This is a genomic window from Micromonospora sp. WMMD1120 (assembly GCF_029626235.1).
Taxonomy (GTDB): Bacteria; Actinomycetota; Actinomycetes; order Mycobacteriales; family Micromonosporaceae; genus Micromonospora.
In genome coordinates, this window is the sequence record NZ_JARUBO010000005.1 from 6044314 (window position 1) to 6101984 (window position 57671).

The following is a 57671-nucleotide window of genomic DNA, read 5'->3' on the forward strand; positions in this document are numbered from 1 at the left end:
GCCACCACATCCAGTTGCTGCATGACGTTGGTGAAGGTCGGCAGCCGGAGGGAAACCGCCCCCCGGCCTTCTCGGCCCTCCAGCCGCCACCGATCGCCGACGCGGCGCAGGCGGGTCGGCAAGCGCAGGCCGTATCGGGTCCACTGCATTTTCTGCCGGCTCACCGATTCGGCGCGATGGAACAGCGCGGCCGCAAGGTTGGAGACAGCCTCGGCCAGCGGGCGGTCGGCGTCGCGGTCGAGCCACTCGGCGACGTAGCCGGGTCCCAGGTCGTCGGCGAATGCCCCGACGAAGGCGTCCCGGGTGACCGGGTCGAGATGGTCCAGACGTCGGGCGCCGACGGCGAGCAGCCGCAGCATTCCCAGCACCGTCCAGTCGTCGACGTCGAGCGCGTCGCGGTACAGGTCGTGCTCGACCGGCAGCGGGGTGCCGGCGTTGTCGATCACCGGAGGGAGGCCGTCGACGAGCGCCTCGCGGACAGTTGCGTCCGGAAGAGCGCGGACGAACTCGGCGATCGCCTGCTCAAGGGTGCCGGCGGTGGACAACGGCGACACCAACCGCGCCCAGATCAGCCGCCACGCCCAGACCGACCAGTTGCGCAGCAGCGCACCACGCCAAACGAGGGCATGAGGGTGCAGGTCCTCGCCCACCAACTCCAGCAGCCCTGGCCGGAAGCAGCACCACCGATCCATGGACATGTCGATCGACTCCGCATCGACCTGCTCGCCGGTGAGCGCCCCCACCAACAGCGCGGCGCTGCGCCGATGAGTTCTGGCGTAACCGAGGCGGCCGCGGTCGACGAAGTAGGCGTTCCGCACGCACGCGCCGTCGGGTGCGTCGCCGATGGCGCACACGCACAAGTGGCGCAGGGCGTCGAGGTCCGCCACGGAAAGGGGCCTCCTCCGTTCCGCCACGCTCAGCACCTCGTCGAGGGCGGCGAGCTGGTCGGCGTTGGCCGCCGACCCAGGCAGGGGAATCCGCCCCCCGTCGGTAAGGCCGAGCACCGCCTCGATCCCCGCGTACGTCTGCAGGTAACCGCCAGGCACTCGGCTGTACGCGTCGGCCACTCGCCCGACATCCACGGCACGTTCCCGATCCAGTTCGGGCCGAACAGTGTTCACGCCATGCACCCCGAAGGATCCGGCCCGTAGGTGGTGATCGTGATCCGCCTCGTCGTGCGCGACGGACACCGCGCCGAGCACGACCTCGGCGCGGCGGACCAGCGCGCGGAACCGTTCCAGGTCCGTCTTGTCGGTCCAGCCGTGTCGCTGTGCCTCGATCGCGAGGCGGGCGTGCAGGGCCAGGTAACGGGCGTGGGGGGTGGTGGTGATGACGCCAGGAATCAGTGCAGCCGCGTGCGTGCCGATCACCGTCTCGACGGCGAGCGGCTGGCGGCCGGTGTCATCCGGGGCGTCGGGTTTGAGCGTCCACGCCGGACCCAGCATCGAGGTCACCAGCGCTCCCCCACGCTCGGCTGGTCCATGAGATCCACCGCGCTACGGAAGCAGACCAACCCCACGCGGCCTGCGAAGTGACGGATAACCGACACGCCCGCGGCGAAGTGCTGGGGCGGTGAGAGTCCCGATCCGGAGACGGTACGACGGCTGCTCCGCAGGCAACCGCCACGCCGGTTGAAGTGCTCGAAGCGATCGGAAGGATGCATCGACGGGACGCCGATCGGTCACCAGTCGCGGGCCCAGTCCGGTGGCGGTACGACGGCGAGCTGCGGTTCGCCGCTGATCGGTTCCAGAGCGTGCACGACCCGCAGGTCCCCGTCGGCGGCGGCGTCCTCGTCGGTGATGACACGACCACTGCTGCCATCGGTGCTGACCAGCAACCACCGGTCGGGGTGAATGCTGCCGTCGTCGACCAGCGCCCGCACCCCGAAGGCTCGGGCGAGAGTGGCCGCCAGCTCTTGCTCCCCCTGGCCGGTGGCGTCGACGAGCTCGGTGTCCCCGGTCAGGATCCAGCCGAATCCCTCGTCCTCGTCGGGGGGATTGAGCATAACGATCGGCCGCGGGTCATCGACGGCTCGGTCCTCGATTCGACCGATGTAGACCGCATCAGGTGAGATGCCGTAATCCTCGTTGAGGAACTGCCGAAGAGCAGCTGCGGGCAGTTCCTTCTCGAAGTGGATCTGATAGCGCAAGACTTACCCCCGGTAGCTCTTGTGGTGGCGGAAGACATCCAGCGCCCGCTCCTGCGCGGCCTCGGTCAGGAACGGATTGCGAGCCATCGCGGCCTTCGCCTTCTCGATGTCGCCACCAGCGGCAATGTACTCCTTCAGCGCGCCGTACTCGGCGCGGTTCAACTGCGCCAGGCCAGGCCCCGCCTCAGGAAAAACTGTGCCGCTCGGTTCGACCGCGTAGCTGCGGCCGTTGACCTGGTAGCGCTGCCGATCTGGGTCCCAGGTGGCGCGACCAGCTCCGATGTCATCCAGATCCTTGGCGACGTCCGTGCCGGGCAGGACGACCGTGTTGACTTCCTTCGAGGGGTTCTTCGGCCGGATGCTGTCGAGATTGTGCCGGGGGTGCGGCGGCTTGAGAGGAATCTTGCCGGCGGGCCCGGGGATGGCTCTTCGAGACGCATCGGTGGCGTCACCGGCGGCCTTCGGCCCGACCTCCGCGTAGCAACGTCACAACCTCCTGCAACGCCTGGCCCATCTGGGCCATCTGTCGGATCGACCGGTCCTGCAGCTCGTGGAGGCCGCCCGCCAAGGCGTCGACGTCGGCGGGCTGCCCGGTGGCGGGCTGGCCTTGTCGTAGGAGGTCGAGGGCCTCGTTGACAGCGGTCATTACATGCTCGGCCAGCTTCCACGAGGGCAAGCGCATCAGTCGCGGGTCGATGATGAACGAGTCGAGCCTGCCGCCGGTGATGGTGGCGGTGACCAGCCCGTCGGCGGCACTGCCATGGGCGGCAGGGACCTCATGGGAATCGGCGGGGGTTTCCGGGCGGTCGGACCGCACGGCCTCCAGCGCCCGACGCGTCTCGGTCAGCAGATCGTCCATCGAAGACAGCTCACGTTCGCCTACCACAACACGGGAAGATATCAGCTCAGTACGCAGCGTCAGCGCCCAGCGGGACGGTCGCCGAGATGGATTCCGCCGTGGACGTCACGCGCCTGCACCACCGACCCGTGAACGTCGCCGGAGACCGAGTTGGCGACACCGCCAGCACCCTCGCCTACGGCGGCTTCGACCTGCGACCACCGGGCTCGCAGCTCAGCCCCGAAGGCCACATCGCGGTGCGACTCTCGATCGAGCAGCTCGGCGAGGCGACTCACCGCTTCTGGCGAACTCTGCTGCAGGGCAGACTCGATGACGGCCCGTGATGCCGGTTCGTGCTGAAACCGGGTGCGCAGATAGGCGATCAGGGAGGACACCGCCGCCTGGCCACTCTGGGCCAGCTCAGTCGTCGCCCACGCGACCAGCGTTGTCGCCGCGGTCACCATGATCGGGTCGGTCACAACTCTGCCTCCCGCCATCGCCCCGACTCGTGGAGGCGAACATCCGACGCCGGTAATCAAGAAGTCTCGATGTTACCTTGAGTGCTCGCGCGAACACCTGACCCCGGAGGTCGCCGTGAACGGACAGCGCTGGGAAGCGGACCCTACCGCCGAGCTCACCCGCCGCTGGGGCAAGTCCTCTCACGAGCTGGGCAACACCTCAGGCGACGGCAGCTGCCCGGACGTCTGGGAGTTGAGCAACGGTGACATCGCGGTAATCGGGCAGGACCTCACCGAGGCCTACCAGGGACGGCTTCCCGCCGACGTCTCGGTGGATCCTGGCGAGCGACTTATCATCATTCCCCGGTCGACATTGATCGCGGCGAAGGTGGACATACCCGATGCATGACCTGTTCCGCGGTGATCCCGGTGAGTTGCTCCGTCTGGAGGACTACTGGGCGGACTTCGACGATCGGTTCTGGCGGACCGACGCTCCGGGCTTCTGGAAGCTGGAACGGCAGCAGACCTTCAAGGAGCCTGGCGACGAGGGATGGCAGGCGTTCGCCGACGGGCGATGGGAGGATTCGCTGCGAATCCTCGACGCGCGCCGCCCCGAGTTCCAGAGCTACTACCGGCGGATCGCGGAGAACGGGTTCACCACCCGCCGGGTACGGGTCGTCCACGAGCCGCTCACGCCGTACCTGCAGTGGGAGCTGCATGTGCTGCGGCTGCGGCACGAGTACGGGGGTCTGACCCGGGTGGTCCGCGCGGACGCGGTCGCGGCAGCCGAGTCAGGCGGTCAGCTGCCGGAGATCTACACCCTCGGCACCGAGGTGATGTACGAGGCCGTCTACGACGCCGACGGCGTGTTGGCAGCCGCCCGCCGCTGGCGTGACCCCGAGTTGGTGGGAAGCTGCCAGTCCTTCATCGAGTCGCTCTACCAGCGGGGTGAACCCCTGGACGAGTACTTCGCTCGTGTGGTGGCGCCGATGGGGTCTCCCCGCGCGGGGTGATGAGGTGGACGGCGTCGGTTCGGACGAGCCTGGGCAGCGGCCGGCTCAGGTGAACCGGTCCGAGCTGTCCGGCCCGGCGGAGCTGGTCCAGGCCCGTGATGTGTACGGCGGCGTGCACTTCCACGGCGAGGTGACTTCGCAGGAACGACCGCAACAGCTCCCCGGTGACGTACGCGGTTTCGTCAACAGGATCGAGGAGCTGCACACGCTCAACCAACTGCTGACCGAGGGCGATCAGAGCGTCGATGTCAGCCTGTCGGTGATCACCGGGACGGCTGGTGTCGGTAAGACATCGGTCGCCCTGCGCTGGGCGCACAGCGTCCGGAGCAGGTTCCCGGACGGGCAGCTCTACGCCAACCTGCGCGGATACGATCCGGGCGAGCCGGCGCAGCCGGATCAGATCCTCGACCGCTTCCTACGGGCACTCGGTGTTCCGCCCTCGGCGGTGCCGGCGGATCTGGATGATCGGGCGGCGCTGTACCGCTCACGCCTGGCCGGACGGCGCGTACTCGTGCTGTTGGACAATGCCGCATCGGCCCGGCAGGTGCGCCCGCTGCTGCCGGGCACGGACCGCTGCCTGGTCGTGGTCACGAGTCGGAACATGCTCTCCGGGCTGACCACCCGCGACGGCGGCCGACGGCTGACGCTGCGCATCTTGACCGAAGACGACGCCGTCACCCTGCTACGCGACATCACCTCGCCTTACCGAAGCGGCGACGACCCCGCCGAGCTGACCGAGTTGGCGCGTCTTTGCGCCCGGTTGCCGCTGGCGCTGCGCATCGCCGCCGAGCGAGCGGCGAGCCGGCCGTTCATGCCGCTCGGCGAGCTCATTCAGGATCTGCGCGACGAGTCGGCCCTGTGGGACGCCCTCACCGCCGAGGAGGACGAGGAGTCCGATGCCGTGCGGGCGGTCTTCGCCTGGTCCTACCGCGCCCTGAACCCGACGTCCGCGCGGCTGTTCCGGCTGCTCGGGCTGCACCCCGGGCCGGATTTCAGCGCCCCGGCCGCCGCCGCGCTGACCGGTGTGCCGCTGCCCCAGGTGCGGCAACCGCTCGACGCTCTGGTCAGCGTGAATCTGTTGGAACAGAGCTCTCCGGGCCGGTACCAACTCCACGACCTCCTGCGCGCCTACGCGGTCGACCAGGTGCGGCATCTGGAGAGCACGGAGGGTCGGCAAGCCGCGCTGCGCCGTGAGTTGGACTGGTACTTGCACACCGCCGACGCCGCGCTGAGCCGCACGCTGCCGTTCTACCGGACCGTACCGTTGGATCCGCCCACCGACGTCACGCCGCTCACCTTCGCGACCAACGCCGAGGCGGACGCCTGGTTCGACGCCGAACGGGACAACCTGGTAGCGGCAACCCGCGCAGCCGCCGAGGCGGGCCGACCGCGGATCGCCTGGCAACTGGCGGCGGTGCTGCGCAGCGTCTTCATGCATCAGAACGCCTTCGAAGGCTGGTTCACCACCGCCCGGATCGGACTGGCCGCAGCCCGTACGCTGGGCGACCGGCATGGCGAGGCGGAGGCGCTGGAGAGCCTCGGCAAGGCCCACTTCCAAGCTCGCCAACTCACCGAGGCCGCCGTACACCACCGGGCCGCGCTGGTCATCCGTCAGGAGATTGGCGACGAGTACGGCACAGCCGTGTCGATCAACGCGCTCGGGTTGCTGGGCCTGCGCCACCGTCACCTCACCGAGGCGCTCAGCCATTTCGGCGAGAGCCTGACGATCTTTGAACGGCTCGGCAACCAGCGGTGGCAGGCATTGCTGGTCAGCAACCTCGCCGAGACCCGCTACGAGCTGGGTGAGCTGACCGAGGCGGCGGCGCTGTTGGAGCGGGCGCTCGCGGTGCAGCGGGAGATTGACGACCGCGGCCAGGAGGGCAATTCGCTCTTCTTCCTGAGCATGACCCTGCGGGAAATCGGCCGTACCGACGAGGCCCTTGCCGCGATCACGTCGGCCATTGCCATCGCCGAGGGTGTCAGCCAGGTCTGGCTGGGGCACTGGCTGGTGGAGTACGCGCGGGTGCTGCGCGCCTCCGGCCGGCCCGCCGAGGCGCTGGAGGCCGTGCACCGGGCGGCCACGATTCAACGTCGGCTCGGTGACCGCAGCCGCGAGGCGATGGCCCTCGACGGCGCCGGTGAGGCGTACCGGGAGCTGGGGCAGGCGGACGAGGCGATCGCCTTCCACCTGCGCGCGGCGGCGGTGCACCGGCAGCTCGGGGACGATTGGCAGCTTGCCCTGACGCTGCACCATCTGGGCGGCGCGCTGACGACGGCGGGTCGCGCCGAGGAGGCCGGCCAGCACTGGCGGGAGGCTCACGCACTGCTGGCCAGGTTCGACGACCCGCGTGCTGCCGCGCTTCGCGAAGACATCGCGGCGTCGTTTTAGCTCTGCCTATCTCCGGCTTCGCACCCCTCACCGACGCAAGCGGCGGGAGCAGTTGCCGTCGTGGCCGTCGCGCAGGAGGCAGCGTCGGCCGCCAGGTAGCCGCAGGTCGCAGAAGACCCGATGGCGGAGGAACTGCTGGTCCTCCTCGGAGACCGTGGTCTCCCCCGGGTCGGCCATCGGCAGCACCAGCATCCACCGACCGATGACCCGGGCCAGGCGTTGCGCGGCGGGCAGGTCGGTGGCAACGACGGGCAGGTGGATGACGTACCGCTGGCTCATCAGGCCTGGCCCCGCTCGTTTCGGGTGCCGGCGTGGTCGGCCTGCCGGCGACGCAGGCCGGCCTTGATCCGGGCCGTCTCGAGGCGGCTCTCGGCGAGAGCGGCGTAGACGGCGGCCATGTCGACGGCGACCCGGTCGAGGAAGGCGTACACGTCGTCGGGGTTCAGACCGCGACGCCCGAGCCCGGTCGGTGGAAAGCGGCGCTCGCGCACCTGCCACGGCAACAGACCGGTGTACGCGGCGGAGCGGTAGGTCGCGCCGCCGCGCGGCGGCTCTGGTCGCTGGTTGCTGACGTTCATGTCTGCCTGCCTTCCCGCCATGCCGGGATCTTCGGGGATGCACGGCGGCCGTTCGGGGGGACCGGCCGGCCGCCGTGCTGTGATCAGCCTGCGACAGTCCGCAGTGGAAACGCAACGTTCCACACCGCAATTTCGCCGTTGTGCATTGACTTTCTTTGCTGAAAGCCGTAGGAGTTGCAGGAGCAGGTCACGCAGTGTTGCGTGACGGAACCAGGGAGTGTGCGGATGCCCGAAGACATCGGATCGACAGTGCCGCGCCGGCAACTCGGCCGGCTGCTGCGACAGTTCCGCAACGAGGCCGGGGTGACGCTCGATGCCGCCGCCGAGGCCCTCGAATACAGCCGGCAGAAGATCTGGCGCCTCGAATGCGGCCAGGGCTCCGTCCGGGTGCTCGACGTCAAGGCGATGTGCGAGCTGTACGGGGTGTCGCCCGAGATGACCGAGGCGATGCGCGGGCTGGCCGCGGAGACGAAGTCGAAGGGCTGGTGGCATGCGTACGGGGATGCGGTGCCGAACTGGTTCGAGCTGTACGTGGGGCTGGAATCCGCCGCCGCCCACCTGCGCGAGTACGGCGAGAACCTCATCCCCGGGCTGCTGCAGACCCGCGCCTACGCATTGGGTTTGTTCCGACCCACGAGTCGGTTGAGCATCGAGGAGCGCGAGCGGGCGGTCGAGGTGCGGCTGAAGCGTCAGAGTCTGCTCACTCGTCGGCTTCCACAGCCGCCACACCTGGACGCCATCCTCTCCGAAGCGGTGCTGCGCCGTGTTGTGGGCGGCCCTACGGTGATGACTGGGCAGCTTGCTCACCTGCTCAAAGCATCGGAGCTGCCGAACGTTTCGGTTCGCATTGCGCCACTCGCGGCAGGGCCCCATCCCGGTGCGGTCGCAGGCTCCTTTGTGCTACTGGACTTCCCGGCCACGAAGGGCGGCCGGGCCGTCCCGGAACCGTCGGTCGTCTACAGCGAGTCGCTGACCGGGGCGCTCTACCTCGACAAGCCAGACGAGCTTCGGGCCTATGAAGACGTCTGGAAGGGTCTGGATGCCCTCGCCCTCGATCAGGCAGACTCAAGAGACATGATCAAGCGAATCGCCGGGGAGATGCGGCATGACTGACCTGACCGGCGCCGTCTGGCGCAAGAGCACCCGCAGCGGCGACAACGGCGGCAACTGCGTCGAGGTCGCCACCAATCTTCCCGGCGTCGTGGCCGTCCGCGACTCCAAAGACCACACTGGCCCTGTCCTCACCTTCAGCTCGGACAACTGGTCCGCCTTCGTCACTGCGACCAAGGGGAGCTAACTCCGCCCGCCGATGAGGGGACACCGCAGCCCCACACTCGGCCATCCGGGTGATCTTGAAGCGCTGCCAGTTCACGGCTCCCTGACCGACTTACGCCAGGTAGCGGTCCAGAAGGGTGTCGTCGTAGGCCATCTCGTGCCCCAGCTCGCGCAGCGCCGCCTCGATGGCGACCTGGTCGTCCAGCGGCAACCAGGTCGCCGGCTCGTAATCCATGCCGTGCGCGTGGTCTTCCCGGCCGAAGGTGGCGAGCAGGCTGGGCGGCGCCAGTTCCGCGGTCCGCAACCGGGGATCCGGCCGCCAGTAGACGTCGAGTTCGTCATACCAGTCGAACGGGACCTCGTCGCCCAGGTCATCGAACGGCGGCTCGCCGTCCATGGCCGCCCGCTCATCGAACCGGGCCTTGACCAGGGCAAGCGCGAGCGGTGATTGGCGCACCTCCCCCAGCGTCTTCGGCTCGGTGACCGCCTTGATCAGCTCCACGTCACGCAACGCCACGTCGTAGGGGAGGACTGCCAGCCAGTCCTGCGGATCTGCCTTGAAGTGTCGCGTCATCTCGGGTTGCTCGTCGAGCCACGAGCGGTCGGCCCGTCCATAGGTGCCCACGTAGTACCGCACAGTCAGCCTGCCCTTCGATCTCAGTTATCTTGATGCCGATCTTGCTCTTGCTGCTCCTGATGCTCAGGGGGTCTTCCGCGCCGAGTTGGCGAAGGTGACCACGCCCCGGACGAGCCACGGCAGTCACTGGTCGGACCAGAACACACCCCCCACGCGAAAAATCAAAGCGCGTAATTGATAACGGGGGTTATCAGGCAGTGGTGTCGACTACGGCGACCAGGGCGACTACAGTGAGCTTCCTTGATCGCGGGGGAGGTGAGAGCGTGGCCGTCGACCTGATGTCGTACGGTGAGATTGCCCTGTTGGCGCAGGTTGAGCGCCCGGTGGTGACGACCTGGCGGCGCCGGCACCCCGACTTCCCCGCCCCGATCTTCGGCAGCGGCGGTCAGCCGCTCTTCCCCGCCGACGCCGTCCTCACCTGGCTGCTGGACCGCAAGCTCGGCAACGCCGACGCCGACAGCTTGCGCGCCGAACGCGCGATGCACACCCTGGCCGCGTACGCCCGTGAGCACGGCGGTCGTCGTCTGATGCTGTCCCTGGGTGCCGCCCTCTGCCTGCGTCACCTCGCCGGAAGGCCACTGCCGGCCGACCCGCTGCCGCTGGCCGAGCGTCTCGACCCCGAGGACGAGTTCCTGCTCACCAACCTGCGGGAGGCCCCGGCGTTGGCCGATCTTCCGGGGATGGTCGAGCAGTTGATCGAGGGTGCCTACGAAGCGAGCCAGGCTTACCAGTTCCTGCTCGGCAACTGTGCTCGCTTCGGTTGGCCAGAACTGGCCACCGACGCGCTCACTCCCCATCTGGTCACGCTGATCCGGCTCGCCGCCGACGTGCCGGGCCGGTTGCGCACCGACGGCCACCTGACGGTTGGTGACCCTTACGCATGCGCCGGCGATCTCCTCGCCGCGCTGCTGGTCGATCAGGAGCCGGACGCGTTGACCTTCAACGCCGCACAGCCGGACCCGGAGTTGGCCCGCCTGATCCGCCGCCGCCTGCTGCTGGCCGGCGTGCCCGAGTTCAACTTCGCAGTGCTCCCGGACGACCTGAACGACGAGTTCGCCGACGTGAACGCGATCGTCACCAGGCTTCCCTACCAGCCCGCCGAGCTCTGCGACCCAGCCGAGGATCTCGCCAGGATCAGCGACATCGCCGATCGGCTCGGCCCCGGCTGCACCGCCGTCGTCGTCGGCCCCGCCGCGAGTCTGGTCGACGCCCTACGCGACACCGACGCGATCGTCAAGCGGGCGAACCTGCTGACCAGTGGCCTCGTCGAGGCCGTGGTGCGGCTCCCCGGCGGTGTCTTTCCGGCCCGCCCTGGCCACTCCGTCGCGCTCTTGACGCTGACCCGCGATCCCGTCCCGGATACCCAGGGCCGCCTGCTGCTGGCCGACCTCAGCGGAGGCGCCCTGGATCAGCGCGTGGTGGAGGCCGCGGCCGAAGACATACTGTTGTGGCGCGGCGAGGGACACCGGCGTGACGGCCACGACCCTCGAACGGGCCTGGTCGTCCCGCTCGACGCCCTCGATCTGCGCCGCGGCGCGGCGCTGCGGCCGCCAGGCCCGGCCTCGGTGACCCTGCGTTCTCGGCAGGCCGCTGATCGGCCCGCGCTTATCGGTGAGGTCGAGCGCCGTCTCACCGACGCCGAGCAAGAGACGATTCGGTACGCCGAGGAGCACGGTGCCCTGAACACCGGGGCGGTGCAGCGTGACGGAAGCCGGCCGAGGGAGCTGCCCCTCGGCGCACTGCGCACGGCTCGCCGGGTCCGTCTCCTCCCGGGGCACCGCCTGTCACCCGAGCACGCCGGGCCGCGCGGTCACCATCGGGTCATCGGCGCGGCGGAGGTGGTCGCACAATCGTCGAAGCGCTGGATGGACCGGCTCACGCTGGCCGCCGAATACCCACACATCGCCCTCACGGAACCGGGTGACCTCGTGGTCACGGTCGTGCCCCAGTTCGGCGTCTTCCTCGACGAGGACGGCTTCTCGGTAATTGAGTTTCCGGCCCGTGGTCTGCGCATCTCCCCCGGCGACGCCCTCACCCCGCGGGTGCTGAAAGTGCTGCTGGACACCGCCCGCAACACCGCACGTAGCCCCGGTGCGGTGCACGGCCCACGGCTGCGCGACGTGACGATTCCCGACCTGAGCCGGGACGAGGCGGTCCGCCTGGACGAGGTGCTGCGCCGCCTCGACGAACGCGAGCGCCTACTCCGGCGGCAGGCCGCCCTCCTCGCCGAACTGCGCGAACTCGCCGTAGCCGGCTTCGCCGACGGCACCCTCACCACTCTGTACGGTACGAACTCCTGAACGAGAGAACGGAATACCCAGTGCCCCCACGCAAACGTGCCAACGGACAGGGCGAGCTGCCCGGCATGTCCAGCACCAAGCAGATCCAGGACATCCTGTGGAAGGCCGCCGACAAGCTGCGCGGCTCCATGGACGCCGCGCAGTACAAGGAGTTCGTCCTCGGCCTGGTCTTCCTCAAGTACGTCTCCGACGCGTTCGCCGAGCGCCGCGAGCAGATCGCCGACAGCCTCTCCGACATCCCGGAGAACCGCCGCGCCGAGTTCCTCGACGAACGTGACGAGTACACCAGCGCGAATGTCTTCTGGGTTCCGGAGAACGCCCGCTGGGACTACCTGGTGGAGAACGCGCCCAGCGGCGTCGGAGAGCTGCTCGATGACGCCATGGACGTGATCATGCGGGAAAACCCGGCGCTGACCGGCGTCCTCCCGAAGATCTTCAACCGGGACAACGTCGACCAGAAGCGGTTGAAGGAGCTCGTCGACCTGATCAGCGACGCCCGCTTCACCGGCCACGGCGACCGGAAGGCACAGGACGTCCTCGGCGAGACGTACGAGTACTTCCTGGAGCGCTTCGCCCGCGCCGAGGGCAAGCGGGCCGGCGAGTTCTACACCCCGTCCAGCGTCGTGCGAATTCTGGTCGAGGTGCTGGAGCCCTACGAGGGCCGGGTCTACGACCCGTGCTGCGGGTCCGGCGGCATGTTCGTGCAGTCCAAGAAGTTCGTCGAGGCACGGGCCGGCCGCGACCACGCCCACGACATCGCCGTCTACGGGCAGGAAGCCAACGAGCGCACGTGGCGGCTGGCGAAGATGAACCTCGCCATCCACGGCATGGATCCGGTCGGCATCGGCGACCGCTGGGCCGACACGTTCGCCGACGACAAGCACCCGGACCGGCGGGTCGACTTCGTCATGGCGAACCCGCCGTTCAACATGAGCGACTGGGCACGCCGCGAGACCGATCCGCGTTGGCGCTACGGCACGCCGCCGCAGAGCAACGCCAACTACGCCTGGCTCCAGCACATCCTTTTCAAGCTGGGCGACCGTGGCAGTGCGGGCGTCGTCCTCGCCAACGGCTCGATGTCCTCCAAGCAGTCCGGCGAGGGCGACATCCGCCGGGCGATGGTGGAGGCGGACGTGGTGGCCTGCATGGTCGCTCTCCCGCCGAACCTGTTCCGCACCACCGCGATCCCCGCCTGCCTGTGGTTCCTGACCAAGGACAAGAGCCCGCAAGGCGCGAAGGCGCTGGCCGACCGGCGCGGCGAGATCCTCTTCATCGACGCCCGCGCCCTCGGCACCATGGTCGACCGCACCGAACGCGTCCTCACCGACGACGACATCGCCAAGATTGCCGACACCTACCACGCCTGGCGCGGCACCAAGTCCGCCAAGACCAAGGGCCAGACGTACGAGGATGTGCCCGGCTTCTGCTACTCCGCGAAGCTCGACGAGGTGGCCGCGCGCGACCACGTGCTGACCCCCGGCCGTTACGTCGGTGCCGCCGAAGCCGAAGAGGACCCGGACGCCGAGCCGCTCGCCGACCGTATCGAACGCCTCACCAAGGAGCTGTACGCCCACTTCGACGAGTCGGCTCGTCTTGAAGCTGTTCTTCGCGTTCGCCTCGGCGAGGTAACGCGGTGATATTCGCCGAGTTCCAGGAACTTTTCGCGGCTCCGCTGCGGAACGGCGTTAGCTATCCGTCGGCAACGCGAGGAAGCGGCGTCCCTATGGTGAACATGGGAGAGGCCTTCAAGTACGACGTCATCGCCGATCAAGAGTGTGAGCGCGTTCCTCTATCCGCCTCAGAGCGACAACGGTACCTCTTGGAGGAGGGTGACCTGCTCTTCGTGCGGCAATCGCTGAAATTTGAAGGTGCCGGAAGGTGCATCTACATTGCAGCAGGTTCCGAGCCGCGCACATGGGAAAGTCATTTGATGCGCGTCCGACTCGACCCCACAAGGGCGAATCCTCGCTACTACTACTACTACTTCCGATCTGCGCTTGGCCGCGAATTGATAGAACCGATCATCCACCAAGTCGCCGCTGCCGGCATCCGGGGAAGCGATCTGTCGCGACTACAGGTGCCGATTCCACGTCTGCAGGATCAGCACATAATAATCTCCGTTCTCACCGCCCTGGATGACAAGATTGCGGTCAACGACCGCATCGCGACAACGGTCGATCAATTCTGCGCAGCGCTCTTCGAGAACATCGTTGCAAGAAACAGCATCGGCACCATTGAGCTGGGCGAAATTGCGGCTGTTAACACGAAATCTGTCAAACCAATTACAGGCGGAAGCCTGCGATATATAGATATCGCAAGCGTCGGCGACGGCAGATTTAATTGGCCAGAACTCACCTCTTGGGATGAGGCGCCCGCTCGGGCCCGACGGGGGATTTCGCCAGGCGACACTATCTGGTCCACCGTTCGACCGAACCGCCGGTCCCGCGCTCTCGTGCTCGACGAGGACCCGCTACTCGTCGCCTCCACGGGGTTCGCAGTCATCACTCCCCGCAGCGTTGGTCCCGCATTTCTTTACGAGAGCGCCAGGAGAGACGAGTTCGTCTTATACCTCGAAAGCGTTGCTGAGGGTAGCGCGTATCCAGCGGTACGTGCCGAAAAATTCTTAACCGTACCGGTTCCGATAGCGATGGACGAACACCGGGACAGATTTGAGGTCCTTGCATTTCAGGCCAGGCTACGCGCGCATGCTGCCGTGCGGGAGAACCGGGTTCTGGTAGAGCTACGGGACAGGCTGCTGCCGGAGCTGATGTCGGGGCGGTTGCGGGTCAGGGACGCCGAGAAGGCAGTAGAAGAAGCGGTTTAGGTAGGCAACTGTTCACGGGGAGGGGCTGCGATGGGTGCGGGCGGTTGGATGAGCGAGGCGGACTGGGAGGCGCTTGCGCTGGATCAGCTCGGTGAGCTCGGGTGGGAGCCGGGCGCCGGGAAGGACTTCGCGCCAGGGTCTGGGCAACGGCAGTCTTGGGCTGACCTCGTGCTCGTCGAGGACCTGCGGGCCGCGGTCGAGCGGCTCAACCCCGACCTGCCGCCTACGGCGGTCGCCGACGCGGTGCGGGCCGCTACCGACGTGGCCTCCCGGGAGGCGTTCGCCGAGAACCGAGCGGCACACGAGCGGCTGGTCCACGGCATCCGCTCGATCACGTACACCGACGCGTTCGGTGCCGAGCACAACCCCACCGTGCGCCTGGCCGACCTGGACGACCCCGGCCGCAACGTCTACCGGGCGGTCAACCAGGTTGTGATCGTCGACGGCGACTTCCGGCGCCGGTTCGACATCGTGCTGTACCTCAACGGTCTGCCGGTCGCGATCGTGGAGCTAAAGAACGCCGCCGACGAGAACGCCACCCTGACCGGCGCGCACGCCCAGCTTCAGGCGTACCTCGCGGAGTTCCCGCTCGCCTTCCGGCACACCGTTCTGTGCTTGGTCTCCGACGGGGTCACCGCGAAGTACGGCACCCCGTTCACCCCGTACGAGCACTTCGCGCCGTGGAACATCGACGACGAGGGCGAACGCGTCGACACGACCTCGCCGGACTACGACGGCCCGGAAGCGCTGATCGTCGCCCTCTACGGCCTGTTCAACCAGCGGCGTTTCCTGGAGCTGACCGGCGGGTTCGTCAACTTCACGTCCAAGGCGATGCGGATCGCGAAGGCCCACCAACACTTTGCGGTCATCCGGGCCGTCGAGTGCATCGTGCGGGCGTCGCAGAGCGACGGAAAGGCGGGCGTCGTCTGGCATACCCAGGGGTCCGGCAAGTCCGAGGAGATGGTGTGCACGGCGGCGATGACCGCCCGCCACCCCGCTCTGAAGAACCCGACCATCGTGGTGCTCACCGACCGCACCGACCTCGACGACCAGCTCTTCGACACGTTCCTCGACAGCCAGACACTGCTGGGCCAGGAGCCGGAGCAGGCCGAGACCCGCGCCGAACTGCGGAACAAGCTGTCGAACCGCAACGCTGGCGGCATCATCTTCACCACCTTGCAGAAGTTCGGGCGTACGAAGGAAGAGCGCGACGCCGGGAGGCCGCATCCGCTCCTCTCCGACCGCCGCAACATCCTGGTGATCGTCGACGAGGCGCACCGCAGCCACTACGACAGCCTGGACGGCTACGCCCGACACCTCCGCGACGCGCTGCCGCACGCCACGTTCATCGCCTTCACCGGCACCCCGATCGCCAGCGCCGAGGTGAACACCCGCGCCGTCTTCGGCGACTACATCGACGTGTACGACCTGAAGCGTGCCGTCGACGACGAGGCCACCGTGCGGGTCTACCACGAGCCGCGGATCATTCCGGTGTCGCTGCCGCCGGACATCGACCCGGAGAGCATCGACGAACAGGTGGAACAGCTCACTGCCAGCCTGGACGACGCCGAGCGGCGTAGGGCCGAGGCGTACGCGGCCACCATGAACACCGTCTACGGCGCCCCCGATCGGGTCGACACCCTCGCGAATGACCTCGTCGAGCACTGGGAGAAGCGGCGGGAGCTGATGCGGCCGCAGCTCGGCGGTCCGGGCAAGGCGATGCTGGTCTGCGCGACGCGGGAAATCTGCGTCCGCGTCTTCGACGCTCTCAAGGAGCTACGGCCCGACTGGGCGGACCCCGCCGTCGACAAGGGCAAGATGAAGATCGTCTTCCATGGGGTGCCCAGCGACAAGGAGGTGCTGCGCCCGCACCATCTGCGCCCGTCGCAGCAGAAGACCATCCAGGCCCGCGCCAAGGACCCGGACGACGAGCTGGAGCTGCTCATCGTGCACTCGATGCTGCTCACCGGCTACGACGCGCCGCCGATCCACACCATCTACATGGACCGGCCGATGAAGGGCGCCAACCTGATGCAGGCGCTCGCCCGGGTCAACCGCCGGTTCAGGGAGAAGCAGGACGGGCTGCTGGTCGGCTACGCCCCGCTGACCGAGAACCTGCGCAAGGCGCTCACCGAGTACACGCCCAGCGACCAGGAGGACCAGACCCTCGGCCGCGAGATCGAGCGGGCCATCAGTGAGGTGCACAACGAGATCTCCGTCCTCGAGGCCATGCTCACCCCGGTCAACTGGCGGGAGATCCTGGACGACGAGACGGACCCGACCCGCTGGCGCCGGGCGGTGAAGAAGGCTGCCAACTTCCTGCGCAACCCGCGAACCCCCGGCAACGACGTCGAACCCGGCACGAAGCCTCTGCACCGGCGTTTCCGTGACTCAGCGGGCCGGCTGGAACGGTTCTACACCCTCTGCGCGACCAGCCGCGACTTCACCGAGCGCGCCGGCGACATTCAGCGCATGCGCCGCGACATCCACTACTTCCGCGACGTCCGGGTCTGGATCGTCAAGGAGGAGGCTGCCGACCGGGAGGCCAAGGGCCTACCCAACACGGCCGAGGTGGAACGCTACCTGTCCCAGCTCGCTGCCGAGGTGGTCGACGCCGCTGACATCACCGACATCTACGAGGAGGCGGGCCTCGGCAAGCTCGACATCACCGAGCTCAACGGGGTGGCGTTGGAGCGCCTGCAAAATTCGGAGACCCCGCACCTTGCCGCCGCTGCGCTACGCCGGCTGATCGAGCGGAAGATGCGCGAGGTCACCAAGCACAACGTGGTCCGTCAGGAACGCTTCTCCGCCCTGCTCGAAGACCTGATGAACCGCTACATGCGTCAGCAGCTGACCAGCGCACAGCTGATCGTCGAGCTGGTCGAGCTGGCCAAGCAGGTGTCCGCCGACGCCCGACGCGGCCAGCAGTTCGACCCCCCGCTCAACCACGCCGAACTGGCCTTCTACGACGCCGTCGCGCAGAACGGCGCCGCGACGGAGCTCATGGGCGTCGGCACCCTCGCGCAGATCGCCCGTGAGCTGGTGACGTCGATCCAGTCGTCGATCACCGTGGACTGGTTCTCCCGCGAGCCGGTACGCGCCAAGCTCCGCAGCCACATCCGACGCCTGCTGGCCCGCTACGACTACCCGCCGGACCACGAACGCGCCGCCGTCGACCTGGTCATCCGCCAGATGGAGACCTTCGCCAACGAGTGGTCACCCCGGGCGACCGCGAGATAGCCACAACGAACTCGGACCTCGGCGAACTGCTGAGGGCACGGTGAGCGGTTCTCGTTTGCAAGACACGCCACGCGGCGACGGGCGCCGCACTCCCACCAGCACGTCACTCTCAGGCAGCGCAACGAGGTCTGCGCTCGCCTCAAGCACGTCTGCACCTCCCTGTCTCGGAAACACCACTAGCTTGCGCCGCCGTTAGCTCGAAGCGCAGAGGGTGCTACACGAGAAATTGCTGATAACCAGGGTTATCAGCTCTTCGAAGCCCACGCGCTGGACTCCAGGTCGTGGCTCCTGTTGTGATTCATGGGCGTCGACGATGCGCCGATCCGGCGAGTCGACAAGCAATCCCCCTTCTTCCGACAGGAGCTTCACCATGCGCAAGATCGCTACCCTCGCCCTGCTCGCCACCGGCCTCATCGCGCTCGGCTGCGGTGCCGGCAGCACCGATGACGCGACCGGCAAGGCCGACGCGGGCGGCGCCAAGGGTGACGACAAGCCGAAGACCGCGAAGGTCGGCGAGCCGGCCCGGGACGGGAAGTTCGAGTTCACGGTCAAGTCGTCCAAGTGCGGCGTGGCCAAGGTCGGCAGCGCCCCGCTCGACCAAAAGGCGCAGGGCCAGTTCTGCCTGGTCACGATCAACGTGAAGAACATCGGCAAGGAAGCGCAGATGTTCGACGGCAGCAGCCAGAAGGCGTACGCGGCCGACGGCACGGAGTACTCCGCCGACTCCGGCGCGGCCATCTACGCCAACAAGAACGCCGAGACGTTCCTCAACGACATCAACCCCGGCAACCAGGTGACCGGCGTCGTGGTCTTCGACATCCCGAAGAACGTCAAGCTCACCAAGCTCGAGCTGCACGACTCGCCGTTCTCCGGCGGCGTCGACGTCACCCTGTGAGCTGACTGCCCGCGCCGAGGGCGGGACCCGCGAAGCCCGTCCTCGGAGCACCCCTCCCCCCGCACCACCGCCACCCCGATTCTCAACGCGAGGAGATCGACGTGCGCCGTGCGAGCCAGCCGACCACGACCAGAGTCGCCACGACCAGACAGACCAACCGCCGTGACGTCCGCAAGGACGTCACCCATCCTCCGTACGAAGCACCCACCCTCTTCGACCTAGACCTGCCCGAGCGACCGGAGGGCACCTACCTGACGTCGGTCTACCAGCTCGAACGGGTGACGCCGACCATCGAGGGCCTGCATGAAGCGGTGAACCACCGCTACGTGCGGCAGCACGACTTCCGCATCGAGGAGCGCCTGGTCGCCGGCGCACCGGCGCTGCTGGTGCACGGGACGGTGTCGCGCCAGCGGGCCGACTGGTGCGATGCACTCGTCCGGCTGACCGGGGAGGAGACTGACCTGGGGTTCAGCAGCGGCGGTGCCGCGCTGCTCGTCGCGGTCGACGAGCACGTCTACGCACTGGCCTACGGCACCGTCGGCCGCCACATGGTGGATCTGGACCTGGCCAACCCGGGCTTCGGGATCGGCTTCGCGGTGCGCTCCCTCGCTCCGGAGCAGATCAAGCAGGTACGACGGCGGGTGTTCGGCACCACCGGCCGGGTCGACCGCAACATGGTCCCGGGCGGTCAACACATCCGGATGTACGGCATCGACAAGTGGGGCGAGATCGTCGGCCAGGTCTGCGGGCGGGCGTTCAACCCGAACCTCACCGCCTGCCGGTCCACGGGCAAGGCCACCCCGGTCGAGGGCAGCGACACCCTGCGCATCCACCTCGGCGTCGAACCCACGAGTCTGCTCGCCGACCTGCGGGAGATCGACCGGGTCTGCAAGCAGGAGGCACCCTTCGCTGACCTGGAGTTCATCACCCAGATCCGACCGGTGCCGGCCCGGGATCCCCGGCTGTCGCAGGTGGAGGAGCAGCTGGACCGGCTGCTCAGGTTGCCCGATCCGGCGGAGGTCGGGCTGGCCGTGCCGGGCCGGGTCTTCAGTGAGATCGAGCGGATCCAGTCGTACAAGCTGCGAGTGCCGAAGTCCGGCCTCCGCCCGGTGCACCTCACGGAGCTCACGCTGGCAGACGTGCTCTCGCAGACCGAGGGCGTCCCGGACGGCGAGCGGTGGACGTCGCTCTGCAACGGACGCGTCAACCTCTACGCGGACGCGGCCGGAGACGAGAAGATCGACTCGACGTCCGCGTCACGGTGGATCACTGCGCAGCTCGCCCACGGTGCGAGTCAGCTCCTGCTGCACGAGGGCGGCTGGTACGAGATCGGCGACCGGCACCGCGCGTTCCTTTACGACGAGATCGAGCAGATCCTGGCCAGGCCGGCCAGCATCGCACTCCCGGCCTGGACCACCGACCTGCCGGACGAGGAGGCGTACAACATCCACGCCGCGAAGGTCTGCGGGCTGACCCTGCTGGACCGGCGGCTGCTGCGGACGAGCCAGCACAACCGCGGTATCGAGGCCTGCGACCTGCTCGGACCCGACGACGAGCTGATCCATGTCAAGCGCGCCAAGGGCAGCTCGGCGTTGAGCCACCTCTTCGCACAGGGCGAGGTGTCGGTCGACGCCCTGCGGTACGAGGCCGACGCCCGCACCTCGCTGGCCGAGATGGTCCGTCAGCAGCCGTCGGCACGCGTCATCGACCCCGGCTTCCAGCCCCGCAAGGTCATCTACGCGATCGCCCTCGGCTCCGGCAAGCCCTTGACCGTGGACTCGCTCTTCACCTTCGCCCAGGTCGCGCTCTACCGGGCGATGAAGTCCCTGCGCAACGAGGGCGTCGAGGTCGAGGTCGTCGGCATCCCGTCCGCCTGATCCGTTCACGACATCAGCTCCACCCGCTCAACAAAGGAGAGAACCATGACCGAGCCTCAGCACCAGCCGGATCCGCAGGCCGAACCCCCGGCGCAGCCCGAAACCGTGAGCACCACCAACCCGGAGCCCGTCACTCAGAAGAAGTCCAAGGTTCGGTGGATCATCGCCGGTGCCGCCGTCCTGGTGCTGCTGCTCTGCTTCGGCGGCTGCGGTGTACTGCTGGCCACGACGAACGGTGAGGAGTCGCCCGATCAGGGCAAGGCCCCCTCCACCGCCGCTTCCCAGTCGCGCCCCAGCGCGTCCGGCCCGACCACTGCCGCCGCACCGACGACCGCGCCCGCGACGACGGCACCGCCCGCCCCCGTCTACGACACCCCGACGAAGGGCGACTTCAAGCTCCAGGTCAAGACGCTGCGGAAGAAGTGCTTCGGCAGCGCCGGCTGCAACATCACCTACCGCATCGACGTCACCTACACCGGCGATGGCCTCGACCCGTCCCGCACCTACGAGGTGACGTACGAGGTCAAGGGTGCGGAGGACCCGGTCATCAACACCTTCGAGGTGACCGGCGACTCCGCGTCCGTGCAGCAGGAGGAGACGGCCAGCACGAAGCGCTCCGGCGACAAGCTGACCGCCGTCGTGACCGACGTGTCGGAGCTGTGAGACCCCAATGACTGTGTCCCCTTCACAAGACGTCAGGAGGCGTCGTGCGCCCCGATGAGTTCCTCCGCGCCCTGACCCAACTCCCCCCGCCCCTGCACGACCGCGTCCTCATCCTCCGCCCCTACACCCGCGCCACCCGCTGCGACGGCTGCCAGCGCATCGGTGATGCGGTCCACCTCGCCCTCACCGCCGCCCACTACGACGAGCTGACCTCCGCCGGCGAACTGCTCGACACCGCCGAGCGCCTCGCCACTGCGCACACCGAGCACGCTGCTCGCAAGGCCGACTGCCTGCCGCTTCCCGGCCAGCAGCGCGGGCGCGGCCGGGTGCTCCGCTGGGCGCAGGCGCCGCTTCCGCTGGTGGCGGCTACCGACGCCAGCTGGAAGGGCCGCGCCGGTGGCATCGGGTACGTGGTCAGCGACGGTCATTACGGTCTGCTCGGGCGGGGCACCGGCCGGCTCGACCCGACCGGCAGGTCCCGGGTGCTCGTCGACGAACTCCGCGCGGTCGACTATCTCCTCGCCGGGTTTGACGAGGTGCCAGCGGGCATGACCGTGCTGCTGGACAGCCTGACGGCCGTGCGGTACCTGCACCGCTGGCAGGCTGGCGAGACCGACGCGATGCCCACCGGTTACAGCCTGCGGCAGCGCCGCTGGTCGGACAAACCGACCCTGGTCCGGCTCGCCGAGCAGGTGGCCCACCGTCCCGACCTGACGTTCGCGCACGTCAAGGGGCACAGCGGCCACGCCCTCAACGAGGCCGCCGACGGCCTGTCGCACATGGCCCGCCGTCGGCGGGAGGAGTCCTTCGACCTGCGTCCTCGGGCGCACGCCCTGGTCGACGCGTTCCTGCGCGACTGGCACGCGAACGCCACGCTCTGAACCCTCCCGGGCGCCCGGAGCGGCCGGCGCTGGACCACTGATTCGTTTGCGAGATCAGCTCGACAGCGTCCAACCACCATCACCACCTCCCGAGCCCCAGCCGGGCCGACAGCGGACTTCCCACTTCCACCGCTCACCCCGGGCGGGCCGACGAACCGTCGGCCCGCGGACACCACACGCCTGGAGACGACAATGACCGAGCCTGCGCAGCCCACCACCCCTCTGATCGATCTGATCTTCGACCGGCTCGCCAACGACGATGTCCCGACCGAGACCGCCGAGCTGGTCCTCGCCGCCCTGACCGGCGAGGACAACCTGACCGCCGCGCTCGCCGGCACCCCCACCCAGCTCGAGGGCCACTCCCGCACCGACGACGGTCCGGCGGAACGGATCTGGTTGAAGTCGGTGACCGTCGCCGGGTTCCGCGGCGTCGGCCCGGAGCGGACCATCCAGATCGGCCCCGGACCGGGTTTCACACTGGTCGTCGGCCACAACGGCTCCGGGAAATCCAGCTTCGCCGAGGCCGCTGAGCTCGCCCTCACCGGGGACAGCGCCCGGTGGGCCGACAAGACCAGCGTCTGGCGTACAGGGTGGCGCAACCTGCACAACCCGGACCCGTGCTGGGTCGACGTGGAGCTGCGCGTCGACGGGGTGGCCACGCCGACCCGGGTGCACCGGGCCTGGCCGGTCGGGGCCGAGCTCGCCGACGCCGAGGTGACAGTCACCAGCGCCCGGGGTCGGCACGCCGGCCTCTCCGACCTGGGTCTGGCCCGTCCACTGGAGCTGTACCGGCCGTTCCTCACCGCCGCCGAGCTGGGCAAGCTCGCCGCCGGCACGCAGAGTCAGCTCTTCGACGCGCTCTTCGCGATCCTCGGGCTGGACGCGCTCAGCGACGCCGACCAGCGTCTGCTGCGCGCCGCCCGGCCGCACGACACCACCATCAAGGAGGTACGCGCACAGCGTGCCGCCCTGGCCAACGCGCTCACCGACATCGCCGACGACCGGGCCCGGTGGACCGCCGCACTGCTGCGCGGGCGGGGCGCTGTCGACCTCGGCGCGGTGACGGCGATCCTCGACGAGCCGGACGAGGCGACCACCGACCGGGAGGTGCTGCTCTGCCGGGAACTCGCCGACCTCGCCCCGCCGCCGGTCGACGAGGTGACCCGGCTGGCCGGTCAGCTGCGGGAGGCGGCGACCGAGGCTCTGCGTTACGACGGTGGTCGGTCCCGGGCGGCGCTGCGTAGCGCCGAGCTGCTCTGTCTCGCCCTCGAACATCACGAGGATGAGGGCGACGGCCCGTGTCCGGTCTGCGCCACCGGCACCCTCGACGGTGGGTGGCGTACCGCCGTCGCGCAGTCGCTGACCGAGCTGCGACAGCGCAGCGTCGCCGCCCAGGCCGCGGCGAACCGACTCACCGCTCTGCTGCGGCAGACGCACCACCTGATCGACGACCTCAGCGTGCCTGAGGGCGCCGGGTCGGAGCCGACGGTCGGGGCGCTGCGCGACGCCGTGGCCGCACTGCGGCGCGTACCCGGAGAACCGGCCGAGTTGGCCGACCACCTGGCGGCGCGGTACCCGGCGGTGGTGGCGGCGGCGGACGCGGCCCGCGCGTACGCCGAGGGGTTCCTGCGGCAGCGCGACACCGGCTGGCGGGCGGCGGCGGCCGACGTGCGCGCGTGGGTGGCCGTCGCCGACGGGCTTGCGCCGCGCGAGGCGACCCTGGCCCGATTGAAGGCCGCGCGCGCCTGGCTGAAGGACGTCAGTGCGGAGATCCGCAACGAGCGGGTAGCGCCGTTCGCCGAGCACTCGCAGCGGATCTGGGCGCAACTGCGGCAGGAGAGCAACGTCGAGCTGGGGTCGATGACGTTGGAGGGCACGAACACCCGGCGGCGTGTCGTCTTTCCGGTCAGCGTGGACGGCGCCGACAACGGCACCGCGCTGGGGGTGATGAGTCAGGGCGAGATGCAGGCGCTCGGGTTGGCGACGTTCCTGCCGCGTAGCTGCGCTCCGGAGAGCCCGTTCCGGTTCATCGTGGTCGACGACCCGGTGCAGAGCATGGACCCGTCGAAGGTGGACGGTTTCGCCCGGGTGCTCGCCGAGCTGGCCGAGGACCGGCAGGTGGTGGTCTTCACCCACGACACCCGGCTGCCCGACGCGGTCACCCGGCTCGGCCTCGGCGACGCCCGCATCGTCGAGGTGACCCGCGCGGAGAAGTCGGTGGTGACGTTGCGGCCCGGCTCCGACCCGGTCACCCGTTACCTGGACGACGCACACGCGTTGGCGCGCAACGAGGAGATCCCCGCCGAGGTACGCGGGCCGGTGGTCGCCGAGCTGTGTCGCTCCGCGGTCGAGGCGGCCTGCCACCGGGCGGTGTGGCGGGCCCGGGTGGCGCGGGCTGTCCCGCACGCCGACATCGAGGCGGCCATCGAGGACGCGTCCCGGCGGCTGGCCACCACGGTCGCCCTGGCGCTGTTCGACAACCCAGATCGGGGTGGCGACGTGCGCAACGAGCTGCTGCGCCGGCACGGACGACGGGCCGTCAACGCCTACCAGGCGTGTCGGGAGGGCGTGCACGGGGCGAACCTGACGGACCTGCCCGGGCTCGTCGCGGACGCCCGCCTCCTCGCGGGGGCACTGTCGTGACCGCGCCGACGCCGCAGCGCTGCCTCGCGGCGGCCGATCAGTTGTTGCGCGGGTCCGGTCTGCTCGGTGCCGCGGCGGTGAGCGCCGGTTGGTGGCCGCAGGCCTGCGCCTGTCTGATCCGGCTCGCCCTCGAAGGTGGCATCGACGCCTACTGGCGGCGGGTGAGGCCGGCCGTGGCGGCGTGCCGGCAGGGCCGCGCGAAGCAGTTGATGCTACGCGGTCGGCTCGGCCCGGGCACCGAAACCGCCCGCCGAACGGCGTTCGCCTGGGCGAGCCTCTCCGCCGCCACGCACCACCACTGCTACGAGCTGGCCCCCACAGCGGCGGAGCTGCGTCGCCTGCACACCGAGGTGAGCACCCTGCTCGCGCAACTCGAACCGACCGCCCGCACCCCGAACGAATTCCACACCCGCCGGTCACCGCGGCGTCCTGGCCCGCTCGCCCCGAACATGTGACCTGATCAGTCACTCGCGTTTGGACACTACGCGCGACGAGATGCCGCTCCGGTTGAGCCGGCGTGACCGACTTGACACGTACTGTGATTTCCCGCTGTCGATCATGGAGGACGTCGGATGGCAGAACCCGAAGAATCCGAGAGCGAACTCGCCATACCCATTGACTACGTGCCCGGTGCGCGTGGTCACGCTGTTCTCGCCGTCGGCCCCGACGCGGACGGTGCCGAAGCTGTGGCCGTGTGGCGGCTGAGCCCGACCGGACGTGCCGGCGGGGCGTGGGTGGTACGCCTCGATGACGTCGCGAAAGAGGACCAGCTTCTTCACATCATGTGGATGTTGCAGGGGCGATGCCTGGTGGGGTGGGACCCGGAGACTCCGGTCGCGATCCTGGAGAGCGTCGCCCACGTACTGCCACCGGAATTGGTCAGCACGCTGCGGGGGCACGTGCTGACCGTCCCCGAGCTCCTCACGGAGATCATTGACCACCGGTCCGCCTACGCCGAGGCGGTCGACCGGCAGCGTGCGCTGTCCAAGTCGAAGCTCGCCCCGCTCGCGTGGCCCAGCGAGGTGCCGGATCACGAGGATTTGGCGATCCGGCTCGCCGTGCAGCCCCGCGCCGCCTCGCCAGTCGCGGGGACGGCGCTGGCCCTGACGGCGGCTGTCACCAGGACCGCCCAGGTTTGGCAGGACACCGAACAGGCGCGGTATCGCCGAAAGTATCTGCGCGCTCTGGGCGAACCACAGCCGCTGCCTCCACGGTGGTTGGCCGTACTGCGCGCCGCCGCCGACAAGTCCGCTCCGGCCACGATCTGAGGAGTTGACTCGACATGTACGCAGTTATCGACCTGGAGACGACCGGCCTGCGCACCAGTTGGCACGACCGCGTGGTCGAGGTCGCCGTCATCCACCTCGACGGCGCCGGGCAGGTGACGCATGAGTGGTGCAGCCTGGTCAACCCCGACCGGGATCTCGGACCGCAACTCATCCACGGCATCTCGGCCGCCGAGGCACGACGCGCACCGGAGTTCGGTCGGCTCGCAGGCCACCTCGCCGGCCTCCTTCGCGGGAGAGTGCTGGTCGCCCATAACCTGCACTTCGACGCCGCTTTTCTCCTCGCCGAATACCGCCGGCTGCGGATTGAAGCGCCGATCAGCCCGGCAGAGGGCTTGTGCACCATGCGGCTGGCCGGGCACTTCCTTCCGTCGGCCGGTCGCAGCCTGCATGACTGCTGTCGCGCGGCCGGGTTGCCGCCGCACCAGGCGCACTCCGCTCTGCATGACGCCAGGGCAGCGGCGCAGCTTCTGGCCCGCTATCTGCGGGACGCGGGAACGCCGCCCCCTTGGACGTCTGTCATTGACGCCGCTGCGGCTGCGCCCTGGCCACCCGTGGCTACCGAAGCAGTGGTGCCGGTGCCTCGCCGAAGCCCGGGGCACCGTGACGAGCACTTCCTGGCCCGCCTGGTGGACCGGCTTCCGCGGCTCCGTGATCCGCAGGGTAACGCGTACCTGGACCTGCTCGACCAGGCACTGCTTGACCGGCATATCTCGGCCAGCGAGGCGGATGCCCTCGTCGCCATGGCCGAAGAGCTCGGCCTCGCCCGAGTCGACGCCGATCACCTGCACCGCACCTATCTGGCGAATCTGGCGGCCGCGGCGTTCGAGGACAACATCATCACGTCAGCCGAACGCCACGACCTGGACCAGATTGCTACATTGCTCGGGCTGCAGGCCTCCGACGTCGACCATGCACTCACAGTCGCTCTTGACGTTGGTACGGCCCAGCCTCACACCAAGAGCTGGCGGCTCCAACCTGGCGATCTGGTGGTCTTCACCGGCGCGATGGACCCACCGCGGTCGTCCTGGGAAGAGAACGCCGTCGCGGCAGGGCTGCAAGTCGGCGACAACGTCACCAAGAAGACTCGCCTCCTGGTGGCCGCCGACCCCGACTCGATGTCCGGCAAAGCCAAGAAGGCCCGCCAGTACAGCGTGCCGATCGTGCACCCCATCGCGTACCAGCGCATGCTCGCCGACATCAACCGGTAATACCGTCCAAGAAACGAACTCACCCATCAGTACGGCGTCTACCCTAAGGAGTTAAAGGCATGGCAGAAGATGCCCTCGACGAACCGGTCCTGGAGGCAGCCGGACGTGGGCAGCGTGTCCTCGACCTCCTGGACAAGGCGATTGCTCTGCAGACTCCACTGGTACAGAAGAACATCGCCCGGGCCCGCCAGCGGAACCCAGAGGCGACACCGGCAGAGGTAGTCCGCAACCTGGAGCGGATGTACGTCAGCGCATTGGCCGGGACGGGCGCCGCAGTCGGGGGGTCCGCAGCGGCACCCGGCGTTGGCACGGGCGTCGCACTGGCGCTGTCGGCCGGTGAAGCTCTGTCATCCCTCCAGCTGAGCGCCCTCTTCGCGCTCTCGATCGCCGAAGTCCACGGCGTCCGCATCGACGAGGTCGAACGCCGTCGGACAATCGTCATGGGGATCATGCTCGGCGGGTCCGGCTCGGCCACCATCACCAAGGTCGCCGAGCGCACCGGGCAACACTGGGGACGTCAGGTGGTCGCCAAGGTGCCTGTCGCCACGTTGCGTCAGATCAACAAGGTCTTGGGAAAGCACTTCATCACGAAGTTCGGAACCAAGCAGGGAATCATCGTGCTCGGTCGAGTGGCGCCCTTCGGCATCGGCGCTGCGATTGGTGGCGGTGCCAACGCTGCCCTCGCCGCCCTGGCCGTGCGGGCCGGTCGCCGCGCGTTCGGCCCACCTCCGGAATCCTGGCCGTGACCGACGCGCAGCGCACCGCCAAGGCGGCTGGAGATCCTGCCTGAGGTAGTGGCGAGGCATTGATCGACTGCCCGAACCGGGCCCTGGTATTCACGTTGTTCAGCCGTAGCGTGGAGCGATGACCGGGAACGCCCGCGACGTCGTCGACCGCTCAGACGCACTGGGCCGGACGGACTTTGTTCGGGTTGGCCGCCACTGCGGCGATAATCGCCGCTCAGCTGGCCGGCCTCACTCGGCTCGACCTTCCCCTGGTGCTCGGAGCGCTCGTCACCGAGGACCCCGACCGGGCTGGGTCGTCGGGTTCTTTCTCCACCTCTGCGCCGGTCTGGGTTTCGCCCTCGGTTACGCGGTCACATTCACGCTGTTGCAGCGTGCCACCCGGTGGATCGGCGGAGGCCCGCCGGTCAGGCCGCACTCGCCATCCGGGACGCGCCCACCTCCGGGTAGGGTCGCCAGCATGGCGATTCCCCACCTGACGGCTGCTGACGGCACCTCCCTGCCGGTGATCGGGCTCGGCACGTACCAGCTGAACGGCTCGGCGGGTGTCGACGCGATCGGTCAGGCGATCCGGGCGGGTTACCGGCTGATCGACTCGGCGGTGAACTACGAGAACGAGGGCGCGGTGGGCCGGGCCGCCCGGTCGGCGGGCGGTGCGCGGGACGAGTTGGTCATCACCTCGAAGTTGCCGGGTCGGCACCACCGCTACGACGAGGCGCTGACCGCCATCGAGGAGAGCGTGTTCCGCACCGGCCTGGACCGGATCGACCTGTACCTGATCCACTGGCCGAACCCGAAGCAGGACCTGTACGTGCAGGCGTGGCGGGCGTTGATCGAGGCGCGCGAGCGCGGGCTGGTGAAGCACATCGGCCTGTCCAACTTCCTGCCGGAGCACATCGACCGGCTGGTGGCCGAGACCGGGGTCGCCCCGGTGGTCAACCAGATCGAGGTGCACCCCTACTTTCCCCAGCAGGACGCCCTGGACTATCACCGTGAGCAGGGCATTCTCGTGCAGGGTTGGAGCCCGCTCGGGCACGGCAACGACCTGCGACAGCACCCGGTCATCGGGGAGATCGCCGCCAGCCATGGCGTGACGCCGGCGCAGGCGATCCTCGCCTGGCACGTTGCCCGCCAGGTCATCGCGCTGCCCAAGGCCGCGTCGCCGCAGCGGCAGGTGGAGAACCTGGACGCCGTCGGGCTCTCGCTCACCGCCGCGGAGGTCGAGGCCATCACGGCGCTGGGCCGCCCGGACGGCCGGCTCGCGGACCAGGACCCCGCGGTGTACGAGGAGTTCTGACCAACCGAGAGCATGGGCGTGCTCGACGGACTCGACGACATCGACTGGACGCCGCGGGGCCACGCCTACGGCTCGGCCCACGACGTGCCCGGTCTGCTGCGCGCCCTCCGCTCGCCCGCCCCGGACACCTACAACGCGGTGCGGGCATGGGTGCCGTTGTTCCGGGCTTTGCTGACGCACTCCGACGCGGACGTGCGGCGGGTGGCCCCGCACACCCTCGCCTGATTTCCGGAGGAGGCCGCCGGCAACGTGTCCGCGCTGGCCACCGCGTCGATCTTGCACTTCCTGCCGCGACAAAAGGTGCACGATACCCTATATCGACAACCAATTCTGCAAGATCGACGCGATGAGAGGGCGGGGCGGGGCGGCAGATGACCATAATTCGGTGGGGCGGGAGCCCGCCGACGTACCGTGAGATCGTGCCGACCAGAGACATACTCACCAAGGCTGAACTGGCCGAACTTCGCCGTTCCGCGCTCGGGACGGCCGATCCGCTCGGGGTCGCCGCCGACCTCGCGCAGGCGGCCGAGCAGGGCCGCCTGGAGGACCCGGACGACGCCGGGGACGCCCTGACGCTGGCCGCCGAGATCGCCGAGATCCGGTCGAGGCCCGAGGCCGCCCTGCGGTACGCGGAGCAGGCGGTGGCGGCGTACCCGTCGGCCGATGACCCCCGGGCCGGGTTCGCCCGCGCGCTGCGGGCCCGCGCCCTGTTCCAGGCCGGCGGTCGCGACGAGGAGGCGATGGCGGAGCTGACAGCGCTGCGTCCGTTGCTGCTCACGCAGCCCGACGCCCCGGCCTACGTCAGCGCCGCGTTGGACGCCGCTGGCCGCTCGGCGACCGCCGAGACGTGGCTGAGCGAGGCGGTCGACACGGTGCTCAGCGAGCGTGCGACGGCGGCATCCGGGCCGGCCAGCACCACGATCGACCCGGTGGTCGATCTCGGTCCGCCGGACGCGCCGGGTGTGACCTTCTTCCTGTTGCAACAACGGCATCGGGTACGCCGGAACCTCAACCTGCCGCACGACCGGCAGGACGACCTGGCGGATCGGCTGGAGACCCAGCTCGTGCGTCGGGCCGGGGAGCGCCGGGACGCCGAGTCGGACCTGCTCTTCTGGCCCCGGGCCGAGTTCGACCGCCTGCTCTCCGAACATCCCGATCTCGGCGAGGTGTACGGGCCGGACTGGGACGCGCACCGCGGCCGGCTGGAGACGGAGCTGGTCCGGCTGCGGGACGCCGGTGAGGCCGGGTTGGGCGTGTACCGCGCGACAGTGGACGGGCTGAACGCGGTCGCCGGTCGACGGGGCGGTGACCCGGCCGACGCGGCGGTCCGGGCGGGCTACGCGGCCGAGGTGTCGGCCCGGCCCGGCGCACGGATCGCCTGGCCGCCGGAGCGCAACGACGCCTGCTGGTGTGGGTCGGGCCTGAAGTACAAGAAGGACTGCCTGCCGCGTTCCCGGAGCTGAACGCTACCGCGTGGCGCTGTGGCGCTGGTAGTGCCGAGCGACCCGGGCGCGGTTGCCGCAGGAGGGTTTGCACCACTCCTGCCGCACGTGGTCCTTGACGAAATAGCGTACGCAGCGGGGCGCGGGGCAGGCGCGCAGGAGGTCGCGGGCCGGGCTGGCGAGGAATTCGACAGCGGAGCGCGCCAGCCCCGCGACGAGCCGCTGTCGCGCCGTGGATGCCTCGCCCTGCCAGCTGAGCGTCGGCGCCCCCTGCTCCGGCCAGCTCAGCACCGGACGGACCGGGAGCAGCCCGGCGGCCCGGTTGAGCCGGTCGACCGCCGCCGGAGGGGTGAGCAGCGAGGAGGAGTCGGCTCGGCTCGGCGGTCCGGGGCGGACCGCCACCGCGAAGAGGGTACGTGTGGCGCGCCGGACCGCGACCACCTCGAGCCGGGTCTGCTCGTCGGCCACCCCGACGAGCGGGTCGCGTCCGCCGACGTACTCCCGCAGTGGTTCGGCCTGCTCGTCGAGCCAACGGGTCAGGCCGGCGACGTCGCCGAGGTCGTCGGCGACGCCACCGTTGCCGTCGTGCCGGATCGTGCTGGCCAGGGCGAGCGGGAGCTGCGCCGACATGGGGTCTCCTTCCGGTCCGGCTTGTGCGGCCGACCCGTCCCAGAGTAGCTTGCCTAATGGCTTTGACGTTAGTAGCCATTAGGAGAACCCCGTGCTGGTCATCGCGCACCTCAGTGACACCCACCTCGACAGTCACCCCCGCTCGGCCGAGCGGACCGCCCGGGTCATGGACTACCTGCACGGTCTGCCGCGACCTGTCGACGCGATCCTGATCAGCGGGGACATCGCCGGCAACGGCGCGGTCGCCGAATACCAGACGGCCGCGAAACTCTTCGAATCCCCGCTGCCGGTCATGGTCTGTCCCGGTAACCACGATGTGCGCGACGCGTACCGCAAGGGCCTGCTCGGCGACGACGGCGGCGGAACCGGCCCGATCAACGCCCGCCACGACGTCGCCGGGGCGGTCTTCCTCCTCGCCGACTCCTCAGTGCCGGGCGAGGACGACGGTCACCTGGACGAGGAGACCCTGAGCTGGCTCGCCGACGAGCTGGGCTCGGTGCCGGCCGGAACGCCGACGTTCATCGCCCTGCACCACCCGCCGGTGGTGCTGCACCACCCGGTGATCGACCCGATACGGCTGCTGCCGGCCGAGCCCCTGGCCGAGTTGGTCACCGCCCACCCGCAGGTCGTCGCCGTGCTGACCGGGCACTTCCACACCGCCGCCGCGAGCACCTTCGCCGGCCGTCCACTGCGGATCGCACCGGGCGTGGTGTCCACCCTCCGCATGCCGTGGGAGGGCGACGGGCCGCTGACCACGCAGGCCCAGCCGCCCGGCGTCGCCTTCCACGTGTACGACGAGGACGGGCTGTTCACCACCCACTACCGGGTGGTGGTGTGAGCGGGCACGGGGTGGCCGTCCTCGGCTTCCTGGTGGCCGTCGCGCCGATCACCGCCACGCCGGGAACGAGCCTGACCCTGGTCGTCTCACGGGTCGCCACCGGCGGGCGGCAGCAGGGGTGGTGGGTGATCCTGGGTACGGTCACCGGCCTCTACGTGCACGCCGCCCTGGCCGCCGCCGGCCTGGCCGCGCTGGTGCTCCGCTCGTCCGAGGCGTTCTGGGTCGTCAAACTTGTCGGCGCCGCCTACCTGGCCGGCCTCGGGCTCTGGCTGCTCTGGTCGGCGTACCGTCGGCCCGCTGCCGTGCGGCGGCCACCGCCGGCCCGCGTCCGGCAACTGCCCTGGCGGGTCGACCACCCCTACTGGCAGGGCCTGCTCGGCAACGTGCTCAACCCCAAGGCCGCCGCCGTCTATCTCACCCTCGCACCGCAGTTCCTCGAGCCGGGCCGCTCGGTGCTGGTGCCGATGATGCTGCTCGCCACCGCGCACGCGGCGCTGAACACCTGCTGGCTCGCCGGCTGGACGGCCGTCTCGGGCGCCGCCGCCCGCCTGCTCCGCACCGTACGGGTGCGCCGGGCGCTCGACCGGCTGACCGGGACGATCCTGCTCGGACTCGGCATTCGGACGGCGGTGACCTGAGCCGGACTCCAGGGTGAAGCTCGGTACCGATACCGTCCACCCCTAAGATCGACGGACTATCGATGTCACCGGAGGAGACGCTGATGTTCGAGGAGTTCATGGGCATCCCGGCCCACCCTCTGGTGCTGCACGCTGCGGTGGTGTTCGTGCCGCTGCTGGCCCTGCTGACGGTGGGCTACGCGCTGGTGCCGCCGATCCGGTCGCACACCCGGTGGGTGCTGGCGCTGCTCGCCCTGGGCGCGCCGGCCGCCGCCCTGCTGGCGCGGCTCACCGGCGACGCGTTCTTCGAGCGGATGCGCGCCGCGAACCGGGTCACCCCGGAGTTCGTTCCGATCCTGGAGCGGCACCAGGGCTTCGGCAACAACACCCTCTGGGCCTCCCTCGGCCTGGCGGTCGTGGCGTTGGCGCTGGTCTGGTTCGTCGCGCCGAGGGCCGCCGGAGAAAGCGCCGACAAGCGGCCCAAACTGCCGCTGACGCTGGTGTTGCAGGTGCTGTCCGTGGTGACCGCCGGCATCGCGTTGTACTACGTGATCCGCACCGGCGACTCCGGCGCGAAGGCGGTCTGGGAGGGCCAGTGACCCGGTGGTGGTGCCGGCCGGGCCGGCACCACCCCGGTCAGCAGGGGTGACGGTGTGCGTCCTTCCGTCGGCCGAGGCGGCGGGTAGGGCGGTCGGCGACGTGGCCGTGACAGCGACGGCCACCAGCCATCGCGTCTTCCTGAGCATGCTGCTTCTCGTCTCACGTGGACGAATCCGCCCCTTCGGGCGGCTGGCCGCGAGAGCGTACGCCTGGATTCCCGGCTGACAGGGCTTGTCGCCGAGGGGTTCTGCTGCGTGGCACGCGCCGTCCGACCAGCGGGCATTGCCGGAGGAAAGACGCATCCCCGCGCGAAGGGATCGACGCGCCGACGGCCCCGACCTAGCATGGCGGCGAATGGATCTTCGAGATCGGCCGGCGCCGGACCCGGCAGCCGGCCCAACCGAAGGGAGACGCGCGTGCGTCGACCCCGCCATCTGGCACTGCTGAGCGTCGGCGTGTCCGGCGCCCTGGTGCTCGGCGCAGCCCCCACCGCCACGGCTGCCCCGCCCGCCGCGCCCACGCCCACGCCCACCGGCATCGTGGTCAGCGACGGCATGACCCAGCCGGTGTTCTCGCTCGCCGACGCGATCGAGGAACGGGTGTTCGTCCAGGCCCCTGTGGACACCGATCACGACGGTCACCCCGACCGGGTGGCGATCGACATCTCCCGCCCCCGGGAGACCGCCACGCAGGGCTTCACGGTGCCTGTCATCTTCGAGCACAGCCCGTACCGCAAGGGCACCTGGGGCGACGTGCCGTACCCGAGCGTGCTCGTCGACGACCTGCCGCAGAACGGGCTGACCGACCGCTCCGGACTCCGGTCGCCCGACTCGGGCGTCCAGCGGGCCCAGGCGAAGGCCAACCTGCCCGGTTCGCTGGACGACTACTACGTGCCGCGCGGTTACGCGGTGGTGCTCGGGCAGAGCATCGGCACCGGCGACTCGGACGGCTGCCCGACCAGCGGCGACCAGGCCGAGACGTTGGGCACCAGGGCGGTCATCGACTGGCTCAACGGCCGCGCCAAGGGGTACGACGCGAACGGCGCCCCGGTCACCGCCGGCTGGAGCACCGGCGCGGTCGGCATGACCGGCGTCTCCTACAACGGGACCCTGCCCAACCAGGTCGCCACCACCGGCGTCCAGGGGCTCAAGACCATCGTGCCGGTCTCCGCGATCAGCAGCTGGTACGACTACTACCGGGCCAACGGTCTGGTCGTCGCGCCGGGCACGTACCAGGGCGAGGACCTCGACATCCTGGCCCGGTACACGGCCGGGCAGGCGCGGGCCGAGGGGCGGTGCGCCGACGAACTCGCGACGATCACCGAGCGGCAGGACCGGATCACCGGCGACTACTCGACGTTCTGGCAGGATCGCGACCACCTGGACGCCCGCGACGTCAGGGCCAGCGTCTTCGTCGTGCACGGCCTCAACGACTGGAACGTCAAGACCGAGCACTTCGCCGGCTGGTGGGACGAGCTGGCCAAGCGGGACGTGCCGCGCAAGATCTGGCTGCACCAGGGCGGGCACGGCGGTCCGGGCAGCAGCGCGTCGGTGACCCTGCCCAGCGGGCAGACCTGGACGTACAAGCAGACCGAGAACCGCTGGTTCGACTACTGGCTGTGGAACGTGCGCAACGGCATCATGGACGAGCCGACCGCCGTGCTCCAGCGGGAGGACCGCGCCTACACGACGTACGCCAACTGGCCCGACCCGGCCGCGCGGGAGGTCGGGCTGCGGTTCGCCGCCACCGACGCCACCGCGCCGGGGGCGCTCACCACGGGCAGGCCGCCGAAGGCGAAGGTGGAGCAGCGCTTCGTCGACGAGGGCCGCACCATCCACCCGGACACCCTGGTCGCCGACCCGGACACGGCGAGCGCCCACCGACTCGCGTACCGCTCCCCCGAGCTGACCCGGGACGTGCGTGTCTCCGGGCGGCCGGAGATGCGGCTGCGGATGGCGATCGACAACAAGCCGGACGCGAACCTCACCGCGTACCTGGTCGACTACGGGGCGGCCGGCTCGACGGCCGCGCCGAACGTGGTCACCCGGGGCTGGATGGACCCGCAGAACCGCCACAGCGCCGCCCGCACCGAGCCGGTCAAGCAGGGCAAGCTGTACGACTACCGGTGGACCATGGAGCCGAAGGACTACGTCTTCCCGGCCGGGCACCGGATCGGCGTCGTCGTGTTCTCCACCGACCAGGAGTACACGCTGCTGCCGCTGGGCGGCACCGAGCTGCGGGTCGCGCCGAACGACAGCGAGCTGCGGCTGCCGGTGGTCGGCGGCCGGAGTGTCCTGGGGTTCTGACCGACCGCGTCCCCGGTGGGGCAGCCCGATCGTCCCGGGCTGCCCCACCGGCGTCTCCGGGCCGGGCGCGCCACGGCGTCGTCATTTCCACCAACTGCGGTACGTATTGACAAGTTTCGACATCAGGGTGAGGCTTGAGTGGTTGAGAGCGCTCTCTCACACCGGCCGTAACGGCCACCACCAGTCTGGCCAGGGCAATCTCCGATGTCTTCGGCGGCGGCGCCGGAGCTGACCCTGACCCGTACCCCCGAACAGGAGTCACGAGATGGACAGGGCCGCACCCCTCTCCGGCACCCTCCGCCGAACGCGCCTCGCCACGGCGATCGGCGCCGCGCTGGTGCTACTCGGCACGTACCTGGTGTCCGCCACCGACCGGGCCGACGCCGCCCCGGGCCGGGCCGCCGGCGACATCGGCACCAACGTCATCCGGGTCGCCGAGTTCCCCGCCGACTGCACCTACAGCCACCGGCTGCCGGACGACCCGATCATCTTCCCCGGGCTGCCCGGGGCGTCGCACATGCACAGCTTCTTCGGCGCCACCGTGACGAACGCCAACACGACCCTCCCGGACCTGGTCCGCTCCCCCACCACCTGCAACCCGGCGGTGGACGTCTCGTCCTACTGGGTGCCCACCCTGTACCGGGACAACGTGGCGGTGGAGCCCGCGATCGCCACCTTCTACTACCTCGGTGAGGGCGTCCGCTCCGACGTCGTCGCGAACACCCAACCGTTCCCGCAGGGGCTGCGGCTGGTCGCCGGCAACGCGAAGGCCACCGGGCCGAACGACAGCATCGCCCGCTGGTCCTGCCTGCACGCCGGGCACGTGCCCCCGTCGAAGGACTTCGTCAACTGCCCGTCGGGCACCATGCTGGAGTCGTACCTGGACTTCCCGCAGTGCTGGAACGGGCGCGACCTCGACTCGCCGGACCACAAGAGCCACCTCGCGTACCCGGTGAACCAGGCCTGCCCGAGCACCCACCCGGTGCACGTGCCGAAGCTGCGGCAGGTGCTGAGGTACCCGGTCAACGGCGACCCGTCGCGGTTCCGGTTGGCGTCCGGGCCGGGCTACACGATGCACGGCGACTTCTTCAACGCCTGGCCGGTTGCGGAGATGGCCCGCCGGGTCCAGGACTGCATCCGTCCCGTGATCAAGTGCGGTCACGACGGTCGACCGATCTGAGCACCTGGCGGTGGCGGACCTGGCCTCACCGGGCCCGCCACCGCCGGCGGGAGAGCCGCACCGGGCCCGGCACCGCCGGTCGAGAGGAGGTCGGATGCGCCGGTCGACGGCGACCACGATGCTCGTCGCCACACTGCTCACGGCGGGCTGCGGCGGCGGTCCGCCCGACGCGACGAGCACCGCCGCACCACCCCCGGCGACCAGCACCACGACACCCGCGACCGGCAGCGCCACGGGAGCCGGGGCCGGGGCGACACCCCCGCCACCGTCGTTCAACCCGACCGACGTCGCCTGGTTGCAACTCACCGTGGCCATGACGGAGCGCCTGCTACCCGTACTCGATCTCGTGCCGGGGCGGACCACGGACCCGGCCTGGCGGCGACTGGCCGCCCAGGTCGCGGACGCCGGGCGGGCTGACCTGGAACGGGCCCACCGCCTACTGGTCGAGGCGAACGCGCCGGCCACCAACCCGCACGAGGGGCACGACATGCCCGGCATGGTCACCGCCGGGCAGCTGACCGCGCTGCGGTCGGCCCGCGGGGAACAGTTCCACCGACTGCTCGCCGGGCACCTGCGGGCGCACCTCGCGCAGTCGGTGCGCGTCGCCGCCGCCGAGCAGCGCAGCGGCGCCCACCCCGCCACCGTAACGCTGGCCGCGACAGTGACCCAGGTCAGCAAAAACCACCTAACCCACCTAAACCAGCTAACCCCACCCCCACCCCCTCCCCACCCCCCACCCCCTCCCCCTCGCCCCGTTGATCATGAAGTTATTGCCTTCCGGCGCGGCGTGTCATGACCACAACTTCATGATCAACGGGGCGAGGGAGCGGGGCGTGGGGGGCGGGGCCAGGGGGCGGGGCGTGGGTGGGCGGGGGTGGGGTGGGGTGGGGTTAGGCTGCGTAGCGGGCGGCTAGGTTCACGACGCGGCGGGCGGCGGCCACCATCGCCCGGTCGGCGAACCGGCCGTCGGGCAGGACCACAGTGCCGGAGTCGCGCTGCTGCGCGTCCGCCAGCGCGCTGAGCAGCTCGGCGGCGCGCGCCACCTCCCGCTCGGCCGGCCGGAACGCCTCGACGATCACCGGGAGTTGGCGCGGGTGGATGGCCGCGCGGCCGAGGAAGCCCAGCCGCCGACCCGCCGCGCACGAGGCGGCCAGACCGGCCAGGTCGGTGACGTCGGCGTACACCGACATCGCCGGCGGGGCCAGGCCTGCGGCGCGGGCCGCGACCACCACCCGACCCCGCGCCCAGGCCAGACCGTCGTCGCCGTCCACCCCCAGATCCGAGCGCAGGTCGGCCTCCCCGAGGCCGATCGAGGCCACCGCGGGGTGGGCCGAGGCGATCGGGTACGCGGCCTCCAGCCCGAGCGCCGACTCGATCAGCGGGTGCAGGGGCACGTCGACCCGCCCGGCGACGGCGACCACAGTGGCGGCCGACTCCACCTTCGGCAACCGCAACCCGGACAGTCCGGGCCGGCCGGCCACCGCTGCCAGGTCGGCGTCGACGTCGGGGCCGGTCAACTCGTTGACCCGCACCTGCACGGGGACCGGCTGCGCCTCGGCGAGGAAGTCCGCGAGCGCCTCCCGGGCGTACGCCTTGCGTCCGGCGACCACCGCGTCCTCCAGGTCGAGGATCACCGCGTCGGCCCCCGAGGTGACCGCCTTGGCGAACCGGTCCGGACGGTCACCGGGCACGTAGAGCCAGGTCAACAGCATCAGATCACGCCCCGTTCGCGCAGCGCGGTCAGCTCGTCGGCGCTCAGACCCAGCGCGCCGAGGACCGCGTCGGTGTCCTGACCGTGCCGCCGGCCGGCGTGCCGGATCTCGCCCGGGGTGTCGGTCAGCCGGAACGGCACGTTCTGCATCCGCACCTCGCCCAACTCCTCGTCCGGCACGGTCCGTACGGTGCCCAGCGCCGCGTACTGCGGGTCGGCGAGGATGTCCCGCACGTCGTAGACCGGCGCGACGGCGGCCTGCGCCTGCTCGAACGCGGCCACCACCGCGTCCCGGTCGCGCTGCGCCACCCAGGCGCTCACCGCCGCGTCCAGCTCGTCGGCGTGCGCCGCACGGCCGCTGCCGGTGGCGAACCACGGCTCGTCGATCAGCTCGGCGCGGCCGACCAGCCGCAGCACCCGCTCGGCGATGCTCTGCGCGCTGGTCGACACGGCCACCCAGCGCCCGTCGGCGCACCGGTAGGTGTTGCGCGGCGCGTTGTTGTTGGACCGGTTGCCCAGCCGGGGCTGCACGTAGCCGAGCTGGTCGTACCAGGTGATCTGCGGTCCGAGCATCGCCATGATCGGCTCGATGATGGCGAGGTCCACCACCTGCCCGGCGCCCGCGACGTCGCGGGCCCGCAGGGCGAGCAGCACCGCGTACGCGGCGGCGAGCGCGCTCACCGAGTCGGCCAGCCCGAACGGCGGCAGGGTGGGTGGGCCGTCCGGCTCACCGGTGGCCGCCGCGAATCCGCTCATCGCCTCCGCGAGGGTGCCGAAACCGGGTCGCCGGGCGTACGGGCCGAACTGCCCGAACCCGCTGATCCGGGCGATCACCAGTCGGGGGTTGACCGCGTGCAGCTCGGCCGGGCCGAGTCCCCACCGCTCCAGGGTGCCGGGGCGGAAGTTCTCCACCAGCACGTCGGCGTCGGCGAGCAGCCGGCGCAGCAGGGCGGCGCCGTCCGGGTCGGACAGGTTGAGGGTGACGGTGCGCTTGTTGCGGCCGAGCACCTTCCACCACAGCCCGACACCGTCGCGCGACGGCCCGTGCCCACGCGACGGGTCGGGCTTGCCCGGATGCTCCACCTTGATCACGTCCGCGCCGAAGTCGCCGAGGAACGCCGCCGCGAGCGGCCCGGCGAAGAGGGTGGCCAGGTCGACGACCTTCACCCCGTCCAGAGCGCCGGTCACCGGGTCACCTCCGCCGACTCGGGCAGGTCCGCCGCGCACCGGAAGCCGACCTGGTCGGAGCGGGTGAGGCCGGCGCCGGTGAGCAGCAGCTTCACCGAGACGTCCGCCGCCTGCGGGCCACCGTCGAGGTACCAGTCGGAGCCCTCCGCCCGGTACGCCGCGCCGCCCTTGAGGATCACGAAGCGGGTACGACCGTCGGAGTGCTCGCTCTCGGTCAGGTTCCACACCAGCGGCTCCCGGCGTACGAGCAGCCCGGCCTCGGCGGCGACCTGCCACTCGTCCTCGGTGGGCAGCCGCAGTCCGGCCCACGCCGCGTACGCCCGCGCGTCGGCCAGCTCGACGCCGGTCACCGGGGCGTCGGCCGGGCCCTGCCCCGCGGTGAAGCGCTCCGGACGCGCCGGTCGGTAGCCGGTGGCCCGCCGGAACTCGGCGTACTCGCCGTGGGTGACCTCGTGCACGGCGATGGCGAACCGGTCGAGGCGCACACTGCGTCGCAGCGTGCCCGGGTGGTGCAGGCGCGGGGGCAGCGGCTTCCACTCGTCGACGTAGGGCGCCTCCCCGTACAGCCCGGTCTCCCGGACCCGGTGCCGGACGACGAGCTCCCGCCGGCCGCCGTCGACCGCGACCATGCCCGGCGGCAGGTCCAGCCGGGGCGCCCACGGCGTCCGGGCGCGCACCGCCTCGCGGGCCGGGAAGGACGGGTCGCCGGTCGGCGGCTCGTGCCGGGGCGCGGTGGCGTCTCCGGCGACGACGGCAGCGACCGCGCCGGCGGGCAGCGGTCCACCCACCGCCAGCCGGCCGTCGGCGGTCTCGGTGACGGTCAGCTCGACGCCGGTGACCAGGTCGACGAAGCGCCGGCCGGCGCTGGGCGCGACCAGCAGCCACGGACCGTCGTGGTCCGCGCCCCGGTTCGCCACCGTCCACAGCGGCTCGTCGTCGTGTGTCCAGCGGGACGCGTACACCTGACCCGTGCCGGGGTGGTCGGCGAGCGGAACCCAGTCCTCGGCGCGCAACCACGCGGCGTGGCTGCTCTGCACCCGGCGCATCGCCCGCAGCACCGCGCGGTCGCGCGCGTTCCAGCCGACCCACACCCCGAAGACGCTCTCCCAGACCAGCACTCCCACGCCGTTGAGCCAGGCGGAGTGCAGCTCGTCGAGGTGGTCGCGGTGCCAGCGTCGGGTGTGGTGCAGCATGTGCCGCCGCTCGAACCACTTGGCCCGCAGCACACCGGGCACCTCCGAGTCGGCGAACCACTGCGCCCAGGACATCGCGTGGTCGCCGATGCGGGCCAGCGGCACCCGGCTCTCGCCCTCCAGGACCAGGCCGGGGCGGACCGCGTCCAGCGCGGCGCGCAGCTCCCCGGCGCCCTCCTTGAGGGTGTCCAGGAAGACCCCGTCGACGCCGAGTGTGCCGGCCAACGCGGCGACCTCCTGCGCGTCGGCGCCCGCCTCGCGGCGGGTGCCGGTGTCCCACGGGTTGTAGTCGACGAAGACCCGCACCCCGCGCTGCTGGAACGCGCGCACCACGGCGGGCAGCTCCAGCACGTCCCGGTACCAGTCGAACTGGTTGCGGTCGTCGAGGCCGATCACCGGGTACGCGTGCCAGAGCACCACCCCGTCGAAGCCGCCGAAGTCACGCCCGGCCGCGTCGAGGAACGCGTCCACTGTGAAGACACCGCGCTCGTGGTCGTAGAGCGCCTCGTCCCACAGCCAGACCAGGCAGACGCTGAAGCAGTCGCCGGTGATCTCGTCGTAGTGCTCGCCGACGTAGCCGATCCGCTCCCGGGCGTCGACCCGCCACCGGGCGAGCTGCTCCCGCCAGGCCGGCCAGTCGGCCGGGTCGCCCGGCGCGGCGAAGATCTTCGCCTCGTCGAGGGTGCTCAGGTCGGCGTGCCCACCCAGCGGCACCTCGGTCGGCCGGTCGATCGGGCGCGGGACGTACGGGTTGAAGCTCACGGGGCACCTCGGTAGGTCACGTCGTAGAGGGCGTCGATGGCCGGCCGCTCGGGCAGGGCGGTGGACGCTCCGGGTCGCTGGGCGCAGACCGCGCCGGCGGCGCACGCCCAGCGCAGGCTCTGGGTGATGGCGTCCGCGCCGCGGGCGCCGCCGCGCTCGGCGAGGGCGACGGCGAGCGCCCCGGTGAACGCGTCCCCGGCGGCGGTGGTGTCCACCGCGTCGATCCGGGGCGCCGGCACGGCGACACGCAGGCCCTGCCGGTCGGCGTACGCGGCACCGCGCGCGCCGAGGGTGAGCACCACCCGGGGCACCCGCCGCAACAGGGCGTCGAGCAGCACCGCCGGGTCGTCCGAGGCGACCTCGGCGACGACCGCCGCCTCGTGCTCGTTGACGACCAGCACGTCGACCAGGTCGAGCATCTCGGTGGGCAGCACCGCGGCCGGGGCCGCGTTCAGCACCACCGTCGTGCCGTCGACCCGAGCCTGGTCCGCCGCCGCGCGCACGGCCTGAAGGGGCACCTCCAGTTGCAGCAGCAGCACGTCCGCCGCGGCGATGGTCGCCCGGTCGTCCGCGTCCAGCTCGGTCACCGTGCCGTTCGCGCCCGGCGCGACAACGATGAGGTTCTCCGCGTCGCCGTCCACGGCGATCAACGCGACACCGGACGGGCCGGCCACGGTCCGCAGGCCCCGGACGTCCACGCCCGCGTCGGCGAGGCTCGCCCGCATCCGCGTACCGAAGTCGTCGTCGCCGACCGCGCCGACGAAGTCGCAGGCGGCACCGGCGCGTGCGGCGGCGACGGCCTGGTTGGCGCCCTTGCCGCCGGGCACGGTCCGGAAGGCGCCGCCGAGCACCGTCTCGCCGGGACGCGGCAACCGCGACGCGGTCACCACCAGGTCCAGGTTGCTGCTGCCCACGACCGCCACCCGTGCGCTCACGCCACGCCCCCTTCCGTCGCCGGCTGCGCCAGGGCGAGGGTGCGCCCGGCCAGCTCGTCGAAGCCGATCCCGTCGAAGCCGGCGATGCTGCTGGCCAGCCGGTTACGCAGCGGGGCGACCCAGCGCGCCGGCAGGGCCTTCGCCCCGGCCAACGCGCCGGTGACCGCGCCGACGGTCGCGCCGGTCGAGTCGGTGTCCCAACCGCCGCTGACCACCGCCGTGATCGACCGCTCCAGGTCCCCCCGCCCGTACGCCAGGGCCGCCGCCACCAGCGCCGCGTTGTTGCGGACGTGCACCCAGTGCAGGTGGCCGTGGCGGACGTACAGCTCGTCGACCACCTGCTCCCAGTCGTCGGCCCCCTCGCCCAGGACGCGTGCCTCGCGGACGGTGGCGGCGAACCGGCTGCGCGGCGGCAGCACCGCCTCGGCGGCGTCCAGCACCTCGTCCACGGTGTCCGCCACCGGCGCGGCGGCGGCCAGCGCGGCGGCCCAGAGCGCGCCGTGCACCCCGCCCCGCACGTGGCTGACCGAGGCGTCCCGTACGGCCAGCTCGGCGGCGCGGTCCGGCCGGCCGGGGTTGACCCAGCCGTACACGTCGGTGCGGATCTGCGCGCCGATCCACTCCCGGAACGGGTTGTGCCGGCGGGCGCTGCGCGGTGGGGCGTACCCGAGCAGCAGGTTGCGGTAGGCCACCCGCTCGGCGGTGAACACCCGCCCACCGGGCAGCCAGTCCAGCCACGCCTGCGCCACGTCCGCGCTGGTGAAGTCCCGCCCGTGCGTCTCCAGCACCCGAAGGGCCAGCAGCGCGTAGTTGAGGTCGTCGTCCTCGGGCATCCCGTCGATGGTCTCGGCCAGGCTGGTCGGCGCGCTGCGCCGGTTCCACGGCCAACGGGCCGCCACCTCGGCCGGGAGACCCGTCGCGGTGAACCAGTCGCGCAGCGGCCAGCGGCCGGTCGCGGCCAGGATCTCCCGGATGCCCTCGCGCGGGATCTTCTCCACCGGCTTGCCCAGCAGGCAGCCGACCGCCCGGCCGAGCCACGCGCCGTGCAGCCGGTCGTGCGTGACCTCGGTCGGCAGCGACCAGGTCGCCGGCCAACCGGCGCGCAGCGTCGCCGGGTCGTCGGTCTCGTCGACGGTGTCCACGTCGGGTAGCGCGTCGGCGGCGTCCAGCAGCTCCGTCGCGAGGGCCCGCAGCCCGGCCGGCGCCGGGGTCGGCGACGCCCCGCTGACCGGCGGGGTCAGCTCCCCGCCGGCCGCCGTCCACCGTTGCGCGATGGCGGCGACGTCGCGACCCTCGTCCCGACTGGCCGCCAACTCGTGCGGCAGCAGGTCCTCCGGCTGCACCCAGGTGATCCTCACCGGGTCTCGCCTCCGGCCTCCCGGCTGGCGTGGACGGCCAACCCGGCGAAACGCTCCGCCCGGCGGGCGAACCGGGCCCGGTCGCGCTCGAAGACCTCGCCGGCCACCGCCGCGAGGACGCGGGCCGGCTCGACCAGGTCGGTCTTCGACGCGCTGGCGACCACGGTGGACCACTCCGTCGGCACCGCCGCCGCGCCGCCGAGCGCCCCGGCGACGGCGGCGGCCATGGTGGCGGTGGAGTCGGCGTCGCGGCCGTAGTTGACCGAACCGAGCACCGCGTCCCGGAAGTCGCCACCGGCCACCACCAGCATGCCGAGCGCCACCGGCAACTCCTCGATGGCGTGCAGCCGGCTGGGTCGCCGCGCGCCCAGCCCGGGGCTGCGGTACTCCTCCCCCACCGTGTCGTAGGGGGCGACCGCCGCCCGCAGCGCCGGGATGGCCTGCCTCCAGTCGCTGTGGCCCCGGGCCTCCTTGACCACCGCGTCGATGGCCGCGCGGGTGCCGTCGCGGGCCAGGTCCAGCGCCGCCGCCACGACGTCGTCGACGCCCGCGCCCGGGGTCGCCGCCGCCGCGACCGCTGCCGCGAACACGGCGGCGGCCTCCCGCCCGTAGCTGTGCTGGTGCGCGCCGGCGATCTCCACCGCCTCGGCGTACGCCCCGGCCGGGTCGCCCGCGTTGACGATGCCGACCGGGGCCATGTACATGGCCGCGCCGCAGTTGACGATGTTGCCGACGCCCGCTTCGCGCGGGTCGGCGTGCGCGTGGTGCAGTCGGGTGACCAGCCACCGTTCGGCGGCGGCGAGCCGGTGGAAGGTCACCCCGTCGCGCTCCAGGTCGGGGATGTACACCACCCGCTCGATCAGATCGGGGACCAGCAGCTCCACGACGTCGTACGCGTCGAGGTGGTCCCGTTTGGCCGCGTACGCGCGGACCAGGGCGTGGGTCATCAACGTGTCGTCGGTGATGTGCCCGTCGCCCTTGTGGTACGGCGCGAGCGGTCGCGCGGTGGCCCAGTCGGCGTGGTACGGGGGCACGATGCCCTCGACCCAGCCGCCGAAGCGCGCGCGGATCTGCTCGGGCAGCGCCGTCTCGGTGGCGCCGCCCAGGGCGTCTCCGACCGCGGCGCCGACCAGGCAGCCAATCGATGTGTCGAGCAAGAGTGGCATGTCGTTACCTCAGAACCTGCTTGCCACCGTCGACCAGCTGCGTGCCGAGCTGATCGAGAGTGATCTTGTTGGCGAAGTACTGCTGGAGGGCTGGCGTGGCGTACTTGGTCTTCCACTCCGGGTACCCGTCGGCCTGCTGGAACGGGGCGACGGTGAGGTCGGCGGCGCTGTCGGCCGCGACGTCCCAGCCCTGCTTGCCGCCGGTCACCGTGACCAGCTCCTCGTTCGCCTGCCTGCCGGTCGGCACCAGCCAGTCACCCTTGGCCAGCGCGGCCATGTTCGTCGGGTTGAGGAAGTACTCCAGGAACTGCGCGGCCTGCTTCTTGTGCGTGCTGTCCTCGGAGATCGACAGCGTCTGCGGGTTGGCCGCCTGCTTGGTGGAGAGGCCCTTGACCGGGGGCAGGGTGACCCACTCGAAGCCGGCCGGGGCCTGCTCGACCATCTGCTGGCGCAGCGACACCGAGCCGGGCAGCATCGCGTACTTGCCGCCGAAGAAGCCGGGCAGGGTGTCCGCGCCGCTCATGCCGAGCGCCTCGGGGGAGGCGGACCTGGCGGTGTAGAGCATGTCGTGGATCCGCTTCGGGATCTCCTTCTCCGCGTCGCCCACCCTGACCTCGGTGCGTCCGCCGTCGCCGTAGAAGAACCTCCCGTCGTAGTTGAGCGCCAGGTTCAGCACCCGGTTGGTCGGCGACTTCAGCGCCCACGCCACGCCGTACTGGCCGGGCTTGGTGAGTTTCTGCGCGTTGGTCTGGAACTCGTCCCAGGTCCAGCCGCCGTCCGCCGGCGGCACCGCGACACCGGCGGCGTCGAGCAGCTTCTTGTTGGCGATGACGACCTGCGACTCCAGCAGGAACGGCACGCCGGTGACCTTGCCGTCGGTGGTGGCGGTGTCCCAGATGCCCTTGTCGATCTGACCCTTGAGGTCGTCGGAGAGCAGGTCGGACAGGTCGGCCAGGTAGCCCTGCTTGCTGAACTCGCCGATCGAGGACGCCTCGTAGTGCACGATGTCCGGCGCGTCGCCACCCTCGAAGGAGGTGAGCAGCTGGTCGTGCACCGAGTTCCAGTCACCCTGGACGTACTCGACCTGGATGTCCGGGTGCTCGGCGTTCCACTTGGCGACCAGGTCCTTGTTGACCTGGAGCGACTCCTTCTGCCAGGCGAGGCTGAGGAAGCGCAGCTTGGCGGGGCCGGACGCGGCCTCGTCGTCGCCGCCGGACCCGCACGCGGTGAGCGCGCCGAGGCCGACGACCGCGACCGCGGCGGCCGCCGCGAGTCGACGGAATCGGGTACGGAGCATGAGGGGTTACCTCCTTGGTGGTGGTGGTGGGGGGGACGGATCAGCCCTTGACCGCGCCGGCGAGCGACCCGGACGAGAGCCGGCGCTGCATGAACGCGAAGAAGATCAGGCTGGGGAGGGTCGCCAGCAGCGAACCGGCGGCCAGGGGTCCCAGTCGGGCGGTGCCCTCGATGCCGACGAACCGGGCCAACGCCACCGGCAGGGTGGCCAGCTCCGGTGTCTTGATCAGCACCAGGGCGAAGAAGAACTCGTTCCAGGCCGAGATGAACGAGAACAACGCGGTCGCTACCAGGCCGGGGGCGAGCAGCGGGAAGACCACCCGCCGCAGCACCTGCACCCGGCTCGCGCCGTCGACCGAGGCGGCCTCCTCCAGCTCCCTCGGAATGTTGCGGACGAAGCCCTGGAGCATCCACAGCGCGAACGGCAGCGCCCAGACCACGTAGATCAGCACCAGTCCGGCGTGCGTGTTGGCCAGGCCGACCCGGCGCAGCACCAGGAAGATCGGGATGATCAGCAACACGAACGGGAAGAGCTGGGACAGCAGCACCCAGCCCAGCGCGGCGGTGCCGAGCCTGGAGCGGAACCGGGCCAACGCGTACGACGCCGGCATGGCGACGAGCACCGTCAGCACCGCCGAGGCGAGCGAGACCTGAAGGCTGTTGAACGCCGCCCGGCCCAGCTCCTGCTCGGTGAAGGCCTGGACGAAGTTCTGCAGTGTCGGGTTGTCCGGGATCAGCGTCGGGTGCAGGCGGACCAGCTCGCGTGGCGGTTTGAACGCCGTGGAGAGCAACCAGACCAGCGGGAACCCGAGGAAGATCAGATAGCCGGCGAGCGCGAGATATTGCAGCGTCCGGCTGGTGCGGCTCGGCTTTCCGAACATGTCAGCTCGCCTCCCTGAGCCGGCGACGGAGATAGACGGCGAGCAACGCGATGATGAGCACGACCATCACGTTGCCGAGCGCTGCCGCGTAGCCGTAGTTGCCGTAGCGGAACGCCTCCTCGTACGCGAAGAGCATCGGCAGCATGGTCTTGCCACCCGGACCACCCGCGGTCAGCACGTAGACCAGGCCGAACGAGTTGAAGTTCCAGATGAAGTCCAGCGACGTGATCGCCACGATCACCGGGGCCAGGGCGGGCAGCGTGACGTGCCGGAACCGGTGCCAGGTGCTGGCCCCGTCCACCGCCGCCGCCTCGTGCAGCTCCCGCCCCACACCCTGGAGGCCGGCGAGCAGGACGACAGTGGTCTGCGGCATTCCCGCCCAGACGCCGACGATGATCACCGCCGGCAGGGCCGTGCTGAAGTCGCCGAGCCAGTTGGTCCGCAGCCCGTCCGCGCCGAACCGGTGAAAGACCTCGTTGAGCAGGCCGGCGTCGGGGTGGTAGACGAGTTTCCAGAGGATGCCGACAACGACCGGCGGCATCGCCCACGGCACCACGGCCAGCACCCGCGCCACGCCCCGGAACCGCAACTGCTGGTTGAGCAGCAGGGCCAACCCGAGGGCGAGCAGGAACTGCAACACCGTCACCCCGACCGCCCAGAGCAGGCCGATCTTGAAAGAGTTCCAGAACAGCTCGTCGCCGAGAAGTTCCCGGTAGTTGGCCAGACCGGTGAAGCTGACCTCGACATTGCGCCCGGCGCGGGCGTCGGTGAAGCCGAGGTAGATGCCGCGCAGCAGCGGGAACACCGACAGCACCAGGATGGGCAGCAGCGACGGCAGGAGCAGCAGATAGATGGCGGTGCGGTCGGAGCGGAACCGGCTCGGCCGGCGGGCCGGCGCGGCCCGCTCGACGTCTGGCCGCTCGGTAAGGGTGGTCATGCGGTCACCCCTTCGCTGAACGGGTGGGTGGTCGGTGTGCGGGCCGGTCCGGTCTCGGTGCGAGGGGACGGCGGGGTCGTGGCGCTGGACGCGCGGACGACGAGACTCGGTGGCACCTGCTCGCGGCAGGGCGGCAGGGACGCGTCCGCCATCCGGTGCAGGAGCAGCTCGGCGGCCCGGCGACCACGCTCGGTCGAGCCGAGCGAGACGCTGGAGAGCTGCGGAAACATCATCCGGGCCAGTTCGGTGTCGTCCATGCCGACCAGGGCGACGTCCTGTGGCACCCGGCGACCGGCGACCAGCAGGGCGTGCAGCGCGCCGACCGCGATCAGGTCGTTGGCACAGACCAGGGCGTCCGGCTCGGCGCGGGCGAGCAGTCTCTCGGTGGCGGCCCGGCCGGCGACGTACTGGAAGTCGCCGACCTCGATCAGGTTCTCGTCGAGCGGGATGCCGTGGCGGGCCAGGGCGGCGCGGAACCCGCTGTCCCGGGCGGCGCCGGGGACGGTGTCGAGCGGACCGTTGACGAAGCCGATCCGTCGTCGGCCGGTGGCGACGAGATGGTCCACCGCCAGCGCCACACCGTGCCGCGAGTCGGTACGCACGTTGTCGACCGGCGCGTCCGCGCCGAGCTGACCGACGACCACCACCGGCACCGGGCTGTCCACGAGCGCGGCCAGGTGGTCGTCGGTGACCCGGATCGGCGAGATGATCATCCCGTCGACGTAGCGGTGGGCCAGCCGCCGCAGCAGGGCGGTCTCGTTGTCGATGCGCCCGCCGGTCGCGTGCACCAGCAGCTGCCGCCCGGAGCCGGCGACGACCGCCTCGATGGCGCGCATCATCTCCACGTACACCGGGTTGCCGATGTCCTCGACGGCGAGCGCGACGAGGCCGGTGCGCTGCGACTGGAGCGACCGGGCGATGGCGTTGGGCACGTAGCCCACCTCCGCCGCCGCCTCGCGGACCCGGCGGACCGTCTCGGGGCTGCCGCCGACGCCGTTGAGCACCCGCGACGCGGACGCGATGGAGACGCCGGCGCGGGCGGCGACGGTGTGCACTGTGGGCCGGCCGTCCGCCGATTCCTGTAAACGTTTACGACCCACGTTCGGCACCTCCACCCGATAGCTGTAAACGTTTCCGGGGAGTCTGCTCCGCGATCCTCCGAGAGGTCAACCACCGTTACGAAAACGTTTCCAACCCCGCCCACCCCCACCCCCACCCCCACCCCCACCCCGGCCCCCGCCCCGTTGATCATGAAGTTGTGGTCACGACACGCCGTGGCCGAAGGCAATAACTTCATGATCAACGGGGGCGGGTGGGGGCGGGCGGGGGCGGGCGGGGGTGGGCGGGGGTGGGGGCGGGGGCGGGCGGGGGTGGGGGCGAGCGGGGGGCGGCGGGGGCGGGCGGGGGTGGGCGGGGGAAGGGGTTGTTGGGCTGGGTTAGTTGGTTGTCAGCAGGCGGGCTACGGTCTCCGGCTCCGCCAGGTGCGGGAAGTGGCTGCCGGGCAGCACTGTCACGCTGACCTGCGGCAGGACGTCCGTCAGCCAGGCCAGGTAACGGGCCGGCGGCTCGGACGAGGTCAGCCAGCGGTAGCTGATCCCCCGCTCGCCGATGGACCGCAGGTCGGCCGACCGCTCGGCGACGATCTCCTGGTCCGACCCGCTGAGGATCTCGCCCCAGTAACCGAGCAGCAGGTCCGGCCGGGGATCGGTGGCGGTGTCCACCAGCTCACGCGCCTCGGCCGGCAACGACTCGATTCCCATGCCGGCCAGCATGGCGTCCCACACTCTGCGCCACTCGGGGCTGCGCAGGGTCGGCTCGGCCTGGCGGACGGCCACGCCGAACGGGCCGGGCAGCAGGATCTGGTCCAGGTTGACCACGCCCCGCGCCGGATGGCGGGCGGCGTACACGGTGGCGACCACAGCGCCGACCGAGTGGCCCACCACCACCGGCTCGGTGAGACCCGCGGCGGTCACCTGGTCGTGGACGGTTTGGGCGACCTCCGCCATCCGGTACGACTCCCGGCGGGGCGCGTCACCGTGGCCGGGCAGGTCGAGGGCGAGCACCGGCCGGTCCGGGTCGAGCGCCGCGAGTTCGCGGCGGACCGGTTCCCACTGCCGCCGGTCGAACGTGAGGCCGTGCAGCAACACCAGTGGTGGGCGGGTCGACCCGTCAGTCATCGTCGTGCCTTTCGTCGGAGCGTCTACCGACCGCGCTGGCGCGCAGCGAGTCGATGGTGAGGTCGAGGGCCGCTTCGAGGTGGTCGGTCCGCCCGGTGGACAGCAGCAGGAGCACGCCGCCCTGGATGCCGGCGAGCAGCGCCGCCGCCGTACGGTCGGCGTCCACGTCCGGGCCGATGTCCCCGGTGGCCTGCATGTGCCGGACGCCGGCGGCGATGGCGTCCTGCCAGCGCACCATGAGGCCGATCATGACAGCCTGCGCGCCCGGCGCCCGCCGCCCGGTCTGACCGAGCAGGCCGTTGAGCGGGCACTTGACCCCCTGCGCCCGGTAGCGCTCGACCAGCCGGTCGCGCCACGCCAGCCAGGTCGGCCAGGAGGTGAGGTTGCTGAGCATCGGTTCCTGGTCCAGGAGAACCTGGTCGGCCTCGTACTGGGCCACCGCCAGCAGCAATTCCTCCTTCCCGTCCGGGAAGTAGTGGAAGAGCTGCCCCTTGCTGGTGCCGGTGTGCGCCATCACGTCCTCGAGGCGTACCTCGTCGACGCCGCGCTCACGGATCTCGGTTGCCGCGCCCGCGACGATCCGCGCCCGGGTGGCCTCGCCCTTGCGGGTGAGCACTCGTGTCATGAGACCTCCGTCACCGCCTCTCCCCTCGCGCCTGCCGGTCAGACCCTAGCCCGGTTTCTGGACTTGCAGGTCCAATTTTGCCGCGCCATGGTCGGTTACGCGGTCCACTCGGGCCGACATGTGATCGAGAGGACGCCCCGATGAACCACTACTACCTGCTCGGGCGGTCCGGTCTGCGGGTCAGCCGGCTGGCGCTGGGCACCATGAACTTCGGCGTCGACGGGTTCCACGCCGCGTACGGCAAGACCGAGGAGGAGTCCGAGCCGATCTTCCGCCGGTATCTGGAGGCGGGCGGGAACTTCATCGACACGGCGGACTTCTACACCGCCGGGGAGAGCGAGAGGATCCTCGGCCGCCTGATCGACCGGGCCGGCGCGCGCGAGCGGCTGGTGCTCACCAGCAAGTTCACCAACACCGTCGACCCCGGCGACCCGAACGCGAGCGGCAACGGGCGCAAGCACATCATGCGGGCCGTGGAGGCGTCGCTGAGCCGGCTCGGCACCGACTACCTCGACCTGTACCTGCTGCACACCTGGGACCGGATCACCCCGGTCGAGGAGGTCGTGCACACCCTCGACGACCTGGTGCGCACCGGCAAGATCCGGTACGCCGGCCTCTCCGACGTGCCGGCCTGGTACGCGGCCCGCGCGCAGAGCTACGCCGAGGCGCACGGACTGGCTCCGCTGATCAACCTGCAACTGCCGTACTCCCTGGTCAACAGGGGGGTCGAGGCGGAGTTCGTGGCGATGGCGCAGAACGTGGGCATGGGGCTCACCGCGTGGAGCCCGATCGCCGGCGGCCTGCTCACCGGCAAGTACCGGCGCGGCGCCGACGGCCTGAGCGGGACCGGCCGCCTGACCACGCCGAACGCCGGAGGTCGGGAGATCAGCTCCGGCGACTGGCAGGTCGTCGAGGCCCTGGAGGGCGTGGCCGCCGACCTGGGCCGCAGCATGGCCCAGGTGGCGATCAACTGGGTCGCCACCCAGCCCGCCGTCGCCTCGGTGATCATCGGCGCGAGCAGCGCCGAGCAGGTCGCCAGCAACTTCGAGGCACTCGACTTCGAGATCCCGGCCGACGCCCGCCGCCGGCTCGACGAGGCCAGCGCGCCGAAGCTCGACCTGCCGTACGCGATGTTCACAGCGGAGTACCAGTCCTGGGTGGTCAGCCCCGGCCTGGGGATCGGGGACAAGCCGGCCGGCTACGCCCCGCCGGTCCTCAACGCCGCGACAGAGGCGGCCCGGTAGCGGGCCCGGCGCAGACCGTGGCCCGCACGTCGACGCCGTGCGGGCCACGGCGCACGCTGCCGCTCAGCATCCCGTCCCGGGACTCGACGTGGCCGTCGTCTCCCCCTCGTAGAGCGCGACGTACCGCCGGCGCAGCTCGTCGGCCCCGGCGCCGAGGGCGGCCAGGTTGAGCGTGTTGTGCCCGACGCCCAACGCCTCCGGCAGGGCGCAGACCCGCAGTGGTACGGCGTTCGCGGCGGCGATGCGGCGCGGCACGTCGAGCGCCGCCCGGAGGTCCACCACGGCGTCGAGCGGGCTGATCACGACCGCCACGGACCGCAGACCGGTTCGCCGGGGCCGCCTCGGCAGGGCCCGCGCGATCGTCAGGTACTGGGTGACGGCGGCGAGCGAGTAGCCGCGCGAGGTCACCCGGTCCGGCAGCAGGCGGCGTCCGTACAGCAGGATGATGGGCCGGACGGCGTAGGCCGGCGCCTGCCGGCGGTCCGGGCGGAAGAACGGCGACAGCAGCACCAGACGCCGCACGACGGTGCCCGGCAGCTGGGCCAGCCAGGTGGCGAGCACCGCGCCGCCGGAGATCCCCACCACCCCCACCTCGTCGCCCAGGCCCGCCGCGACCCGCAGGGCCTCCTCGGCGTACGTCGTCAGCGCGCCGACCTCGACCCGGTGGTGGGCCCGCCGGTCGACGGTCCCGTGCCGGGGAGCCCGGGGAACCCAGACGTTGTACCCCCTGTCGAAGAACTCCTGCGCCAGGTCCTCGTGCTGATCCGGCGCGACGGTGTACCCGTGCAGCAGCAGCACGACCCGCTCGGTCGGGAAACCGTGGTTCAGCAGCCGGCTGCGCGACTCCGGCCGGACCTCGGGGTCCGCCGCCTCGGCGGCGATGACGGCTTCGGCGGCCCGGGTGGCGGCGGCGAAGTCCAGCGGTCGCGCCGGCACGGGACCGGGGCGCGGACGGGGCACCGGCCAGAGCCAGAGCCCGCCGATCGCCACACCCACCAGCGCCAACCCGCCGACCACCTGCGCGACGATCTCCGGCATGGGCCCGATGCTGGCAGGGCCGGCGACCACCGACGGCCCGGGGGTGCGTCCGGGTGACCGGGCGCACCCCCGCCCGCTGGTTCGCCGGCGCGACGACGACCCGGAGGCCCTAGTTCGCCGCGAAGGTGACCCGGGACCGCACCTGCCGGAAGCCGGTGCGTTCCAACTCCGCCCGCACCGCGACCCGGTGGGCGTCCACGTCGGCGATCACCTCGTAGGCGCCGTCGGCGGCGAGAACCCGGACGGCCTCCGCCAGGAGTTCGGGCCGGGCCGCCTCGTCGAGCAGGCCGAGGTAGGCCAGCAGCGGGTAGCAGGCGTCGCCGAACGTCCCGGCCAGCCCGACCGGCTCACCGTCGCGCACCGCGACCCGCCAGCGCTCGGTCGCGTCCCCGAGCCAGGCCAGGGGGTCGGTGGCGAGGTCGACGCCACCGACCGCGCTGGCGATCTCGGCGCCGGTCAGCACGTCCGGCTCGGCGATCCGGGCGACCAGGTCGTCGATCTCCGCCGTGTCGACCGGTGTACGGAATCCGTAGCGCCCGGAGGACGCCGGCAGGGGCGTGCCGGTCCACGAGCAGCGCACCCGCTCCCCCCGCTCGACCAGCCCGGCGAGCCGGGCCGCCGCCATCGGCGCCCGCACCACGGCCAGCACCTCGGGGCGACGCCGCCAGTGTGCCGGCAGGGCCGCGTAGTACGGGTGGGGGCCGCCGAGCGCGAGGTGGGCGGCGCGCAGCAGGTCGGCGCCCACCTCCGGCTCGGCGTCGAGGTCGAACCGCTCCAACCACGGGGCGCCCACGGCGCCCGGTGGCCGCAGCCACGCGGCCCGGCCGACCACCCGGCCGGCGCGCAGCGCGACCCAGGTCGTCTCGGGTCGGTAACCGCCACCGGCGATGCCGTCGGCGTAGGCGACCTGTCGCAGGTCGGGCAGCGGATCGGGCATGGAGTCGAACACGTGTTCCTCGCCCGCGACGAGCGGACGAATGACCAGATCAGACATGGCGTGGTCCTCCGGGAGACGGGCGCCCCGGGTCAGATCCGCGCGGACGCCGGAGCGCGGAGGGGGCGCAGAACATCGGACATTGCTCTGACCTCCTCCCGGCTCGACGGCGTGCCGACGACCCTACGCGCGGTGGTCGGCGGCCCGCAACGTGCCATCAGAGCGTCGGGTTGGTCTCGGAGCCACGCTTGTGGGCTCGTTGGTCGAAGACGGTGATGCCGGCGAGGATCAGCGCCACTGTGACCGCCACGGCGACCGGCGGGAGCAGCACCATGGGAACCGCACCCACGACCAGCGCCGCCACGCCGACGAACAGTGCCGGGCAACGCGGCGTGGCGCGACTGCCCTCCTCCAGGAAGCCGCGCCCGATCAGGAACAGCACCGGGCCGCCGAACACGATGACCACCAGGGCCCAGTCGATCGGCGGGTGCGGATCCTCGATGATCTGTCCGAAGCCGACGGCGGTGCAGATGATGCCGCCGACGATGAGCAGCAGGCTGTAGCTCGCCCACCGGGACAGGTGGATCCCCTCCCCGCTCAGGGAGGAAGCGTCTCCGGACTGGACGTGGAAGAAGTAGATCCGCCAGAAGGCGACGACCGTCACGAACGAGGCGACGAGCGTGATCGTCCCGTCCCGCGAGAAGCCCGGGAAGCTGACGGCGGCACCGGCTTCGAGCACCACCTCGGCGAGCGCGATCATGAAGAACTGGTTGTACCGCTCGGCGAGATGCACCTGCGAGACGCTGACCCCCAGCGAGGCGAGCTGTGGCCCGCCCATCCGGGGCAGCGGATAGGTGATGGCGGCGCCGACCAGCTCGATGGCGAGCGCGAGCGTCCAGAAGACGCCCCGCCCCAGCCCACCGCTGATGCCGCCGCTGATCCAGAGCACACCGGACGCCACGTGCCAGGTGAGCACCCGGATCGAGAACGCCTGCACCGGGTGGCCGCGCAGGGCCAAGGCCAGGAAGAGCGGTCGGCCGACCTGGATGATCACGTACGTGCAGGAGAAGACGACGCCGCGTTGGCCGAACGCCTGCGGCAACGAGACCGCCAGCACCAGCGTGCCGAACATCGTCACCAGCAGGAATGCCTGGAGTTCGGGACGTCGGGGGTCGTACGTGCTGGCCAGCAACGCGTTCAGCGACCAGATCATCCACATCGCCGTGAAGAAGAGGACGGTCTGGCCCGCCTCGGAGAGCAACGTCTGCCGGACGATGGTCAGATCGTCCGCCACCCGCCCGGCGAGGCGGGCGAGCGCGAAGACGTAGACGATGTCGAAGAGCAGTTCAAGGACTGTCGCCGAGTTCGGGCTGCGACTGTCGCCGAACCCCCGGAACATGGTGCGCGTCAGCACGGAGCCTCCTCGCCGACCGGCCCACCTGGTCCTTATCTGCGTATTTTATCCATCTTTCTTCCCTCCGGGTCGCCGATGGCGGATACCCGCTCGCTGGTCCGCCGGAGCATCCGGGCCGTCACGTGGCGGTAGGAGCGCGGGTCGACGGGGAACAGCCACTGCCGGGCCCGCGTCAGCGGACCCAGGTTGAGCCCGAGTTCGTCGAGCACCTCGTCGATGTTGTGCATGGAGAACGGAATGATGGCGGTGCCCCGGGCGTGCCGTCCCCCGGTGCGCGCCGTCATCCACGCCAGCCGGGCGCGCACCTCCGCACGCATCACGTCCTCGGGCGGCAGGGTGATCCCGCCGCGCAGGTACGCGGCCGTCCAGACCGCCGCCATCTCCGCGCTGAGCGGGCTGAAGAACGACGAGTTGTAGCCGGCGAAGGTCAGACGCGGCACGCCGATCGGCAGGATCTGCCGGTGGAGCAGGAAGTTGCCCGCCTCGTCCTGGAGCCGGGCCCGCACCGCCTCGTCGAGGAACGGCACCTGCTGGCGGAAGCCGATGCCGCAGATCACCAGGTCGGCGGTGAGCACGGTGCCGTCGGCCAGGCGGGCTGCCGGTCGGCCGCCGTCGACGAGCAACTCCGTGATCGTCTGGTCCCGGTGCACGGTGATGCGCCCGTCGGCGACCCGCTCGAAGAACCCCTCCGTCACCAGACTGACGGTGCTGCGGGCGATGTCCTCGAAGGCGCCGTCCGGAACCAGACCCAACTGGCGCAGCCTGAGCTGCCGGGTCGCGACCGCGCCGACACCGTCGACCATGCTCCGGCGCAGACCGTCGCCCGGCCCGTGCAGGAACCGCTCGAAACCCCTCAGACGCAGGTAGCGGAACAACGCCTCACCCATCCGGGTGAGCAGCAGGTACTTGTAGTTGAGCACGCCGCCGAGCTTCCGGGGCATCTTCCAGAGCAGTCCACGGGCCACGACGTGGGTAGCGGCGGCGACCTCGCTCACCGGGACCGTCACGTCGCACGCGGACTTCCCGTAACCGACGACGAGGACGTTGCGGCCGCGGGCCTCCTCGACGTCGTGGAACTCGCCCGCCGCCAGCACCCGCCCGCCGGCGGCGGCGAAGGCGGCGTGACCGTCGAAGGTGGGGACGAGGGGGTCGGAGAAGATGCCGTTGGCGACGACCAGGTGGTCGTACCGTTCCATCGTCAGCGGCTCCGGCGCGCCGGCCGGCCGCGACGAGATCAACCACCCGGTCTCGTGGTTGACGAGTTCGGCGGAGACGACCTCGGTGGACAGGCGCAGCGCGTCGGCCAGCCCGAACGTCTCGACGTAACTCTCCAGGTACCGCTGGACCTGCGCGCCGGACGGCCACTGCGGGTAGTCGGCGGGCATCGGCAGGTCGGACAGGTGATAGGTGCCCTTGTCGTTCTGTGTGTGCAGGCCCGGATAACGACGGGTGCGGCTCCACACCCCACCGACGTCCGGCGCCTTCTCGAACACGGTGACGTCGAACCCGCCCTGTCGCAACACCTTGGCCGCGCTCAGGCCGGCGAATCCCGCGCCGACCACGGCAATCCTCATGGTCTCCTCCGCTGTGGGTGAACCGCCGCCGGGCACCACGCCCGCGGTGGTCGCACGCTAACGAGCAGGCCGGGAAGGTCGCTATCCGCGCCGCGCAGCCACTGTCCGCCGTACGCGGCAGCGAGGTTCTCCCTGTCGGGTGGACGGCTTTGCGGTCGTGTCGGCCCGGTCGCGCCGTAGGGTCGGCGCAGCAGGGCGCCCGGAGGTGTCGGATGGATGCGGTGACGGTCCGGACGGACGACGTCGACCGGGCTCGGGCCGAGGTGGGCCGGGTCTTCTGTCCGCACCGGCTCACCCCGGAGGCGGGCGTACGCGGCATCCACCTGCGGATGGCGGCCCGCCGGGCGGGCGGGGTGGGGGTCATCGACCTCGACTACGGGCAGGCGGTCCGCATCCAGCCGCCCGCGCTGGAGAGCTTCTACCTCGTC

Annotated in this window: 54 protein-coding genes (2 of these 54 only partly in view); 29 read left to right on the forward strand and 25 right to left on the reverse strand. The window is 70.9% G+C overall.

What is annotated here, in order from left to right:
- The 5 genes from O7634_RS27865 to O7634_RS27885 all read right to left on the reverse strand — a co-directional run.
- Positions 1 to 1454, reverse strand: the 5' portion of a protein-coding gene (locus O7634_RS27865; protein WP_278153091.1) for a hypothetical protein. The gene continues 55 nt to the left of window position 1, outside the view; 1454 of the gene's 1509 nt are visible here — the first part of the coding sequence; its start codon is at positions 1452 to 1454; the stop codon falls past the left edge of the window.
- A 227-nt stretch (positions 1455 to 1681) separates the two neighbouring features.
- Positions 1682 to 2149: a hypothetical protein gene (locus O7634_RS27870; protein ID WP_278153092.1), complete on the reverse strand. Its 468-nt coding sequence runs from the start codon at positions 2147 to 2149 to the stop codon at positions 1682 to 1684.
- 3 nt (positions 2150 to 2152) lie between these two features.
- Positions 2153 to 2311 (reverse strand): hypothetical protein, encoded by a 159-nt coding sequence (locus O7634_RS27875; RefSeq protein WP_278153093.1) that lies wholly within the window; start codon positions 2309 to 2311, stop codon positions 2153 to 2155.
- Between the two features lie 286 nt (positions 2312 to 2597).
- Positions 2598 to 3008, reverse strand: a complete 411-nt coding sequence (locus tag O7634_RS27880) for a YbaB/EbfC family nucleoid-associated protein (RefSeq protein ID WP_278153094.1) — start codon at positions 3006 to 3008, stop codon at positions 2598 to 2600.
- Between the two features lie 59 nt (positions 3009 to 3067).
- Positions 3068 to 3466: a hypothetical protein gene (locus tag O7634_RS27885; RefSeq protein WP_278153095.1), complete on the reverse strand. Its 399-nt coding sequence runs from the start codon at positions 3464 to 3466 to the stop codon at positions 3068 to 3070.
- 115 nt (positions 3467 to 3581) lie between these two features.
- On the opposite strand from O7634_RS27885, the gene O7634_RS27890 reads away from it, so the two are divergent.
- Genes O7634_RS27890 through O7634_RS27900 form a run of 3 tightly spaced genes read left to right on the forward strand, consistent with a single transcriptional unit; the run spans position 3582 to position 6847 of the window.
- The gene (locus tag O7634_RS27890; RefSeq protein WP_278153096.1) at positions 3582 to 3854 is read left to right on the forward strand and encodes a hypothetical protein; all 273 of its coding nucleotides are present in this window, start codon (positions 3582 to 3584) and stop codon (positions 3852 to 3854) included.
- Complete coding sequence (locus O7634_RS27895; protein WP_278153097.1) at positions 3847 to 4458, forward strand: DUF6879 family protein; 612 nt, start codon at positions 3847 to 3849, stop codon at positions 4456 to 4458. The genes O7634_RS27890 and O7634_RS27895 overlap by 8 nt, the downstream gene beginning before the upstream one ends.
- Positions 4394 to 6847 carry a tetratricopeptide repeat protein gene (locus O7634_RS27900; RefSeq protein ID WP_278153098.1) on the forward strand — a complete coding sequence of 818 codons (2454 nt, stop codon included), beginning with the start codon at positions 4394 to 4396 and terminating at the stop codon, positions 6845 to 6847. The genes O7634_RS27895 and O7634_RS27900 overlap by 65 nt, the downstream gene beginning before the upstream one ends.
- Positions 6848 to 6874: 27 nt before the next feature.
- On the opposite strand, the gene O7634_RS27905 is transcribed toward O7634_RS27900, so the two are convergent.
- Complete coding sequence (locus O7634_RS27905) at positions 6875 to 7126, reverse strand: hypothetical protein (protein ID WP_278153099.1); 252 nt, start codon at positions 7124 to 7126, stop codon at positions 6875 to 6877.
- Complete coding sequence (locus O7634_RS27910; protein WP_278153100.1) at positions 7126 to 7425, reverse strand: DivIVA domain-containing protein; 300 nt, start codon at positions 7423 to 7425, stop codon at positions 7126 to 7128. The genes O7634_RS27905 and O7634_RS27910 overlap by 1 nt, the downstream gene beginning before the upstream one ends.
- 225 nt (positions 7426 to 7650) lie before the next feature.
- On the opposite strand from O7634_RS27910, the gene O7634_RS27915 reads away from it, so the two are divergent.
- Positions 7651 to 8538 carry a helix-turn-helix transcriptional regulator gene (locus O7634_RS27915; RefSeq protein WP_278153101.1) on the forward strand — a complete coding sequence of 296 codons (888 nt, stop codon included), beginning with the start codon at positions 7651 to 7653 and terminating at the stop codon, positions 8536 to 8538.
- Complete coding sequence (locus O7634_RS27920) at positions 8531 to 8722, forward strand: DUF397 domain-containing protein (RefSeq protein WP_278153102.1); 192 nt, start codon at positions 8531 to 8533, stop codon at positions 8720 to 8722. Before O7634_RS27915 ends, O7634_RS27920 begins: the two co-directional genes overlap by 8 nt.
- A 90-nt stretch (positions 8723 to 8812) precedes the next feature.
- Here the strand turns inward: O7634_RS27920 and O7634_RS27925 are convergent, their stop codons facing one another.
- Positions 8813 to 9337 carry a hypothetical protein gene (locus O7634_RS27925; protein WP_278153103.1) on the reverse strand — a complete coding sequence of 175 codons (525 nt, stop codon included), beginning with the start codon at positions 9335 to 9337 and terminating at the stop codon, positions 8813 to 8815.
- Between the two features lie 263 nt (positions 9338 to 9600).
- On the opposite strand from O7634_RS27925, the gene O7634_RS27930 reads away from it, so the two are divergent.
- The 16 genes from O7634_RS27930 (at position 9601) to O7634_RS28005 (ending at position 30660) form a co-directional block, all read left to right on the forward strand.
- Positions 9601 to 11637 (forward strand): SAM-dependent DNA methyltransferase, encoded by a 2037-nt coding sequence (locus O7634_RS27930; protein WP_278153104.1) that lies wholly within the window; start codon positions 9601 to 9603, stop codon positions 11635 to 11637.
- Positions 11638 to 11702: 65 nt separating this feature from the next.
- Entirely contained in the window at positions 11703 to 13274 is a 1572-nt protein-coding gene (locus O7634_RS27935) for a class I SAM-dependent DNA methyltransferase (protein WP_278153105.1), read from the forward strand.
- Complete coding sequence (locus O7634_RS27940; RefSeq protein ID WP_278153106.1) at positions 13271 to 14461, forward strand: restriction endonuclease subunit S; 1191 nt, start codon at positions 13271 to 13273, stop codon at positions 14459 to 14461. Before O7634_RS27935 ends, O7634_RS27940 begins: the two co-directional genes overlap by 4 nt.
- Positions 14462 to 14509: 48 nt before the next feature.
- Positions 14510 to 17701, forward strand: a complete 3192-nt coding sequence (locus tag O7634_RS27945) for a type I restriction endonuclease subunit R (protein WP_278153107.1) — start codon at positions 14510 to 14512, stop codon at positions 17699 to 17701.
- Positions 17702 to 18071: 370 nt separating this feature from the next.
- Positions 18072 to 18596 carry a DUF4352 domain-containing protein gene (locus tag O7634_RS27950; RefSeq protein ID WP_278153108.1) on the forward strand — a complete coding sequence of 175 codons (525 nt, stop codon included), beginning with the start codon at positions 18072 to 18074 and terminating at the stop codon, positions 18594 to 18596.
- Between the two features lie 101 nt (positions 18597 to 18697).
- Positions 18698 to 20473, forward strand: coding sequence for a DUF6119 family protein (locus O7634_RS27955; RefSeq protein WP_278153109.1), 1776 nt, complete (start codon positions 18698 to 18700; stop codon positions 20471 to 20473).
- A gap of 45 nt (positions 20474 to 20518) precedes the next feature.
- Complete coding sequence (locus O7634_RS27960; protein WP_278153110.1) at positions 20519 to 21136, forward strand: hypothetical protein; 618 nt, start codon at positions 20519 to 20521, stop codon at positions 21134 to 21136.
- Positions 21137 to 21180: 44 nt separating this feature from the next.
- Complete coding sequence (locus tag O7634_RS27965; RefSeq protein WP_278153111.1) at positions 21181 to 22017, forward strand: RNase H family protein; 837 nt, start codon at positions 21181 to 21183, stop codon at positions 22015 to 22017.
- 192 nt (positions 22018 to 22209) lie between these two features.
- Entirely contained in the window at positions 22210 to 24660 is a 2451-nt protein-coding gene (locus tag O7634_RS27970) for an AAA family ATPase (protein WP_278153112.1), read from the forward strand.
- Positions 24657 to 25115, forward strand: a complete 459-nt coding sequence (locus O7634_RS27975) for a hypothetical protein (RefSeq protein ID WP_278153113.1) — start codon at positions 24657 to 24659, stop codon at positions 25113 to 25115. The genes O7634_RS27970 and O7634_RS27975 overlap by 4 nt, the downstream gene beginning before the upstream one ends.
- Before the next feature lie 117 nt (positions 25116 to 25232).
- The gene (locus tag O7634_RS27980) at positions 25233 to 25928 is read left to right on the forward strand and encodes a DUF6218 family protein (protein ID WP_278153114.1); all 696 of its coding nucleotides are present in this window, start codon (positions 25233 to 25235) and stop codon (positions 25926 to 25928) included.
- Positions 25929 to 25942: 14 nt separating this feature from the next.
- Positions 25943 to 27157, forward strand: a complete 1215-nt coding sequence (locus O7634_RS27985) for an exonuclease domain-containing protein (RefSeq protein WP_278153115.1) — start codon at positions 25943 to 25945, stop codon at positions 27155 to 27157.
- A gap of 59 nt (positions 27158 to 27216) precedes the next feature.
- Complete coding sequence (locus O7634_RS27990; RefSeq protein ID WP_278153116.1) at positions 27217 to 27903, forward strand: hypothetical protein; 687 nt, start codon at positions 27217 to 27219, stop codon at positions 27901 to 27903.
- Between the two features lie 457 nt (positions 27904 to 28360).
- Positions 28361 to 29197 carry an aldo/keto reductase gene (locus O7634_RS27995; protein WP_278153117.1) on the forward strand — a complete coding sequence of 279 codons (837 nt, stop codon included), beginning with the start codon at positions 28361 to 28363 and terminating at the stop codon, positions 29195 to 29197.
- 18 nt (positions 29198 to 29215) lie between these two features.
- Entirely contained in the window at positions 29216 to 29422 is a 207-nt protein-coding gene (locus O7634_RS28000) for a hypothetical protein (RefSeq protein ID WP_278153118.1), read from the forward strand.
- Between the two features lie 194 nt (positions 29423 to 29616).
- Positions 29617 to 30660, forward strand: coding sequence for an SEC-C metal-binding domain-containing protein (locus O7634_RS28005; RefSeq protein WP_278153119.1), 1044 nt, complete (start codon positions 29617 to 29619; stop codon positions 30658 to 30660).
- A gap of 3 nt (positions 30661 to 30663) precedes the next feature.
- Here O7634_RS28005 and O7634_RS28010 read toward each other — a convergent pair whose 3' ends face one another.
- Positions 30664 to 31269 (reverse strand): ABATE domain-containing protein, encoded by a 606-nt coding sequence (locus tag O7634_RS28010; protein WP_278153120.1) that lies wholly within the window; start codon positions 31267 to 31269, stop codon positions 30664 to 30666.
- 91 nt (positions 31270 to 31360) lie between these two features.
- Between O7634_RS28010 and O7634_RS28015 the strand changes: the two genes are divergently transcribed.
- From O7634_RS28015 to O7634_RS28040, 6 genes are all read left to right on the forward strand, one after another.
- Positions 31361 to 32107: a metallophosphoesterase gene (locus O7634_RS28015; RefSeq protein ID WP_278153121.1), complete on the forward strand. Its 747-nt coding sequence runs from the start codon at positions 31361 to 31363 to the stop codon at positions 32105 to 32107.
- On the forward strand, positions 32104 to 32745 hold the full coding sequence (locus O7634_RS28020; protein ID WP_278153122.1) for a LysE family translocator: 642 nt from the start codon (positions 32104 to 32106) through the stop codon (positions 32743 to 32745). The genes O7634_RS28015 and O7634_RS28020 overlap by 4 nt, the downstream gene beginning before the upstream one ends.
- Before the next feature lie 62 nt (positions 32746 to 32807).
- On the forward strand, positions 32808 to 33323 hold the full coding sequence (locus O7634_RS28025) for a DUF2231 domain-containing protein (protein ID WP_278153123.1): 516 nt from the start codon (positions 32808 to 32810) through the stop codon (positions 33321 to 33323).
- A gap of 417 nt (positions 33324 to 33740) precedes the next feature.
- Positions 33741 to 35630 carry a Xaa-Pro dipeptidyl-peptidase gene (locus O7634_RS28030; protein ID WP_278153124.1) on the forward strand — a complete coding sequence of 630 codons (1890 nt, stop codon included), beginning with the start codon at positions 33741 to 33743 and terminating at the stop codon, positions 35628 to 35630.
- A gap of 265 nt (positions 35631 to 35895) precedes the next feature.
- Positions 35896 to 36810: a DUF1996 domain-containing protein gene (locus O7634_RS28035; protein WP_278153125.1), complete on the forward strand. Its 915-nt coding sequence runs from the start codon at positions 35896 to 35898 to the stop codon at positions 36808 to 36810.
- Positions 36811 to 36904: 94 nt separating this feature from the next.
- Entirely contained in the window at positions 36905 to 37606 is a 702-nt protein-coding gene (locus tag O7634_RS28040) for a DUF305 domain-containing protein (RefSeq protein ID WP_278153126.1), read from the forward strand.
- Positions 37607 to 37700: 94 nt separating this feature from the next.
- Here the strand turns inward: O7634_RS28040 and O7634_RS28045 are convergent, their stop codons facing one another.
- The 12 genes from O7634_RS28045 to O7634_RS28100 form a co-directional block, all read right to left on the reverse strand.
- Positions 37701 to 38522 (reverse strand): CoA ester lyase, encoded by an 822-nt coding sequence (locus O7634_RS28045; RefSeq protein WP_278153127.1) that lies wholly within the window; start codon positions 38520 to 38522, stop codon positions 37701 to 37703.
- Positions 38522 to 39709 (reverse strand): CoA transferase, encoded by a 1188-nt coding sequence (locus O7634_RS28050; protein WP_278153128.1) that lies wholly within the window; start codon positions 39707 to 39709, stop codon positions 38522 to 38524. The genes O7634_RS28045 and O7634_RS28050 overlap by 1 nt, the downstream gene beginning before the upstream one ends.
- Positions 39706 to 41664, reverse strand: a complete 1959-nt coding sequence (locus O7634_RS28055) for an SUMF1/EgtB/PvdO family nonheme iron enzyme (protein WP_278153129.1) — start codon at positions 41662 to 41664, stop codon at positions 39706 to 39708. Before O7634_RS28055 ends, O7634_RS28050 begins: the two co-directional genes overlap by 4 nt.
- Positions 41661 to 42599, reverse strand: coding sequence for a ribokinase (locus tag O7634_RS28060; RefSeq protein ID WP_278153130.1), 939 nt, complete (start codon positions 42597 to 42599; stop codon positions 41661 to 41663). The genes O7634_RS28055 and O7634_RS28060 overlap by 4 nt, the downstream gene beginning before the upstream one ends.
- Complete coding sequence (locus tag O7634_RS28065; protein WP_278153131.1) at positions 42596 to 43957, reverse strand: ADP-ribosylglycohydrolase family protein; 1362 nt, start codon at positions 43955 to 43957, stop codon at positions 42596 to 42598. The genes O7634_RS28060 and O7634_RS28065 overlap by 4 nt, the downstream gene beginning before the upstream one ends.
- Positions 43954 to 45123, reverse strand: coding sequence for an ADP-ribosylglycohydrolase family protein (locus tag O7634_RS28070; protein WP_278153132.1), 1170 nt, complete (start codon positions 45121 to 45123; stop codon positions 43954 to 43956). Before O7634_RS28070 ends, O7634_RS28065 begins: the two co-directional genes overlap by 4 nt.
- A 4-nt stretch (positions 45124 to 45127) precedes the next feature.
- A complete protein-coding gene (locus O7634_RS28075; RefSeq protein ID WP_278153133.1) occupies positions 45128 to 46420 on the reverse strand; it encodes a sugar ABC transporter substrate-binding protein in 1293 nt (430 codons plus the stop codon).
- Between the two features lie 40 nt (positions 46421 to 46460).
- On the reverse strand, positions 46461 to 47300 hold the full coding sequence (locus O7634_RS28080) for a carbohydrate ABC transporter permease (protein WP_278153134.1): 840 nt from the start codon (positions 47298 to 47300) through the stop codon (positions 46461 to 46463).
- A gap of 1 nt (position 47301) precedes the next feature.
- Positions 47302 to 48237 carry a sugar ABC transporter permease gene (locus O7634_RS28085; RefSeq protein ID WP_278153135.1) on the reverse strand — a complete coding sequence of 312 codons (936 nt, stop codon included), beginning with the start codon at positions 48235 to 48237 and terminating at the stop codon, positions 47302 to 47304.
- Entirely contained in the window at positions 48234 to 49337 is a 1104-nt protein-coding gene (locus O7634_RS28090; protein WP_278153136.1) for a LacI family DNA-binding transcriptional regulator, read from the reverse strand. Before O7634_RS28090 ends, O7634_RS28085 begins: the two co-directional genes overlap by 4 nt.
- Positions 49338 to 49673: 336 nt before the next feature.
- A complete protein-coding gene (locus tag O7634_RS28095) occupies positions 49674 to 50414 on the reverse strand; it encodes an alpha/beta hydrolase (RefSeq protein ID WP_278153137.1) in 741 nt (246 codons plus the stop codon).
- Positions 50407 to 51039 (reverse strand): TetR/AcrR family transcriptional regulator, encoded by a 633-nt coding sequence (locus O7634_RS28100; protein WP_278153138.1) that lies wholly within the window; start codon positions 51037 to 51039, stop codon positions 50407 to 50409. Before O7634_RS28100 ends, O7634_RS28095 begins: the two co-directional genes overlap by 8 nt.
- 140 nt (positions 51040 to 51179) lie before the next feature.
- Between O7634_RS28100 and O7634_RS28105 the strand changes: the two genes are divergently transcribed.
- Entirely contained in the window at positions 51180 to 52283 is a 1104-nt protein-coding gene (locus O7634_RS28105; RefSeq protein ID WP_278153139.1) for an aldo/keto reductase, read from the forward strand.
- A 63-nt stretch (positions 52284 to 52346) separates the two neighbouring features.
- Here the strand turns inward: O7634_RS28105 and O7634_RS28110 are convergent, their stop codons facing one another.
- From O7634_RS28110 to O7634_RS28125, 4 genes are all read right to left on the reverse strand, one after another.
- Complete coding sequence (locus tag O7634_RS28110; protein WP_278153140.1) at positions 52347 to 53321, reverse strand: alpha/beta fold hydrolase; 975 nt, start codon at positions 53319 to 53321, stop codon at positions 52347 to 52349.
- A 109-nt stretch (positions 53322 to 53430) separates the two neighbouring features.
- Entirely contained in the window at positions 53431 to 54315 is an 885-nt protein-coding gene (locus O7634_RS28115) for an acetyltransferase (RefSeq protein WP_278153141.1), read from the reverse strand.
- A gap of 157 nt (positions 54316 to 54472) precedes the next feature.
- Complete coding sequence (locus O7634_RS28120; RefSeq protein WP_278153142.1) at positions 54473 to 55669, reverse strand: low temperature requirement protein A; 1197 nt, start codon at positions 55667 to 55669, stop codon at positions 54473 to 54475.
- A gap of 32 nt (positions 55670 to 55701) precedes the next feature.
- Entirely contained in the window at positions 55702 to 57243 is a 1542-nt protein-coding gene (locus O7634_RS28125; RefSeq protein WP_278153143.1) for an NAD(P)/FAD-dependent oxidoreductase, read from the reverse strand.
- Positions 57244 to 57455: 212 nt separating this feature from the next.
- On the opposite strand from O7634_RS28125, the gene O7634_RS28130 reads away from it, so the two are divergent.
- Positions 57456 to 57671: the start of an AraC family transcriptional regulator gene (locus O7634_RS28130; protein ID WP_278153144.1), read on the forward strand. Its footprint extends 747 nt past the window's final position; the window shows 216 of its 963 coding nt (coding positions 1-216); its start codon is at positions 57456 to 57458; the stop codon falls past the right edge of the window.

Coding starts and splice junctions, on each gene's coding strand:
- O7634_RS27880 (WP_278153094.1), bottom strand. CDS start 3,008: ATGGACGATCTGCTGACCGAGACGCGTCGGGCGCTGGAGGCCGTGCGG.
- O7634_RS27895 (WP_278153097.1), top strand. CDS start 3,847: ATGCATGACCTGTTCCGCGGTGATCCCGGTGAGTTGCTCCGTCTGGAG.
- O7634_RS27905 (WP_278153099.1), bottom strand. CDS start 7,126: ATGAGCCAGCGGTACGTCATCCACCTGCCCGTCGTTGCCACCGACCTG.
- O7634_RS27910 (WP_278153100.1), bottom strand. CDS start 7,425: ATGAACGTCAGCAACCAGCGACCAGAGCCGCCGCGCGGCGGCGCGACC.
- O7634_RS27915 (WP_278153101.1), top strand. CDS start 7,651: ATGCCCGAAGACATCGGATCGACAGTGCCGCGCCGGCAACTCGGCCGG.
- O7634_RS27920 (WP_278153102.1), top strand. CDS start 8,531: ATGACTGACCTGACCGGCGCCGTCTGGCGCAAGAGCACCCGCAGCGGC.
- O7634_RS27935 (WP_278153105.1), top strand. CDS start 11,703: ATGTCCAGCACCAAGCAGATCCAGGACATCCTGTGGAAGGCCGCCGAC.
- O7634_RS27945 (WP_278153107.1), top strand. CDS start 14,510: ATGAGCGAGGCGGACTGGGAGGCGCTTGCGCTGGATCAGCTCGGTGAG.
- O7634_RS27950 (WP_278153108.1), top strand. CDS start 18,072: ATGCGCAAGATCGCTACCCTCGCCCTGCTCGCCACCGGCCTCATCGCG.
- O7634_RS27960 (WP_278153110.1), top strand. CDS start 20,519: ATGACCGAGCCTCAGCACCAGCCGGATCCGCAGGCCGAACCCCCGGCG.
- O7634_RS27970 (WP_278153112.1), top strand. CDS start 22,210: ATGACCGAGCCTGCGCAGCCCACCACCCCTCTGATCGATCTGATCTTC.
- O7634_RS27980 (WP_278153114.1), top strand. CDS start 25,233: ATGGCAGAACCCGAAGAATCCGAGAGCGAACTCGCCATACCCATTGAC.
- O7634_RS27985 (WP_278153115.1), top strand. CDS start 25,943: ATGTACGCAGTTATCGACCTGGAGACGACCGGCCTGCGCACCAGTTGG.
- O7634_RS27990 (WP_278153116.1), top strand. CDS start 27,217: ATGGCAGAAGATGCCCTCGACGAACCGGTCCTGGAGGCAGCCGGACGT.
- O7634_RS27995 (WP_278153117.1), top strand. CDS start 28,361: ATGGCGATTCCCCACCTGACGGCTGCTGACGGCACCTCCCTGCCGGTG.
- O7634_RS28010 (WP_278153120.1), bottom strand. CDS start 31,269: ATGTCGGCGCAGCTCCCGCTCGCCCTGGCCAGCACGATCCGGCACGAC.
- O7634_RS28025 (WP_278153123.1), top strand. CDS start 32,808: ATGTCACCGGAGGAGACGCTGATGTTCGAGGAGTTCATGGGCATCCCG.
- O7634_RS28035 (WP_278153125.1), top strand. CDS start 35,896: ATGGACAGGGCCGCACCCCTCTCCGGCACCCTCCGCCGAACGCGCCTC.
- O7634_RS28040 (WP_278153126.1), top strand. CDS start 36,905: ATGCGCCGGTCGACGGCGACCACGATGCTCGTCGCCACACTGCTCACG.
- O7634_RS28045 (WP_278153127.1), bottom strand. CDS start 38,522: ATGCTGTTGACCTGGCTCTACGTGCCCGGTGACCGTCCGGACCGGTTC.
- O7634_RS28070 (WP_278153132.1), bottom strand. CDS start 45,123: ATGCCACTCTTGCTCGACACATCGATTGGCTGCCTGGTCGGCGCCGCG.
- O7634_RS28075 (WP_278153133.1), bottom strand. CDS start 46,420: ATGCTCCGTACCCGATTCCGTCGACTCGCGGCGGCCGCCGCGGTCGCG.
- O7634_RS28080 (WP_278153134.1), bottom strand. CDS start 47,300: ATGTTCGGAAAGCCGAGCCGCACCAGCCGGACGCTGCAATATCTCGCG.
- O7634_RS28085 (WP_278153135.1), bottom strand. CDS start 48,237: ATGACCACCCTTACCGAGCGGCCAGACGTCGAGCGGGCCGCGCCGGCC.
- O7634_RS28095 (WP_278153137.1), bottom strand. CDS start 50,414: ATGACTGACGGGTCGACCCGCCCACCACTGGTGTTGCTGCACGGCCTC.
- O7634_RS28100 (WP_278153138.1), bottom strand. CDS start 51,039: ATGACACGAGTGCTCACCCGCAAGGGCGAGGCCACCCGGGCGCGGATC.
- O7634_RS28105 (WP_278153139.1), top strand. CDS start 51,180: ATGAACCACTACTACCTGCTCGGGCGGTCCGGTCTGCGGGTCAGCCGG.
- O7634_RS28110 (WP_278153140.1), bottom strand. CDS start 53,321: ATGCCGGAGATCGTCGCGCAGGTGGTCGGCGGGTTGGCGCTGGTGGGT.
- O7634_RS28115 (WP_278153141.1), bottom strand. CDS start 54,315: ATGTCTGATCTGGTCATTCGTCCGCTCGTCGCGGGCGAGGAACACGTG.
- O7634_RS28125 (WP_278153143.1), bottom strand. CDS start 57,243: ATGAGGATTGCCGTGGTCGGCGCGGGATTCGCCGGCCTGAGCGCGGCC.